This is a genomic window from Oceanicella actignis, assembly GCF_008124525.1.
Taxonomy (GTDB): Bacteria; Pseudomonadota; Alphaproteobacteria; order Rhodobacterales; family Rhodobacteraceae; genus Oceanicella; species Oceanicella actignis.
This window is the reverse complement of record NZ_VNHJ01000002.1, coordinates 448956-504732: the sequence shown is the minus strand read 5'-3', so window position 1 is coordinate 504732 and position 55777 is coordinate 448956. Positions and strand designations below refer to the sequence as shown.

The 55777-nt window shown below is 74.0% G+C and carries 49 protein-coding genes, 1 tRNA gene and 1 pseudogene (2 of these 51 only partly in view); 19 read left to right on the top strand and 32 right to left on the bottom strand.

All coding sequences use genetic code 11. From position 1 onward, the window contains the following. The 5 genes in view from LY05_RS04995 to argH are tightly spaced (at most 43 nt apart) and all read right to left on the bottom strand, a layout consistent with a single transcriptional unit that may run on beyond the window. A protein-coding gene (locus tag LY05_RS04995; RefSeq protein WP_170258831.1) for a TIGR02302 family protein crosses the window boundary here: on the bottom strand, positions 1-1353 show its 5' portion. The gene continues 1341 nt to the left of window position 1, outside the view; only the first 1353 of its 2694 coding nucleotides appear in the window; its start codon is at positions 1351-1353; the stop codon falls past the left edge of the window. 31 nt (positions 1354-1384) lie between these two features. Then, complete coding sequence (gene lysA, locus LY05_RS04990; RefSeq protein WP_072746648.1) at positions 1385-2653, bottom strand: diaminopimelate decarboxylase; 1269 nt, start codon at positions 2651-2653, stop codon at positions 1385-1387. Between the two features lie 28 nt (positions 2654-2681). Continuing rightward, positions 2682-3002: a DUF2834 domain-containing protein gene (locus tag LY05_RS04985; RefSeq protein ID WP_125458994.1), complete on the bottom strand. Its 321-nt coding sequence runs from the start codon at positions 3000-3002 to the stop codon at positions 2682-2684. Between the two features lie 43 nt (positions 3003-3045). Beyond that, on the bottom strand, positions 3046-3405 hold the full coding sequence (locus LY05_RS04980) for a hypothetical protein (protein WP_148922307.1): 360 nt from the start codon (positions 3403-3405) through the stop codon (positions 3046-3048). Further along, positions 3402-4838, bottom strand: a complete 1437-nt coding sequence (gene argH / locus LY05_RS04975; RefSeq protein ID WP_249041856.1) for an argininosuccinate lyase — start codon at positions 4836-4838, stop codon at positions 3402-3404. The genes LY05_RS04980 and argH overlap by 4 nt, the downstream gene beginning before the upstream one ends. Positions 4839-4902: 64 nt before the next feature. On the opposite strand from argH, the gene LY05_RS04970 reads away from it, so the two are divergent. Next, positions 4903-5499, top strand: a complete 597-nt coding sequence (locus LY05_RS04970; RefSeq protein WP_148922306.1) for a TlpA family protein disulfide reductase — start codon at positions 4903-4905, stop codon at positions 5497-5499. A gap of 351 nt (positions 5500-5850) precedes the next feature. Continuing rightward, entirely contained in the window at positions 5851-7656 is a 1806-nt protein-coding gene (locus tag LY05_RS04965) for a bifunctional helix-turn-helix transcriptional regulator/alpha/beta hydrolase (protein ID WP_148922305.1), read from the top strand. Between the two features lie 247 nt (positions 7657-7903). On the opposite strand, the gene LY05_RS04960 is transcribed toward LY05_RS04965, so the two are convergent. The 4 genes from LY05_RS04960 to LY05_RS04945 form a co-directional block, all read right to left on the bottom strand. Further along, positions 7904-8479: a cytochrome b gene (locus LY05_RS04960; RefSeq protein WP_148922304.1), complete on the bottom strand. Its 576-nt coding sequence runs from the start codon at positions 8477-8479 to the stop codon at positions 7904-7906. Then, the gene (locus LY05_RS04955) at positions 8476-9105 is read right to left on the bottom strand and encodes a YceI family protein (RefSeq protein WP_148922303.1); all 630 of its coding nucleotides are present in this window, start codon (positions 9103-9105) and stop codon (positions 8476-8478) included. The genes LY05_RS04960 and LY05_RS04955 overlap by 4 nt, the downstream gene beginning before the upstream one ends. Beyond that, a complete protein-coding gene (locus LY05_RS04950; protein ID WP_170258829.1) occupies positions 9102-9683 on the bottom strand; it encodes a YceI family protein in 582 nt (193 codons plus the stop codon). Before LY05_RS04950 ends, LY05_RS04955 begins: the two co-directional genes overlap by 4 nt. 105 nt (positions 9684-9788) lie before the next feature. Continuing rightward, positions 9789-10673 (bottom strand): 3-hydroxybutyryl-CoA dehydrogenase, encoded by an 885-nt coding sequence (locus LY05_RS04945; protein WP_148922301.1) that lies wholly within the window; start codon positions 10671-10673, stop codon positions 9789-9791. A gap of 697 nt (positions 10674-11370) precedes the next feature. Between LY05_RS04945 and LY05_RS04940 the strand changes: the two genes are divergently transcribed. The 4 genes from LY05_RS04940 to msrB all read left to right on the top strand — a co-directional run bounded on the left by LY05_RS04940 (position 11371) and on the right by msrB (position 16617). Further along, positions 11371-12480, top strand: coding sequence for an S-(hydroxymethyl)glutathione dehydrogenase/class III alcohol dehydrogenase (locus tag LY05_RS04940; protein WP_148922300.1), 1110 nt, complete (start codon positions 11371-11373; stop codon positions 12478-12480). An 81-nt stretch (positions 12481-12561) separates the two neighbouring features. After that, complete coding sequence (locus LY05_RS15605) at positions 12562-14118, top strand: NYN domain-containing protein (protein ID WP_148922299.1); 1557 nt, start codon at positions 12562-12564, stop codon at positions 14116-14118. Between the two features lie 426 nt (positions 14119-14544). After that, positions 14545-16176, top strand: coding sequence for an alpha-D-glucose phosphate-specific phosphoglucomutase (locus tag LY05_RS04930; protein WP_072746935.1), 1632 nt, complete (start codon positions 14545-14547; stop codon positions 16174-16176). Positions 16177-16218: 42 nt separating this feature from the next. Continuing rightward, positions 16219-16617: a peptide-methionine (R)-S-oxide reductase MsrB gene (gene msrB / locus LY05_RS04925; protein WP_072746660.1), complete on the top strand. Its 399-nt coding sequence runs from the start codon at positions 16219-16221 to the stop codon at positions 16615-16617. Positions 16618-17281: 664 nt separating this feature from the next. Here the strand turns inward: msrB and LY05_RS04920 are convergent. Then, entirely contained in the window at positions 17282-18136 is an 855-nt protein-coding gene (locus LY05_RS04920) for a class I SAM-dependent methyltransferase (RefSeq protein ID WP_148922298.1), read from the bottom strand. A gap of 38 nt (positions 18137-18174) precedes the next feature. Here LY05_RS04920 and LY05_RS04915 point away from each other — a divergent pair, with 38 nt between their 5' ends. The 3 genes from LY05_RS04915 to corA all read left to right on the top strand — a co-directional run bounded on the left by LY05_RS04915 (position 18175) and on the right by corA (position 21830). Beyond that, complete coding sequence (locus tag LY05_RS04915) at positions 18175-18951, top strand: pyrimidine 5'-nucleotidase (RefSeq protein ID WP_249041855.1); 777 nt, start codon at positions 18175-18177, stop codon at positions 18949-18951. After that, entirely contained in the window at positions 18948-20186 is a 1239-nt protein-coding gene (locus tag LY05_RS04910; RefSeq protein WP_072746662.1) for an FAD-dependent monooxygenase, read from the top strand. Before LY05_RS04915 ends, LY05_RS04910 begins: the two co-directional genes overlap by 4 nt. A gap of 522 nt (positions 20187-20708) precedes the next feature. Continuing rightward, positions 20709-21830, top strand: coding sequence for a magnesium/cobalt transporter CorA (corA, locus tag LY05_RS04905; RefSeq protein ID WP_072746663.1), 1122 nt, complete (start codon positions 20709-20711; stop codon positions 21828-21830). A 124-nt stretch (positions 21831-21954) separates the two neighbouring features. Here corA and arsB read toward each other — a convergent pair whose 3' ends face one another. From arsB to LY05_RS04855, 10 genes are all read right to left on the bottom strand, one after another. Further along, positions 21955-23040, bottom strand: a complete 1086-nt coding sequence (gene arsB / locus LY05_RS04900; RefSeq protein ID WP_148922296.1) for an ACR3 family arsenite efflux transporter — start codon at positions 23038-23040, stop codon at positions 21955-21957. A 60-nt stretch (positions 23041-23100) separates the two neighbouring features. Beyond that, positions 23101-23337 carry a thioredoxin family protein gene (locus LY05_RS04895; RefSeq protein WP_148922295.1) on the bottom strand — a complete coding sequence of 79 codons (237 nt, stop codon included), beginning with the start codon at positions 23335-23337 and terminating at the stop codon, positions 23101-23103. 39 nt (positions 23338-23376) lie between these two features. Continuing rightward, positions 23377-24441, bottom strand: a complete 1065-nt coding sequence (locus tag LY05_RS04890; protein ID WP_148922294.1) for a permease — start codon at positions 24439-24441, stop codon at positions 23377-23379. Continuing rightward, positions 24438-24794 (bottom strand): ArsR/SmtB family transcription factor, encoded by a 357-nt coding sequence (locus LY05_RS04885; RefSeq protein WP_148922293.1) that lies wholly within the window; start codon positions 24792-24794, stop codon positions 24438-24440. Before LY05_RS04885 ends, LY05_RS04890 begins: the two co-directional genes overlap by 4 nt. A 164-nt stretch (positions 24795-24958) precedes the next feature. Then, complete coding sequence (locus tag LY05_RS04880) at positions 24959-26167, bottom strand: hypothetical protein (protein ID WP_148922292.1); 1209 nt, start codon at positions 26165-26167, stop codon at positions 24959-24961. 45 nt (positions 26168-26212) lie between these two features. Beyond that, a complete protein-coding gene (locus LY05_RS04875; protein WP_148922291.1) occupies positions 26213-28072 on the bottom strand; it encodes an HlyD family type I secretion periplasmic adaptor subunit in 1860 nt (619 codons plus the stop codon). Further along, the gene (locus LY05_RS04870; RefSeq protein ID WP_148922290.1) at positions 28069-29796 is read right to left on the bottom strand and encodes a type I secretion system permease/ATPase; all 1728 of its coding nucleotides are present in this window, start codon (positions 29794-29796) and stop codon (positions 28069-28071) included. Before LY05_RS04870 ends, LY05_RS04875 begins: the two co-directional genes overlap by 4 nt. Before the next feature lie 258 nt (positions 29797-30054). Next, the gene (locus LY05_RS04865; protein ID WP_148922289.1) at positions 30055-32448 is read right to left on the bottom strand and encodes a calcium-binding protein; all 2394 of its coding nucleotides are present in this window, start codon (positions 32446-32448) and stop codon (positions 30055-30057) included. A gap of 155 nt (positions 32449-32603) precedes the next feature. Next, complete coding sequence (locus LY05_RS04860; RefSeq protein ID WP_148922288.1) at positions 32604-33086, bottom strand: hypothetical protein; 483 nt, start codon at positions 33084-33086, stop codon at positions 32604-32606. Beyond that, the gene (locus tag LY05_RS04855; RefSeq protein WP_148922287.1) at positions 33083-34042 is read right to left on the bottom strand and encodes a helix-turn-helix transcriptional regulator; all 960 of its coding nucleotides are present in this window, start codon (positions 34040-34042) and stop codon (positions 33083-33085) included. Before LY05_RS04855 ends, LY05_RS04860 begins: the two co-directional genes overlap by 4 nt. Before the next feature lie 414 nt (positions 34043-34456). Here LY05_RS04855 and LY05_RS04850 point away from each other — a divergent pair, with 414 nt between their 5' ends. Further along, positions 34457-35110, top strand: coding sequence for a helix-turn-helix transcriptional regulator (locus LY05_RS04850; RefSeq protein WP_170258826.1), 654 nt, complete (start codon positions 34457-34459; stop codon positions 35108-35110). On the opposite strand, the gene LY05_RS04845 is transcribed toward LY05_RS04850, so the two are convergent. Next, positions 35095-36978, bottom strand: coding sequence for a glycosyltransferase (locus LY05_RS04845; RefSeq protein WP_148922285.1), 1884 nt, complete (start codon positions 36976-36978; stop codon positions 35095-35097). The genes LY05_RS04850 and LY05_RS04845 overlap by 16 nt on opposite strands. A gap of 190 nt (positions 36979-37168) precedes the next feature. Here LY05_RS04845 and LY05_RS04840 point away from each other — a divergent pair, with 190 nt between their 5' ends. Further along, on the top strand, positions 37169-38362 hold the full coding sequence (locus tag LY05_RS04840; protein WP_148922284.1) for a hypothetical protein: 1194 nt from the start codon (positions 37169-37171) through the stop codon (positions 38360-38362). 5 nt (positions 38363-38367) lie between these two features. Continuing rightward, a complete protein-coding gene (locus LY05_RS04835) occupies positions 38368-39477 on the top strand; it encodes a hypothetical protein (RefSeq protein ID WP_148922283.1) in 1110 nt (369 codons plus the stop codon). A gap of 126 nt (positions 39478-39603) precedes the next feature. Here LY05_RS04835 and LY05_RS04830 read toward each other — a convergent pair. From LY05_RS04830 to LY05_RS04810, 5 genes are all read right to left on the bottom strand, one after another. Beyond that, positions 39604-39680: transfer RNA gene (locus tag LY05_RS04830), tRNA-Arg, on the bottom strand. A gap of 39 nt (positions 39681-39719) precedes the next feature. Further along, a complete protein-coding gene (locus LY05_RS04825; protein ID WP_148922282.1) occupies positions 39720-40886 on the bottom strand; it encodes a P1 family peptidase in 1167 nt (388 codons plus the stop codon). Then, positions 40883-42787 carry a sensor histidine kinase gene (locus LY05_RS04820; protein WP_211356277.1) on the bottom strand — a complete coding sequence of 635 codons (1905 nt, stop codon included), beginning with the start codon at positions 42785-42787 and terminating at the stop codon, positions 40883-40885. Before LY05_RS04820 ends, LY05_RS04825 begins: the two co-directional genes overlap by 4 nt. Before the next feature lie 142 nt (positions 42788-42929). Beyond that, complete coding sequence (locus LY05_RS04815) at positions 42930-44366, bottom strand: dihydrolipoyl dehydrogenase family protein (protein WP_148922281.1); 1437 nt, start codon at positions 44364-44366, stop codon at positions 42930-42932. Beyond that, positions 44363-45223 (bottom strand): TVP38/TMEM64 family protein, encoded by an 861-nt coding sequence (locus LY05_RS04810; protein ID WP_148922280.1) that lies wholly within the window; start codon positions 45221-45223, stop codon positions 44363-44365. The genes LY05_RS04815 and LY05_RS04810 overlap by 4 nt, the downstream gene beginning before the upstream one ends. Before the next feature lie 282 nt (positions 45224-45505). On the opposite strand from LY05_RS04810, the gene rpmH reads away from it, so the two are divergent. The 5 genes and pseudogenes from rpmH to LY05_RS04785 all read left to right on the top strand — a co-directional run bounded on the left by rpmH (position 45506) and on the right by LY05_RS04785 (position 47904). Beyond that, on the top strand, positions 45506-45640 hold the full coding sequence (rpmH, locus tag LY05_RS04805; RefSeq protein WP_072746679.1) for a 50S ribosomal protein L34: 135 nt from the start codon (positions 45506-45508) through the stop codon (positions 45638-45640). A gap of 58 nt (positions 45641-45698) precedes the next feature. Continuing rightward, positions 45699-46160: pseudogene (locus LY05_RS15355) on the top strand (ribonuclease P protein component); the annotation flags it as partial. 221 nt (positions 46161-46381) lie between these two features. Next, entirely contained in the window at positions 46382-46612 is a 231-nt protein-coding gene (yidD, locus tag LY05_RS04795; protein WP_148922278.1) for a membrane protein insertion efficiency factor YidD, read from the top strand. Between the two features lie 55 nt (positions 46613-46667). After that, on the top strand, positions 46668-47543 hold the full coding sequence (ttcA, locus tag LY05_RS04790; protein ID WP_148922277.1) for a tRNA 2-thiocytidine(32) synthetase TtcA: 876 nt from the start codon (positions 46668-46670) through the stop codon (positions 47541-47543). Next, positions 47497-47904 (top strand): VOC family protein, encoded by a 408-nt coding sequence (locus LY05_RS04785; RefSeq protein ID WP_072746683.1) that lies wholly within the window; start codon positions 47497-47499, stop codon positions 47902-47904. The genes ttcA and LY05_RS04785 overlap by 47 nt, the downstream gene beginning before the upstream one ends. A gap of 6 nt (positions 47905-47910) precedes the next feature. Here LY05_RS04785 and LY05_RS04780 read toward each other — a convergent pair whose 3' ends face one another. Beyond that, positions 47911-48363, bottom strand: a complete 453-nt coding sequence (locus tag LY05_RS04780; protein WP_072746684.1) for an acyl-CoA thioesterase — start codon at positions 48361-48363, stop codon at positions 47911-47913. A gap of 601 nt (positions 48364-48964) precedes the next feature. Here LY05_RS04780 and LY05_RS04775 point away from each other — a divergent pair. Continuing rightward, the gene (locus LY05_RS04775; protein ID WP_072746685.1) at positions 48965-49690 is read left to right on the top strand and encodes an HAD family hydrolase; all 726 of its coding nucleotides are present in this window, start codon (positions 48965-48967) and stop codon (positions 49688-49690) included. Between the two features lie 6 nt (positions 49691-49696). On the opposite strand, the gene glpX is transcribed toward LY05_RS04775, so the two are convergent. The 5 genes from glpX to LY05_RS04750 all read right to left on the bottom strand — a co-directional run bounded on the left by glpX (position 49697) and on the right by LY05_RS04750 (position 54555). After that, positions 49697-50668 (bottom strand): class II fructose-bisphosphatase, encoded by a 972-nt coding sequence (gene glpX / locus LY05_RS04770; RefSeq protein ID WP_072746686.1) that lies wholly within the window; start codon positions 50666-50668, stop codon positions 49697-49699. 102 nt (positions 50669-50770) lie between these two features. Next, positions 50771-52060, bottom strand: coding sequence for a homoserine dehydrogenase (locus tag LY05_RS04765; RefSeq protein ID WP_072746687.1), 1290 nt, complete (start codon positions 52058-52060; stop codon positions 50771-50773). Positions 52061-52346: 286 nt separating this feature from the next. Continuing rightward, a complete protein-coding gene (locus LY05_RS04760; RefSeq protein WP_148922276.1) occupies positions 52347-52706 on the bottom strand; it encodes a hypothetical protein in 360 nt (119 codons plus the stop codon). Further along, entirely contained in the window at positions 52703-53950 is a 1248-nt protein-coding gene (locus tag LY05_RS04755) for an LL-diaminopimelate aminotransferase (protein WP_072746689.1), read from the bottom strand. The genes LY05_RS04760 and LY05_RS04755 overlap by 4 nt, the downstream gene beginning before the upstream one ends. A 233-nt stretch (positions 53951-54183) precedes the next feature. Beyond that, entirely contained in the window at positions 54184-54555 is a 372-nt protein-coding gene (locus tag LY05_RS04750) for a hypothetical protein (protein ID WP_170258824.1), read from the bottom strand. Positions 54556-54652: 97 nt separating this feature from the next. Here LY05_RS04750 and LY05_RS04745 point away from each other — a divergent pair, with 97 nt between their 5' ends. Further along, positions 54653-55777 carry the 5' portion of a PHA/PHB synthase family protein gene (locus LY05_RS04745; protein ID WP_148922274.1) on the top strand. The gene runs 714 nt beyond the window's last position, so only the first 1125 of its 1839 coding nucleotides appear in the window; the start codon lies at positions 54653-54655; its stop codon lies off the right edge, out of view.

Here is a 55777-nt window from a genome sequence, read left to right as displayed (position 1 = left end):
CGCCGCCGCGGGCGACCAGGCCAGGGCGCGGCGTTCTTCGATCAGGGCGCGGGCCATGGGATCGGAGAAGCGGCGCGCGGGCAGCGTGAAGGCCGCGGGCGCCGAAGCGCCCTGCTGGCCGGCGCCGTCCTCGACATGCAGCGTCGCCAGCGCGGGCAGCCCCGCCCAGGGATGGGCGGTCAGATCCTCGACCGCGGCGCCGGCCGCCTGGCGCAGATCGCCCGACAACGGCAGCGGCAGCTCGATCTCGATCGGCGCGATCAGCCCGCCCGGCGCCGGCGCGCCGGCGGGCGCGCGCGCGGGGTCGAGGACGATGCGCGCCCAGCCCTTGGCCAGGCCGTGATCGTCGCTTGCGCGAAAGGGCAGCTTCAGCGCGCGGCCGTCCTCGACCCCGGGCGGCGCGGCGAAGGCGACCTGGGGCGGCGCGTCGGGCTGGGCCACGAAGCGCCAGGCGCCCAGCGTCCGCCCGCCCAGCCGCACCTCGACCAGGCCCGAGCGCGCCACTTCGAGCCGCATCTCGTGCACGCCCTCGGCGACGGCGGCGAAGCCGGCCTCGAGCGGCGAGACGCTCTGCCGCGCCTGAGGCGTGCGGGGCGCGTCGAACACCCGCACCGTCAGCGCCGAGCCCGCGGGCAAGGCCGCCTCGGTCCCCGTCAGGTCGGTCAGGTAGATCGGCGCGCCGCCCAGATAGGCGGGCGGAAGGGCCCAGGCCTCGATCGCCGGCGCCGGGCGCCCGTCGCCCTGCGGCGCAAGATGCGGGGCCAGCGCCTGCTCGATGCGCGCGCCGCCCGACAGAGCCGCGGCGAAGGCGCCGAAAACCAGCAGGATCAGCGCCGACAGCCGCAACGCCCAGGGGTCGCGCGCAGCCAGGCGCGGCGCCGGGCGCGGCGGGCGCAGATCGGCGACGCGGGCGGCCATGCGGCGGCGATGCTCGGCCCACAGGGCGCGCGCGCCCGGATCCTCGGCGCCCAGCGCTTGCGCGTCCTCGAGCGCGGTCAGCGGGCGCCCCGGCGCGCCGGCCTCGAGCGCGGCGCGCACCTCGTCCTCGTCGGGCGGGCGAAAGCGGCGGATCGACAGGATCAGCGCCGCGACGAAGCCCGCCGCGAACAGCGCCAGCGCCGCGGCGTGCGCCCAGATGGGAACCGCCTCGAGCGCGCCGCTCAGCGCCAGGCCCAGAAAGGCGGCCGCCACGCTCCACACCGGCCAGAAGGCCTGGGCCGCGCGCTCGAGCGTCAGCGCCCGCCGCGCCCTGCGGCGCAGCCGCCGGGCCGCGGCGCGGGCGGCGCGCAGCGCGGCGTCGTCCTGCGGGCCGTCGGGGCCGCCTTGCGCGTCGCGCGGGTCGGGGGCGGACATGGGCGCTCCTTTCCGGCCCGACGCGGGGGCGTCAGGCCAACCAGGAGGGAATAGTATCGCGCGCCAGCATTTCTTCAAACGTCGGGCGCCGGCGCACCACGGCGAATTGATCGCCATCCACCAGCACCTCGGGCACGAGCGGGCGCGAGTTGTATTCCGACGCCATCGCCGCGCCATAGGCGCCGGCCGAGCGGAAGGCCACCAGCTCGCCCGGGCCGATGAAGGGCAGCGCGCGGTCGCGGGCGAAGGTGTCGCCGGTCTCGCAGACCGGGCCGACCACGTCCACGGGGCGGCGCTCGGCGCCCGGCGCCGGCTCGATAACCGGGGCGATGTCGTGCCAGGCGTCATACATCGCCGGGCGGATCAGGTCGTTCATGGCCGCGTCGAGGATCAGGAACTCGCGCCCCTCGCCCTGCTTGCGGTAGATGACCGAGGCGACCAGCAGCCCGGCGTTGCCGGCGATCAGGCGGCCGGGCTCGACCTCGATCTCGCAGCCCAGATGGCCGACCGTGCGGCGCACCAGCGCGCCGTAGTCGAAGGGCAGCGGCGGGGCCTCGTTGGCCTGGCGGTAGGGAATGCCCAGCCCCCCGCCCAGGTCCAGGCGGCGGATGTCGTGGCCGTCGGCGCGCAGGGCCTCGGTCAGCTCGGCCACCTTGCGGAAGGCGGCCTCGAAGGGGGCGAGGTCGGTCAGCTGCGAGCCGATATGCACGTCCACGCCCACCACCTCGATCCCCTCCATGGCGGCGGCGCGGGCATAGACCTGGCGCGCGGCCGAGATGGGCACGCCGAACTTGTTCTCGGCCTTGCCGGTGGCGATCTTGGCATGGGTGCGCGCGTCCACGTCCGGGTTGACGCGCAGCGCGATCGGCGCGCGCACGCCCATCTCGCGCGCGACGGCGTCCAGCGCCTCGAGCTCCTCGGCGCTTTCGACGTTGAACTGGCGCACCCCGTTGGCCAGGGCGAAGCGCATCTCGGCCGCGGTCTTGCCGACGCCCGAGAACACCACCTTGTCGCCGGGAACGCCGGCGGCCAGGGCGCGGCGGAACTCGCCTTCCGAGACCACGTCCATGCCCGCGCCCAGCCGCGCCAGCGTGCGCAGCACCGCCAGGTTGCCGTTGGCCTTGACCGCGTAGCAGATCAGGTGCGGCAGGTCGGCCAAGGCCTGGTCGAAGACATTGAAATGCCGGGTCAGCGTGGCCGTGGAATAGACGTAGAAGGGCGTGCCGACCTGCTCGGCGATGGTCGGGATCGAGACGTCCTCGGCGTGCAGGACGCCCTCGCGGTAGTTGAAATGGTCCATGCGTCCCCCCTCGTGCCGCGCGCCGCCCTCAGCGGCCGCGCAGGCGCAGATGCAACAACAGCGGCAGCCCGCAGCCCAGCCCCAGAAGCAGCGCCGCCGGAATGGCCAGAAGCGGCGCGGCGCTGCGGCGGGCGGCGGCCTCGGCGGCGGCGAACAGCGCAAGCGCGATCAGCGCGACGCCGCCCCCCGCCACCGCCGCCGCCAGGTCTGCGAGGCCGACCTGCCCTGCGGCGCGCAGCGCGGCGGCCGGATCGGCCCAGACCCGCGCGGCCAGCGCGCGGGCCGCGGGCCAGCCGCCCGCCGCGGCCAGCGCCAGATAGACCCAGCGCATGAGCGTCGCCGCGCTCATGCGCCGACGGCCGCGCGGGCGCGGGAACGGGCCGCGTGCGCGCTCATATGGCGCTTTCGAAAACCTGGCGCAGACGCGCGCGGTCGATCCCGTCGCCCGCGCCCGCGGCGCGCGGCGTCAGCGGCGCCGGCGCGCGCAGATCGCCCGCCGACACGGCGCCGGCCGAGGCCAGCGGCGCGCGCCCCTGCGGCGCGGCGGCGGGCGCATCGGGCGCACCGGGCGCGGCCTGCGCCCCCGACGCCGTCCCTGACGCCGCCCCTGACGCCGCGCCGGGCGCGGCGGGCGCGGCGGGCGCGGCAGGGTCGCCCTTGCGTCCGCAGCCCGTCCCCGCCGCCAGCGCCGCCAGCCCGATCGCCAGCGCCGCGCCGCGCGCCGCGCGCCCCATGCAGGCGGGCGCCCTCATGCGCCCGCGCCCCGCCCGTCCAGCTCGGCGCGCCAGCGCGCGATCTGCTCGCGCACGCGCTCGGGCGCGGCGCCGCCGTAGCTGGTGCGGCTGGCGACCGACTTCTCGACGCTGAGCACGTCGTAGACGCCCTCGTGAATGCCGGTGTGGATGCGGTGCATGTCGGCCAGCGACAGCTCGGGCAGGTCCACGCCCTCTTCCTCGGCCAGCCTGACCAGGGCGCCGGTGACGTGATGCGCCTCGCGGAAGGGCAGGCCCAGCTCGCGCACCAGCCAGTCGGCCAGGTCGGTGGCGGTCGAGAAGCCCGACGCCGCCGCCGCGCGCAGCGCCTCGGGGTTGGGCTTCATGTCGCCGAGCATCCCGGTCATCGCCGCCAGCGCCAGCATCAGGCTGTCGGCGGCGTCGAAGACCTGCTCCTTGTCCTCCTGCATGTCCTTGGAATAGGCCAGCGGCAGCCCCTTCATCACCGTCAGCAGGCCCACCAGCGCGCCGTTGATGCGCCCGACCTTGGCGCGCACCAGCTCGGCGGCGTCGGGGTTCTTCTTCTGCGGCATGATCGACGAGCCGGTCGAGAAGCGGTCCGACAGCGTCACGAAGCGGAACTGCGCCGAGGACCAGATGACCAGCTCTTCGGCGAAGCGGCTCAGATGCGTGGCGCAGATCGCCGCGGCGGCCAGGAACTCGAGCGCGAAGTCGCGGTCCGACACGGCGTCGAGCGAGTTGGCCGCCGGCCGGTCGAAGCCCAGCGCGCGCGCCGTCGCGTGACGGTCGATGGGAAACGAGGTGCCCGCCAGCGCCGCCGCCCCCAGCGGGCATTCGTTCATGCGCGCGCGCGCGTCGCGAAAGCGGCCGCGGTCGCGGGCGAACATCTCGACATAGGCCATCATGTGATGCCCCCAGGTCACGGGCTGGGCGGTCTGCAGATGGGTGAAGCCGGGCATGACCATGTCGGCGCCCGCCTCGGCCTGGTCGAGCAGCGCGCGCATCAGCGCCTCGAGCCCGCCGATGGCGGCGTCGATCTGCTCGCGCACCCACAGCTTGAAATCCGTGGCCACCTGGTCGTTGCGCGAGCGCGCGGTGTGCAGCCGCCCGGCCGGCGCGCCGATCAGCTCGCGCAGGCGCGCCTCGACGTTCATGTGGATGTCCTCGAGCGCGGTCGAGAAGACGAAGCGCCCGCTCTCGATCTCTGACAAGATCGTGAGAAGCCCCTCGTCGATGGCGCGGAAATCCTCGAGCGTGATAATCCCCTGATCGGCGAGCATCCTTGCGTGGGCGCGCGAGCCCTCTATGTCTTGCCGCGCAAGGCGCTTGTCGAAGCCGATCGAGGCGTTGATCGCCTCCATCACGGCGTCGGGGCCGGCGGCGAACCGCCCTCCCCACATCTGGTTCGAGGCGCGATCGGCAGTCTCGGGCCGGGCGGCGTCGTCGGTCATGGGGACTTGGTCCTCGTCTCGAATTGCGCCCCGTCGGGGCGCGCGATGAATCAGGAGCACGCAGATGCGCGCAAAAGCATTCGCCTGGGCCCTGCTATACGGCGCGGCGGCCCTCTTCGCCAGCCCCGCGACGGCGCAAGGCCCCGATCAGACCCGCATGGCAGACGCGGCCAGGGCCCTGGGGGGCGAGCTGTCGCGCCTGGCCTTTCATGCCAGCCCGCGCCCGCCCGTGACGGCCGAGTTCGCCGCGCCCGACGGCGCGCGCGCCTCCTTCGCGGACTTCGCCGGAAAGATCACGCTGGTGAATTTCTGGGCCACCTGGTGCCCGCCCTGCCGCAAGGAGATGCCCTCGCTCGACCGCCTGCGCGCCCTGGCCGCGAGCGACGAGGTCGAGGTCGTCGCCGTCAATGTCGAGCGGCGCGGGCGCAAGAAGGCCGCCGAGTTCTTCGCGCAGAACGGGATCGACTCGCTGGCGCCCTATGCGGACGAAACGGGCGCGCTGCCCCCCGAGATGGGCATTCTGGGCATTCCCGTGACGGTGATCCTGGACCGCGAGGGGCGCGAAATCGCCCGCCTTCAGGGAGAGGCGCGATGGGATGCGCCCGAGGTCGTCGCGCTGCTGCGCGAGCTGGCGCAGATGACGCGCCCGGGCGCGGGCTGAGCCGCCTGCCCCAGCCCGCCTGCCCCAGTCCGCCTGCCCCAGTCCGCCTGACCGAGCCCGGCCGGACCGGCGGCGCGCCATCTGCGCGCGCGCCCCAACCGGGGGCGCGGGCCCCGGGGCGGCGCGCGCCCTCGCGCCCGAACCCCGCGCCCAACCCGCGACCCGAGCAGGACGACGGCGGGCGGGGCGCGGCGGCGCGCAGGAGGCCGATTGCCCTTTCGGCGCGCGCGGGCTAACCTTTGAGGCGAGGATGAGTTGCGTGTCGGCGCGGCGGCGTGCGGCGGCCGCGACAGCGGCGCGTGCGCCGTCGGGCCCGATGGGAAGGGCCCGCGGCGCCGCCGGGGGGGCAATATGCGCACGGAGCAAGGCGGCGACGGGCCGCCCGGTTCATCGGCCGGGCGGCGGGACGCGTCGTCGCGGCCAGCCGACGAGGACTCCGCGATCCTGGCCGCGGCGCTCGAGGTGCTCGAGCACGCCTATCAGGCATTTCTCAATCCGCACGAATTCGCCCGGCTGCTCGAGGTCTGGGGCGGCCATGTGCTGGCGCTCGGCCCCGAGCGCGCGGCGCGGCTCAACGCGCGTCTGGAACGGCATCTGGAACGCGCCCTGCCGGTGCTCGAGGTCAACGCCGAGCGGCAGCTTCAGGGCGACGTGCTCGGCCGCGCGGTCAGCGAACAGCTCCGCCCCGCGGTCGCCGTCAGCCCCTCGGGGCTGGTGATCGCCGCCAACGAGGCCGCCGAGCGGCGCCTGGGCCTGTCCGAAGGCGACCAGCTGGGCGAGGCGCATTTCGCGCCCGGCGACTGGGAGGCGGCGCGCGCCTTCATGCGCGCCCCGCCCGCCGCCGACCCAAGCCGGCGCCTGACCGTGCGCCTGATGACTCCCGAGGGCGAACCCGCCCCCGCGGATCTGGCCATGATGCCGGCGCGCGCCGGGCAGGCGCCCGCGCTGCTGCTCAGAAGCTTCGAGATGACCCTGTCGCCCGAGGCGCGCGCCGTGCTGACGGCCCGGTTCCGCCTGACCGAGGCCGAGACCGAGGTCATGCAGAACCTGCTCGGCGGCCGCGACGCGGCCGACATCGCGCGCGCCCGGCGCACTTCGGTGGCCACGGTGCGCACGCAGATCCGCTCGATCCGCGAGAAGACCGGCGCGCGCAGCCAGCTCGACCTGGTGCGCCTGGCCGCCAGCCTGTGCGCCCTGGACGAGACCCGCCGCGCCGAGCTGGCCACCGTCGCCGCGCGCATGCGGCGCAGCTATCGCCCTCCGGCCCGGCACGAGCTGGCGACGCTGCCCGACGGCCGCCAGGTCGAGCACCGCCGCATCGGGCCGCCGAACGGGGCACCGACGCTGATGCTGCACGGCTCGCTGTTCGGCTTCGCCCTGCCCGACGCGTTCTTCGAGACGCTGACCGCCGCCGGGCGCAGCCTGTGGATCCCCGCGCGCCCGGGGTTCGGCGCGTCCAGCCCGCTGCCGGACGATGCGGGCCTTGCCGACGAGGCGCAGGCGCTCTTGCGCTATGCCGACCATGCGGGGCTGGGGCGCTTCGCCGTCATCGCCCATGGCGCGGCGGCGCCGCTGGGCGCGGCGCTGGCGCAGGCCGCGCCCGAGCGGCTCGAATCGCTGGCGCTCATCTCGGGCTTTCTGCCCGACCGGCCGAACGCCGCCGACGCGGACACGCCGCCCTGGCAGGCGCTGGTCCAGATCATGGCGCGCGGAACGCCCCGCCTGCTGCAGCTGCTGTGCCGCGCCGGAGCGCAGATGCTGCGCCAGATCGGCGCGCGCGACTTCTACCGGCATGCCTATTCGTCGGCGCCCGCCGACCGGGCGGCGGTGGAATCGGGCGCGACGCTGGCGCTGATGAAGGTGTCTTTCAACATGGTCCTGGCGCAGGATCTGCGCGGCTTCGCCCAGGACTTCAAGCTGGCGGCCGAGGACTGGAGCGCCCTTTGGCGGCGCACCGCCCTTCCCGTGGCGCTGATCCATGGCGACCAGCCCCAGGCCTATGACCTGGCGCTGGCGCGCCGCGCCGCCGCGCTGGCCCCGAACGCCTGCGTCCGCCCGATCGAGGGCGCCGGACAGCTGGCGGCGCTGACCCACCCCATGCCCGTGGCGCACGAAACGCTGCGCCACCTGCGCGCCCATGCGCGCGCGCCGCAATGATGAACCGAATGACAACTTCCATACCACAGCTTGGGTATGCAGATTTGGAACGAATCGCCTACCCTTCAGTCATCGGTTGCGGCGTCTGCCGGAGGGTCACGGCTTCGGCGAAAGGCGCGGACCGATTGGGGGACGAGCCACCTTCGTTTTGGCTCAACGCGATTGACAAGGGGGGCGCCCCGCCGTTCGCCGGCCACCGGCGCGGCGGGGCGTTTTTCGTCGCGGCGCCTCGGCCCGGCGGCCGCGCTCAGCGCCCGATCAGCATCCGGCGCAGCACGTTGTCTCGCAGCACGAAATGATGCCGCAACGCCGCGGCCGCGTGCCCGGCGACGACCGCGCTCAGCGCCAGCGCGCACAGGAAATGCGCCCTGCGCAGCGCGTCGGCCATCGCCTGATCGCCGGGGCGGAAGGGGTCGGGCAGCTCGAACAGGCCGAAGACCATGTTGCGGATGCCGTAGGCGTCCTGCAACGGAGAGGCCGAGGCCATGAGCCACCCGGTGACCGGCATGGCGATCATCAGCGCGTAGAGCGACAGATGCCCGGCGCGGGCCAGGGCGCGCTCGGCCCGCGACATGCCCGGCGGCGGCGCGGGCGAGCGCCCCTCGAACAGCCGCCAGGCGATGCGCAGAACCGCCAGCGCGAAGGCGACGAAGCCCCAGCTCTTGTGCAGCTGAACCCAGGCGAACTGCGCGTAGATGTCGATCGGGGCGTTGGACATGTAAAAGCCAAGCCCGAGCATGAACAGGATCACGCCCGCCATGCTCCAGTGCAGAAGGCGGGTCGGCAATCCCCAACCCTCGGCGTCGGTGATCAGTCGCGTCATTGCGGCTGCTCCTGCGTTGGCGCCGGCGCGGCGCGCACGTCGTAGATGACCGCGACCTCGGGGCCGATCGAGACGAAGGCGGCCGACGGCCCCTCGCCCACCCCGAAGATCCGCGGATCGAAGGTCGCGCGGCCGCGGGCGCGCGCGCCGCCCGAGTCAAGCTCAAGCGTCGCCGGCGCCGCGAGCGCCCGCGTGCGCCCCTTCACCGTCAGCCGCCCGCGCGCCATGTAGTCGCGCGACATGCCCGGCGCGATCGGCCCCTGCGCCGCCGGATCGATCGGGTCGAGCCGGTCGAGCTCGAACGTCGCGCGCGGGTGCGCGCGCACGTCGAACCAATCGGGCCCGGCGGCGAACATGGTGCGCAGCGGATCGCCCAGATCGAGCGAGCGCATGTCGAAGCTCATGCGCAGCGTCGTGTCCTGCGGGCGGGCGGGATCGAAGACGCCCGAGCCCTCGAAGCGGCGCAGCCGCCCGACCCCGGGGCGGCCGTTGGCGACATATTCGAACGCGATGCTCGAGGCTTCGGGGTCGATCCGCCAAAGCGCCGAGGGCGGCCCGGCCCGCGGCGCGGCGGCCGCGGCGACGGCGCAAAGCGCCGCCAGGGCCGCCGCCCGCAGCGCCGTCATCGCCCGGCCGGGCTCATCTCGAGCTCGATGCGGATCGGGATCGTCCCGCCCACCGCCGGCGCGGCGTAGTTCATGCCGTATCTGGTGCGGTCGAGCTCGCCCGTGGCGGTGAAGCCGGCCACCGTCTTGCCGGGCACGATCGGCGAGGGCCCGTACTTGTTGAGCCGCACGTCGAAGGTTTCCTCATGCGTGACCCCGCGCAGCGTCACCTCGCCGGTGAGGCGGGCGGTCTCGGCGCTGGTCAGTTCGACCGATTTCGACACGAAGGTGATGGTGGGGTGGTTCTCGACGTCCAGGAAATCGGCCGAGCGGATGTGCTCGTCGCGCGCGGGCCAGTTGGTGTCCACGCTGGCGGCGTCGATCGTGAAGGTCACGCGGGTCTGCTCGAGCGCCTCGGGGTCGAAGTCGATCTCGGCGTCCATGTTGCGGAACCAGCCATGCACCACCGAAAAGCCCAGATGATCGACGCTGAAGATCACCTGGGTGTGCGACTTGTCCAGCACATAGGGCTCGGCCAGGACGGGCGCGGCGGCGCCGACGGCCATGGCGGCGGCGACGGGAATGAATGCGAAGCGCATGCGGATCCTCCGGAACTGCGGGTTGCTGTGCGTCACAAGGTAACCTGCGCCGGAGGCGAAACAATGGCGCCCATCATCCATTCATCGTTTCCGATTTGGAAACTCTCAGCGGGTCGGCACCGGCGTCTCGCCGCGATAGTCGTAGAAGCCGCGGCCCGTCTTGCGCCCCAGCCAGCCGGCTTCGACATACTTCACCAGCAGCGGACAGGGGCGATACTTGGTGTCGGCCAGGCCGTCATGCAGCACGTTCATGATCGCAAGGCAGGTGTCGAGGCCGATGAAGTCGGCCAACTCGAGCGGCCCCATGGGATGGTTCGCGCCCAGCTTCATCGCCTTGTCGATGCTCTCGACCGTGCCGACGCCCTCATACAGGGTGTAGACGGCCTCGTTGATCATGGGCAGCAGGATGCGGTTGACGATGAAGGCGGGAAAGTCCTCGGCCGAGGCGGCGGTCTTGCCGATGCTGTCCACCACCTTGCGCATGGTCTGGTAGGTTTCGTCGTCGGTGGCGATGCCGCGGATCAGCTCGACCAGCTTCATCACCGGCACGGGGTTCATGAAGTGCAGCCCCATGAAGCGCTCGGGCCGGTCGGTGGCCGCGGCCAGACGCGTGATCGAGATGGACGAGGTGTTGGTCGTCAGGATGGTGTGCGGCGCCAGATGCGGCGCGAGGCTGGCGAAGATCTCGGCCTTGATGCGCTCGTTCTCGGTCGCGGATTCGATGATGAGGTCGCACTTGCCCAGCTCGGCCAGGTCGGTGCACTTGCGGATGCGCGCCAGGGCGGCGGCCTTGTCCTCGGGGGTCATCAGGCCCTTGGCCACCTGCCGGTCCATGTTCTTCGAGATGCGCGCGATCGCGTCGTCGATGCGCGCCTCGTCCACGTCGTTGAGCAGAACCTCGTAGCCGTGCTGGGCGAAGACATGGGCGATGCCGTTGCCCATCTGCCCCGCGCCGATCACCCCTACCGTGCGGATCTCGTTCGCCGCCATCACTCCCGCCTTTCTGCGCCGCCCCTCGGGGCCCGCCATGGACCTTGCGTTCAAGGGCGAACCTACGCGCGGGCGCGGCGCGCGGCAAGGCCCGCCCGGCGACGGCCGGGCGGCGGCCAAGCGGGGGCCGGACGGGGAATCGGACGGGGGGTCGGGCGGGGGGCCGGGCGGGGGGTCGGGCGGGAGCCGTCCCGCACCTGCGCGCCATGCGGGCTGCGGCCGCGCGCGAGGCGCGCAGCGCGCGCGCCCGCCCCCTTGCCCAGCACCCATGCCCAGCACCCATGCCCCGCACCCATGCCCAGCGCCCCACGCAGCCGCCCCGCGCAGCCGCCCGCCCGCAATCGCGCGCCCCATGCGCCGACCCGCGCGCCGCGGATGCCTGGACCGGGCCGCGCCGCGCCCGGCGCCGCCCCACACCGCCCAACGCCGCCGCTGCGCCCACTCGCCGCCGCTGCGCCCGGGGCCGCCCGTGCTCATCTTGCGCCGCCGCTGCGCCCACGCCCGCGCCCCACCGCGCGCCGCCCGCTCGCTCGGCCCCACCGCCCGCGCGCCCGGCCGGCGGCGCGCGTCGCCCCCGCGCCCGCGCGCGCGCTTTCCGGCTGGACAGGCGCGCGCGGGCGGTCGACCATCGGCCGCGCATGTTCCGGGCCGCGCCGGCGCCCGGCGCCGCGCCAGACGCAACCGAGGGAGAGCCGCCATGAAAACCCGCGCCGCCATCGCCTTCGAGGCCGGCAAGCCGCTAGAAATCGTCGAAGTCGATCTGGAGGGCCCCCGCGCCGGCGAGGTGCTGGTCGAGATCAAGGCCACGGGACTTTGCCACACCGACGAGTTCACCCTGTCGGGCGCCGATCCCGAAGGCGTCTTTCCCGCCATTCTGGGCCACGAGGGCGCGGGGGTGGTGCTCGAGGTCGGGCCGGGCGTGACCTCGGTCAAGCCGGGCGACCACGTGATCCCGCTCTACACCCCCGAGTGCCGCGAGTGCGAATACTGCCTCAACCCCAAGACCAACCTGTGCCAGGCCATCCGCGCCACGCAGGGCCAGGGGCTGATGCCCGACGGCACGTCGCGCTTCTCGTACAAGGGGCGCGAAATCCGCCACTACATGGGCTGCTCGACCTTCGCCAACCACACCGTGCTGCCCGAGATCGCCCTCGCCAGGATCCGCCCCGACGCGCCCTTCGACAAGGTCTGCTACATCGGCTGCGGCGTGACCACCGGCATCGGCGCGGTCATCAACACCGCCAAGGTCGAGATCGGCGCGCGCGCCATCGTCTTCGGCCTTGGGGGCATCGGGCTGAACGTCATCCAGGGCCTGCGGCTGGCGGGCGCGGACCAGATCGTGGGCGTGGACCTGAACCCGGCCAAGCGCGCCATGGCCGAGCGCTTCGGCATGACCGACTTCGTCAACCCCGCCGAGGTCGAGGGCGACCTGGTCGCCCATCTGGTCGAGCTGACCGGCGGCGGCGCCGACTACACCTTCGACGCCACCGGCAACGTGCAGGTCATGCGCACGGCGCTTGAAAGCGCGCACAAGGGCTGGGGCGAAAGCATCATCATCGGCGTCGCGCCGGCGGGGGCCGAGATCTCGACCCGCCCGTTCCAGCTGGTCACGGGGCGCGTGTGGCGCGGCACCGCCTTCGGCGGCGCGCGCGGGCGCACGGACGTGCCGCGCATCGTCGACTGGTACATGAACGGCAAGATCGAGATCGACCCGATGATCACCCACACCATGCCGCTCGAGGACATCAACAAGGGCTTCGAGCTGATGCGGCGCGGGGAATCCATCCGCTCGGTGGTGGTGTTCTGAGCCGCGCCCCGGCGCGGGGCCTTGACGCGCGCGCCGGGGCGTGGTCAGCCCCATGCGCACCCTGACAGGAGGAGACGCGACATGAGCTCGGACGCCCCGCGCCTTGCGGTTCTGATCGACGCGGACAACACCTCGCCGAAGGTGGCGGGCGCGCTGTTTCTCGAGATCGCCAAGCTGGGCGAAGCCTCGGTGCGGCGCATCTATGGCGACTTCTCGTCCGATCAGCTCAAGGGCTGGTCGCGGATCCTGGCCCAGCACGCCATCATCCCGCATCAGCAGTTCGCCTACACGACGGGCAAGAACTCGTCGGACATCGCGCTGGTGATCGACGCCATGGACCTCTTGCACACCGGGCGCTTCGACGGCTTCTGCCTGGTCTCGTCCGACAGCGACTTCACGCGCCTGGCCAGCCGCATCCGCGAACAGGGGGTCGACGTCTACGGCTTCGGGGGGCGCAAGACCCCGGTCGCCTTCCGCCAGGCGTGCAAGCGGTTCTTCTACACCGAGAACCTGGCCGCCGGCGCCGAGCCGCTCGCCGCCGAGGGCGACGCCCAGGCCCTGCCCGACGCCGCCGCGCTGGTGCGCAAGGCCATGGAGGACATGACCGACGACGACGGCTGGGTGGCGCTGGGGGTGGTCGGTCAGCGGCTGGGCAACATCGCCCCCGATTTCGACGCGCGCAGCTATGGCTGCTCGAAGCTGATCGAGGTCATCGAGAAGACCGGCGCCTTCGAGATCGAGCGGCAAGAGGGCCGCGCCGTGCGAATCCGCGAAAAGCCCGCCGGCGGCCGCGCGACCGGGCGGCGGCGCGGCGGGCGGCGCGCCGCCGCGCGCGCCGAGCGCGAAGAGGCCCGCCGGCCCTCCGAGGCCCGGACGCCCCCCCGGGCCGAAGGCGACGGCGGCGAGATGCAGCCGGACGAGGCCGCCGCCACGCCCGCCGCCATGGCCGAGCCGGACGCCCCGGCCATGGCGCAGCAGCCGCCCAAGGCGCCAAAGCGCCGCCGCGCGCGCAAGAGCGCCGAGCCCGACGCCCCGGCGTCCACGCCCGAGGCCGCCGCGGATGCGGCGCCGCAGTCCGACGCGGCGCTGGGCACGCCCGACAAGGCCGCCGCCGAGGACAAACCCGCGCCGGCGGACGAAGCCGCCGAGGCCGCGCCCAAGCCGCGCGCCAGGCGGCGCACGCGCAAGGCCGACGCCCCCAAGGCCGAAGCGGCCGAAACCGGAACCGCCGCGGCCGAAACCGCCGGCGCGCCGGGCGGCGGCGACGGCTCCGAGGCCGAGGCCGCGCCCAAGCCCCGCGCGAGGCGGCGCGCGCGCAAGGACCAGGCGATGGAGCCCGACGGGGCCGACGCAAGCGCGACCGACGCCAGCGCGGCAGAGGCGAAGGCGCCCGAGGCAAGCGCGACCGGGACGCACGCAGCCGAACCCACTGAGCCCAAGACCGACGCCGCCGAAGCTTCCGCCGCGGATGCGCCCGCCGAGGCCCCCAAACCCCGCCGCCGCGCCACGCGCAAGCGCGCCGCCGCGAACGCGCCCGAGGGACCGGCCCCCGCCGATGAAGCTCCCGCATCCGATGCCAAGCCCGCCCGCCGAAGCCGCGCGGGCGCCAAGGCCAAACCCGCCGAAGGCTGGGAATAGCCGACGCCGACGGGGCGCACTGGCGCGGAGGGGACTCTTCCTGCGGACCGGCGCTTGCGTTCCGCGACGGCGCGAAAGCGGCCCCGCCGGGACGCAAGCCCCCGCGCCGACCCGGCAGGCGCCCGAACGCCCCGTCCTGACGGCGCCGTCCCGCCGATGCCGCCCCCGCGGCGCGCGCCCCGCCGGGGCGGCAAGCCGAAGGGACGCGCCCGCCGCCTGCCGAAACGCCGCGCAGGGCGCCCAGGACCGGGCGCCTGAGCCCCGGCGCGCCCGCCGCGCGGCGGGACGCCGCCACCCCGGCCCGCGCCCCGAGCGCACAAGGCCCGAAGCGGCGCCCCCGCCAGTCGCCCGCGCGGCAGCGCCGGCCCTTGACCGGCGGCCCGGAGCGGCGTGAACTGTCGCCGCGCGCCGGATCAGGGAGGCATGATGAACATCCGCACCGTTCCCACCTTGCCCATCCCCGGGCAAAAGCCCGGGACCTCGGGGCTGCGGGCCCGCACGCGGGTCTTCATGCAGGCCGGGTATCTCGAGAATTTCGTCCAGTCGATCTTCGACGCCATCGGCGGCGTCGCGGGGCGCACGCTGGTTCTGGGCGGCGACGGGCGCCATTTCTGCGCGCAGGCCGCCGGCATCATCCTGCGCATGGCCGCGGCGGGGGGCGCGGCGCGGGTCATCGTCGGGCGCGACGGGCTCCTGTCCACGCCCGCCGCCTCGGCGGTGATCCGCGCGCGCGGGGCCGATGGCGGGATCATCCTGTCGGCGAGCCACAACCCCGGCGGGCCGGACGGCGATTTCGGCGTCAAGTTCAACGGCGCCAATGGCGGCCCGGCCCCCGAATCGCTGACCGCGCGCATCCATGCCGTTTCCGAGCGGATCGCGGCCTACCGCATTCTCGACGCGCCCGCGCCCGATCTGAGCCGCTGCGGCGAGATCATGCTGGGCGCCATGACGGTCGAGGTGATCGACCCGGTCGCCGAACACGCCGCGCTGCTCGAGCGCCTGTTCGACTTCGACGCCATCCGGGACCTGTTCGCAAGCGGCTTTCGCATGCGCTTCGACGCCATGCACGCCGTCACCGGCCCCTATGCGCGCGAGATCCTGGTCAACCGGCTGGGCGCGCCCGAGGACACCGTGCTCAACGGCGCGCCGCTGCCCGATTTCGGCGGCGGGCACCCCGACCCGAACCCGACCCATGCCGCGGCGCTGACGGCGCTGATGTCGGGGCCCGACGCGCCCGACTTCGCCGCCGCCTCGGACGGCGACGGCGACCGCATCATGATCCTGGGGCGCGGGATCTACGTCACGCCCTCGGACAGCCTGGCCGTCATCGCGGCCAACGCCGACCTGGCGCCGGGCTATGCGGACGGGATCAGGGGCGTGGCGCGCTCGATGCCCACCAGCCGCGCCGCCGACCGCGTGGCGCAGGCGCTGGGCGTGCCGCTGCACGAGACGCCGACGGGGTGGAAGTTCTTCGGCTCGCTGCTCGACGCGGGCAAGGTGACGCTGTGCGGCGAGGAAAGCGCCGGCGCCGGCTCGGACCATGTGCGCGAGAAGGACGGGCTGTGGGCGGCGCTGATGTGGCTCAACATCCTGGCGCGGCGGCGCGTTCCGGTGGCGCAGCTGATGGCCGAGCACTGGCGCCGCTTCGGGCGCGACTATTTCACCCGCCACGATTACGAGGCGCTCGACCCCGCCCCGGCCCGGGCGCTGATCGAGGATCTGCGCGCCGCCCTGCCCGACCTGCCCGGCCGAAGCGCGGGCGGGCTTCGGATCGAGGCGGCCGACGACTTCGCCTATGTCGATCCCGTCACCGGCGAGCGCGCCGCCGCGCAGGGCGTGCGCATCTTCTTCGCCGACGGCGCGCGCGCGACGCTGCGGCTGTCGGGCACGGGGACTGTCGGCGCGACGCTGCGGATCTATATGGAGCGGCACGAGCCCGACCCCGCGCGCCACGGCCTCGATCCGCAGGCCGCGCTGGCCGACGTGGCCGCGGCGGTCGAGGCGCTGACCGGGCTGCGCGCGCGCACCGGCCGCCAGGGCCCGGACGTGCGCAGCTGAACGCGCCCCGCCCCCCGGCGGCGCGACGAGCAAGGAGCCGCCATGACCGAGAAGATCGTCAAGACCGACGCCCAGTGGCGCGCCGAGCTGGACCCGCTAGTCTACCGCATCACGCGCCGCAAGGGCACCGAGCGCCCCTTCACCCATGACGACTTTCCCAAGGCGCCGGGCCTGTTCCGCTGCGCCTGTTGCGGCGCGGCGCTGTTCGACGCCGCCGACAAGTTCGACAGCGGCACCGGCTGGCCCAGCTTCACCCGCCCCGTCGATCCCGCCGCGGTCGAAGAGCGCGACGATCGCTCGTGGCTCATGCGCCGCACCGAGATCGTTTGCGCGCGCTGCGATGCGCATCTGGGCCACGTATTCCCGGACGGCCCGCCGCCCACGGGCCTGCGCTATTGCATGAACGGCGCCGCGCTGCGGTTCGAACCGGCGCAGGAGTGAAACCGCGCCCGGCCGCCGCAAGGCGCGGCGCGCCGGATCGCTCGGCCCCGGCCCAAGGCCGCGCCCCGGCGCAGGCCGAGCGGCGCCCGCCCGCGCGTGTCTGGCGGGTGCGGCGCATGTCGGGGCGGGGAGCCGAGCGCGCCGGTCGGAACGCGCGTTGCGGCTCCTGGGCGGCGCGCCCGCGCGAGGGCCTAGACCAGCCTTTCTTCGCGCTCGCGCGCCGCTCCGGCGCAGCGCCCCCTTCGCGCGGCCCGCTCAGCTTGCGCGCCCCGGACGTCAACCCGGAGCAGCCCCGAAGTGTCGCCCCCGGCCGCGATGGAATCGACGCCGCGACGGCCCCCGCGCGCGGTCGCGCTGCGGCCTTCCCGATGGGCCCCGACCCGCGCGGCGCGCCAGCGCCCTGCCGCGGCCGCCTCAACCGCTTGCCAGCATGATGGTCGCACGCGCCCGATCAGGCGTGGACCGACGCCGCCGCCCCATCATGCGCGGCCGCACCCGAGGCCAGGCGGCGTCTTGATGGGAGCCGGCGCCAAGAGCGGCTTGACCCGCGCGCCGTCGGCGCGGCGCCGCGCCCTTGCCCGCCTGCCCTGGCGGCGCCCGCCGCCCGCTTCAGGTCGCGCGCCCATCGCCCGCCCCGTCCCGAGCCGGCGCGGGCAAGGACGGCTCAGGCGCGGGCCGTCACGATCCAGGCCGAGGCCGGCAGCCGCACCGCGCCCTCGCGCAGATGGGCGGCCATCGCCGCGCGCAGGCGCCGGGCGGCCTCGGCGCGCAGATCGGCCGGCGCGCCGGCCAGGCGGCTGGCGAGCGGACCGATGCGCATGGCGAAATCCGCCGCGCGCGCCGCCGGGTCGGGGTCGTCGCCCAACTCGGGCGCGACCTCGTGATCGAAGGGCGTGAAGGCGACCTCGCGCCACCCCGCGCCTTCAAGAACGGGAACCACCCGCGCCGGATCCGCCCAGGCGAAGGGCCCCGGCGCCCCGGGCGCCGGAGGCGGCGCGGGCGCGAGCAGATCTGCGCAGGCGCGCAAGGGCAGGCTGGCCCAAAGGTTCAGCTCGGGCCCGCGCCAGCAGGCGATGGCCAGCGGCGCCCCCGGCGCCGTCAGCGATCGCAGATGCGCCCAGGCGGCGGGCGGATCGTCGAAGAACATGGCGCCGCAGCGCGAGTAAAGGGCGTCGAAGGGGGCGCCGTCGTCGGGGCGCCAGCGCGCGGCGTCGGCCAGGACGAAGCGCAGCGGGGCGGCGTCGGGCATCGGCCGCTCGGCCAGGCGCCTGCGCGCGCGCTCGAGCAGCGGCGGCGAGACGTCCACCCCCGCGACCTCGCCCCGCGGCCCGGCCGCCCGCGCCAGCGCGAAGGCGGTCGCGCCCGCGCCGCAGCCCAGGTCAAGAACCCGCCGCCCCTCGAGCGGCCCCAGCGCGCGCATGGCCGCCTCGCCCGACGGCCCAAGCAGGGTGTCGAGCGCGTCGGCCTTGTCGGCCCATTCGGCGCCCACGCGCCCCTTCCAGTCCTCGATCGTGGTCATGCCGCCCTGCCTTTCCTCCTGCGCCCGGTCGGGCGATCATGGACCCGCCGTTTCCGCCGCGCTATCACGAGCGCATGAGCGACGCCTTGTCCAGCCCCGCGCCGTCCGCCCCCGTCCCAGATCCCGCGCGGCTCGTCGCGCGGCTCGGGCATGTGCGCGAGTGGATCTTCGACCTCGACAACACGCTCTACCCCGCCTCGAACGCGCTTTTCGCCCAGATCGAAGAGCGCATGGCCGCCTACATGATGCGCGTCTTCGGCCTGCGCCGGAGCGACGCGCAAAGGCTGCGGCGCGAATACTGGCGCGACCACGGCACCACGCTGGCGGGGCTGATGCGCAATCATCGCACCGATCCCGACGCCTTTCTCGACGAGGTGCACCGCATCGACTTCTCGGTCCTGCGCCCCGATCCGAGGCTGCGCGCGGCCATGCTGGCGCTGCCGGGCCGGCGCATCGTCTTCACCAACGGCACGTCCGATTACGCGCGGCGCGTCATCGCCGCGCTGGGGCTGGACGGCTGCTTCGAGGCCGTCTACGGCATCCGCGAAGCCTTCTACACCCCCAAGCCCCTGCCCGCCGCCTATCAGCGCATCTTCGGCGCCGACGGCCTGAACCCGCGCCGCGCGGCCATGTTCGAGGACGACCCGCGCAATCTCGAGGTTCCCCACGCCCTCGGCGTCGCCTGCGTGCTGGTCGGCCCCGAGGCGCGCCCCGACCTGCCGCATGTGGATTTCGCCACGGACGACCTTGCGGGCTTTGTGTCGCGGCTCGGGCCATTGCTTCGCGCCGCGCCGCGGCTAGAGTCCGGCGCATGAGCGAGCAACACCGATCCCCCCGCGCGGCCGCGCGGCTCGAGGCCGACGTGCTGGTCGCCGGCGGCGGCGCGGCCGGGCTGACCGCCGCGGCGCTGTTCGGCTCGGCCGGGTTCGAGGTCATCTGCGTCGATCGCGAGACGCCGCGCCTCGACCCGGCCGATCCCGGCGCCGATCTGCGCACGACCGCCTTTCTGACCCCCTCGGTCGAGACGCTGCGCCGCGCCGGCGCGTGGGAGCGCCTCGCCCCCCATGCGGCGCCCTTGCGCGTGATGCGGCTGATCGACGCCGGCGGCGCGCGGAACGTGCCCCGCCGCACGGCCGATTTCGTCTCGGACGAGGTGCAGGATCACCCCTTCGGCTGGAACCTGCCCAACACGGTGATCCGCCGCGCCCTGCTCGAGCGCATCGAAGAGCTGCCGAACGTGCGCCTGCGCGCGCCCGCCGCGCTGACGCGCCTGACCCCGCGGCTGAATGACGCGGTGGCGCAGCTGTCCGACGGCGCGCAGGTGCGCGCGCGGCTGGTGGTGGCCGCCGACGGGCGCGACTCGGCCGCGCGCCGCATGCTGGGCCTTGGCGCGCGGCGCTGGGGCTATGCTCAGAAGGCGCTGGTCTTCGCCGTGGCGCATGAGCGCCCGCATGAGGGCGTCTCGACCGAGATCCACCGCACCGGCGGCCCCTTCACCCTGGTGCCCCTGCCCGATCACGAGGGGCGGCCCTGCTCGTCCGTCGTGTGGATGGAGCGCGGGCCCCGCGCGCAGGCGCTGTTCGAGGCGCCGCCCGAAGCGTTCGAAGAGGCCGTGAACGAACGCAGCTGCGGCGTTCTGGGCCGCCTTCGCCCGATCGGGCGGCGCGCGCTGTGGCCGATCGTCAGCCAGCTGGCCGAGCGCCTTGACGGCCCGCGCGGCGCCTTGATGGGCGAGGCGGCGCATGTGGTCCCGCCGATCGGCGCGCAGGGGCTGAACATGTCGCTGGCCGACGCGGCGGCGCTGGCCGATCTCGTAGCCAGGGCGGCGGCGGCCGGCGAGGACATCGGCGCGCCCGCGCTGCTGGCGCGTTATCACCGCGCGCGCTGGCCCGAGATGTCGGCGCGCGTGGCGGGCATCGACCTGCTCAACCGCGCCGCCATGGCCCAGGCCCAGCCGCTGCGCGACCTGCGCGCGGCGGGGCTGACGGCGCTGCATGCGGCCGCGCCCTTGCGGCGGCTGGCGATGCGGCTGGGCATGGGCGCGCGCTGACCGCCGCGCCGAGGCCGCACGCCGCCGCCCCCATCCCGCGCCGCGCGCACCCTGACCCGCGCCGCGCCCCCCATGTCGCGCCTGGCGCCCCCTGTCCCGCGCTTGGCGCCCCGCCTCGCGCGCCCCCGCCTGACGCTTCGCGCCCCGTCCGGCGCCGCGCGCCCCCTGCCCCGCGCTCACTGCTCCCATCTGGCGTCCCGCGCCCACTGCCCCGCGCTCCCATCTGGCGTCCCGCGCCCCTGCCCCGCGCTCCGCGCTCCCATCTGGCGTCTCGCGCCCCCGCGCCGCGCGTCCGCGCCTGACGCCCGGCGCCCCGCGCCGCACCACGCGCCTCGCGCCCCCGGGCCGCGCGCACCGCCCCGCACCGCGCGCCCCGCCCCGCGCCGCGCGCCCGTCCCGCGCCGCGCGCCCGTCCCGCGCCGCGCGCACCGCCCCGCGCCGCGCTCCGGGCCACGCGCCTGCGGGCGGTTGACCCCGACGCCCCGCCGGCGCACGATTCCGTCGATCCATGCCGGAGGACCCATGGCGCGCGCGCACTCCCCGAACACCCAAGCCCGCCGGCGCCGGCGGATCGACCCGCGCCGCATCGGCGCCTCGCCTGTCGCCATTCTGACCCCGCCCGATGCGCGGCCCACCCGCATCCGCACCCATGTCTATGACGGCGCGCATCACGAGATCCGCGAGGGCTGCGCGCCGCCCGTCGAGGGCGCCTTCCGCTGGGTCGAGATCGCGGGCCTTGCCGACGCGGACGCGATCGCCGCGGCGGCCCGCGCCCTGGGGCTGAGCGACCTGGCCGTGGCCGAGATCTTCCAGACCGACCAGCGCCCCCAGACCGAGATCGACGGCGCGCTCGTCCAGACCTTCATCCGCGCGCCCCTCGGGGGGCCGCCGCTGGCCGGCGAGCAGCTTTGCCTCGTTCTCGGGCCGGGTTTCGCGCTCAGCGTCAGCGAAAGCGGCCATGAGCTGTTCGCGCCGGTGCTGCGGCGGCTCGAGGCGGGGACGGGGCGCATCCGGTCGGACCCGGCCTATCTGTTCTACGCCCTGATCGACGCGACGCTGGATGCGTGGTTTCCCTTGCTCGAGCGCTATGGCGACGCGATGGAGCGGATCGAGGAAGCCATCCTGCGGTCGCCCGATCACGGCATGATCGGCGACATCCACCAGCTGCGCCGCGACCTTCTGAACATGCGCCGCGCCCTGTGGCCCCTGCGCGACGCCCTCGCGCCGCTGACGCGGGAGGATTCGGACCGGATCCCGCCATGGATGCGCCCCTACATGCGCGACCTGTCCGACCACGCCTTCCAGGCGCTGGACATGGTCGAGCTCTATCGCGAGGTGTCGCAGGGCCTGATCGATCTGCACATGTCGGCGCTCTCGAACCGGATGAACGAGGTGATGAAGGTGCTGACCATCATCGCCACGCTGTTCATTCCCATGACGTTCATCGCCGGGGTCTACGGCATGAACTTCGACCGCGCCTCGCCCTGGAACATGCCCGAGCTGGGCTGGCGCTACGGCTATCCGTTCGCGCTGGGGCTGATGGGCGCGTCCGCGGCGGCGATGATCTGGTTGTTCCGCCGCCATGGCTGGCTGGGCGGCGGGAAAGGCGCGCCCCCCGGCCCCGACAAGCCGACGGGCGACTGAGCGCGCCGCCCGGCGACGCGGCGCCATGCCGGGCGGCGCCCCGTCAAGGCGCGGCTGGCCGGCCGCCCCGGAACGGCGCCGAACCGCCCGCCGCAACGCCGCGCCAAGCCGCCGGGCGCCCCGCTCAGGAGGCGCCGCCGCCCCGCCCCTCGGCGGCCGCCGCGGCGCCCTGCACGCGGCGCACGGCCGCGCCGCGCTCATACCAGCCTCGGCTGGCGTTCACGATCCTGACCACCGACAGCATCACGGGCACCTCGATCAGCACGCCGACCACCGTCGCCAGCGCCGCCCCCGAGAACAGGCCGAACAGGCTGATCGCGGCCGCCACCGCCAGCTCGAAGAAGTTGCTGGCCCCGATCAGCGCCGAAGGCCCGGCCACGCAATGCGCCTCGCCGCTCAGGCGGTTGAGCAGATAGGCCAGCGCCGAGTTGAAATAGACCTGCACCAGGATCGGGGCGGCCAGCATGGCGATGATCAGCGGCTGCTCCAGGATCTGCCGTCCCTGAAAGCCGAACAGCAGCACCAGCGTCGCCAGCAGCGCGCCAAGGGAAACGGGATTGATCCGCCGCAGCAGCGCCTCGAGCGCCGCCGTCCCCCCGCGCGCCAGCGTGCGCGCGCGCAGCGCCTGCGCGATGACGATCGGCACGACGATATAGAGCGCCACCGACAGCAGCAGCGTCTCCCACGGCACGGTGATGGCCGAGATGCCCAGCAGCAGCCCCACGATCGGCGCATAGGCCACGACCATGATCGCGTCGTTCAACGCGACCTGCGTCAGGGTGAAGTGCGGCTCGCCCCGGGTCAGGTTGCTCCAGACGAACACCATCGCCGTGCAGGGCGCCGCGGCCAGCAGGATCAGGCCCGCGATGTAGCCGGGGATCTGGTCGGCCGGCAGCCAGGGGCGGAACAGCCAGCCCAGGAACAGCCAGCCCAGAAGCGCCATGGAAAAGGGCTTGACCGCCCAGTTCACGAACAGCGTCACCCCGATGCCGCGCCAATGCCGGCCCACCCCGCGCAGCGCGGCGAAGTCGATCTTGAGCAGCATGGGAATGATCATGAGCCAGATCAGCACCGCGACGGGCAGGTTGACCTTGGCGACCTCCATCGCCCCGATCAGCTCGAAGACGCCGGGAAAGGCGCGCCCCAGCGCGATTCCGGCCACGATGCACAACGCCACCCAAAGGGTCAGGTATCGCTCGAAAATGGACATGCATGCTCTCCTTGCGCCGGGCGCGCGGCGCAAGGCCGCGCGCGCCTGGCGGCCCGGGCTTCAGGCCGACAGCCAGGCCTCGACATCGGCCTCCTTCGGCAGGCCGCCCGCATGGACCAGGCGGCCGTCGATCGCGATGCCCGGGGTCGAGGCGGCTCCCGCCATGGCGATCCTGGCGTAGTCGGTCTCCTTGGAGACCTGCACCTCGACGCCCAGCTTGCGCGCGGCGGCTTCGACCATCTCCCTGACCGCCTCGCAGCGCTTGCAGCCGGGTCCGTAGACGATGACGTTCTTCATGGCGTTTTCCTTCGCTGCATGACCGGCACGACGCCGGGCTCAGAAGATCAGGTTGAACAGGAAGCCCACGGCCAGGATGCCGCCGCCGACGACGCCGACGAAGACCGCGATGAGCCGCAGCGTCAGCACCTTGCGCAGGATCAGCATCTCGGGCAGCGACAGGGCGATGACGCTCATCATGAAGGCCAGCACCGTGCCCAGCGCCGCGCCCTTGTCCAGCAGCGCCTCGACGATCGGGATGACGCCGGCCGCGTTGGCATACATGGGAATGCCCATGACGACCGCGGCGGGCGCCGACCACCAGGCGTCCGCGCCCATGATGCGCGCCATGGCGGCCTCGGGCACGTAGCCGTGGATGAGGGCGCCGATGGTGATGCCGGCGACGATCCACATCCAGACCTTGCCGACGATCTCCTTCACCGCCTCGACGCCCTCGCGGTAGCGGTCGACCATGGTCAGCCGGCGCTCGGGCGCGGGCGCGGCGGCGCCGGCGTGGATGTCGCGCACCCAGTCCTGCAGCCATCCCTCGAGGCGCAGCTTGCCGATGATCCAGCCCGAAACCACCGCCACGCCCAGCCCGAAGACCAGATAGGTGACCGCCACCTTCCAGCCGACCAGCCCCCAGAGCAGCACCAGCGCCACCTCGTTGACCATGGGCGCGGCGATGAGGAACGAGAAGGTCACCCCCAGCGGCACGCCCGCCGAGACGAAGCCGATGAACAGCGGCGCCGCCGAGCATGAGCAGAAGGGCGTGAAGATGCCCAGCGTCGCGGCCAGGACGTTCCCCGCCCCCTCGCGCCGCCCCGACAGCAGGGCGCGCGTCTTCTCGGGGCTGAACCAGGTGCGCACCACGCCCATCGCGAAGACGATGAGGGTCAGCAGCATGATGACCTTGGGCGTGTCGTAGAAGAAGAAGGCCAGCGCCTCGCCCGCATGGCTTTCGCGCGCCACGGGCAGCTGCGCGGTCAGCCACTCGGAAAAGGCGGGCAGCTGGCGGTAAATGGCGAACCACAGCGCGACGAAGCCCGCCACGCCCGCATGCCACAGCCAGTCGGAACGCGCGCCACGGGGGGACGCGGAAATGGACGTGTTGGCCTGGGTCATCTTGCCGCGCCTCCTTCGACGCCGGTTTGCGCGCCCGCGCGGGCGCCTTTCGCCTGCGCGAGGGCGCGGGCATCCTCCGCCGCGGGGCCGGCGCGCAGCACGGCCTCGACGATGGCGGTCAGCTCGGGGGACAGATCGGGATTGCGGCGGTAGCGCACCCATTGGCGATCGCGCCTGTCCAGCACCACTCCGGCCTGCCTGAGCACCTTCATGTGGCGCGACATGCGGCTCTGGCTGGCGCCGAGGCGCTCCATCAGCTCGCATACGCAATGCTCGCCGTCGCTCCACACGATCCGCAGCGCGCCGAGGCGCACGGGATCGGCCAGCGCGGCCAGAAATTCGGCAAGGTACATCGAATCGCTCCTTCGGCGTCGCAGCGTATGCCATGCCATTTATGCGCCTCGGCGCATATGCGCAAGGAGACATCAACAGGGGCGCGCGCCGCCCCTCGCCGCCGGGCGAAACCCGGCCGCGCGTCCTTGTGGATCCGTCGGCGACCCGCGCCGCCGCTCGGGGGTCAGCCGCCCTCGACCGGCGCGCCGAACAATGCCGCCGCGGCCCCGATCGCCGCCAGCGCCCAGAGGCCGGCGATGCGCGCCCGCCCCACGCCCGCCGCGCGCGCATGTTCGGCCGCGATCAGCGCCTGGATGGCGTAGTAGAGGGCGAATGCCCGCGAGGCGTAGGCGATGATCTCGAACACGTTCGCGCGCCAGGTCAGCGCCAGCCCGATCGCGGTCAGCAGGGCATAGCCATGGCGCGGCGCGATGCGCCCGCGGGTCAGCTCGTGCATCAGCCCGCCCGAGCCCGCCGCGTCGGCGATCGCGGCGCTGAACTGCGCGCTCAGGGCCGCCGCCACCAGCAGCGCCGGCAGGATCGGCGCGGCGGCGCGCACCGCGTCGATCACCGCCGTCTCGCGCAAGGGGCCCTCGGGCGGCGCGAAGCCCAGCGCGTAGAGCGCCGCGTAGGCGACATAGATCGCCGTCGCCAGCCCCTGCGCCAGGCGCATCGAGCGAATGCGCGTGCGCGCGTCGTAGGCATGGCCAAGATAGCGCGAGGTCTCGAACCCCTGCACCGTCACGATCAGCCCCAGCGCAACCGCCGCGCCGTGAAGCGGGTCGATCCGCGGCGGGTCGGCCGACAGCGCGCCCGCCTCGGCCTGGCGCCACAGCCACGCGCACAGCCCCGCCAACAGCCCCGCGATCACCGCCAGCTTCAGACCGACGGCGATCTGCTCCATGCGCTCGAGCGCGCCGAACCCCCGCAGCCAGCCCACCGCCAGGATGACCGCAAAGGCGGCGCTGGCGACCAGGCGCGCATGATGGCGGTCGTCAACCTCGGTCAGCCGCACGGCGAATGCGCCGAACAGGTTCAGGTAATACGCCACCGACACCACATAGGCGAAGGCCAGCGCCCACGAGGCCAGCGTCTCGAGCCTGCGCGCGGCGGGCGGTCCGCCCTGCGCGCCGGCGGCCTCGATGGCGGCGATGTTCAGCCGGATCGCGGCGCCGAACGCCCAGGCCAGCGCGCACAGCCCCGCCATGACCAGCGGCGCGGCGACGCCGTAAGAGGCGTCGAGCACCGGCCCCAGAACCAGAAAGCCGCTGCCGATGATCGAGGCGAGCGGCGTCAGCGCCGCGCGCCACAGCCGCGCGCGCGCGACGCGCGGATGGACAAGCGCCGCCGCGACCGCCAGCGCCGCCCCGAGGACCAGGAGATTGACGCTCATGCCCCGAACATGCCCGCCCGCGCGCGCCGACGCCAGAGCGGCGCGTCACTTCTCCAGAAGCGCCGTGCTCATCGCCCCGAGAATGGGCGCCGTCAGATACTGCGCCACGGTCTGCGAGCCGGTGCCGATCAGCGCCTCGACCTGCATGCCCGGCAGCGCGCGCACCTCGCCCCCGGCCGGCAGCGCCTTGGGGTCGAGGCGGATCTGCACCGCGTAATAGGGCGGCCCCCCCGCCGGATCGAGAATGGAGTCGGCCGAGATCCGCGTCACCGTTCCGGGCAGGGGCGGCGTGCGGCGGAAGCTGTAGGCGGTCAGCCGCACGCGCACCGGCTGCCCCGGCGCGGCGACGTCGATGTCCGAGGGCCGCAGGCGCGCCTCGACCACCAGTTCGGCCCCGTCGGGCAAAATGTCGAGCAGCCGCTGCCCCGGTTCGATCACCGCGCCGGGCGCGTTCACGCCAGGATCGACCACCGTGCCGGACCAGGGCGCGCGCACCTCGAGGCGGCCGAGCGCATCCTCGACCGCGATCAGGCGCTGACGCAGATCGTTGACGCGATCGAGCGCGCCCTGACGCTCGCGCGCGGCGGTCTCGAGCCGGTCGCGGCCGATCTGGAGCTTGCGTTCCTGCGTTTCGCCGATGGACTGGCGCGCGCGGGCGATGGCGCCCGAGATCTGGCCGATGCGGCCCTCGGTCTCGGCCTCGGCGCGGCGCAGCGCCAGAACGCGCGGGCGCGACATCAGCCCCTTGGCCAGCAGCGCGCGGGCGTCGGACAGCTCTTCGCGCACCAGGGCAAGCTGGGTGCGCGCCGAACGCAGGCCCAGCTCCAGCCCGCCGATCTCCTCGCGCAGCTGGGCGATGCGCTGGTCGAGGATCGCCAGCTGCCCCGCGCGGGCCGCCCGGTTGGCGGCGTAGGCGCGCGCCTCGGCGGCGAACAGGGCGCGCAGGGCCGGATCGGCCGTCATCAGCGCCGCCAGCTCGGCCCCGGGCGCGACTTCGGCCGCGTCGCGATCCTCGGCGTCGAGGCGCGCCAGCGTCGCCAGCGCGCCCGCCAGCTGCGCGCGCAGGATGTTGCGCTGGGCAAGGGGGCGCGTCTCGTCCAGGCGGACCAGCAGATCGCCCTTGCGCACGCGCGCGCCCTCGCGCACCAGCACCTCGCGCACGATGCCGCCTTCGAGATGCTCGACCGGACGGCGCGCGCCGTCGGCCTGGATCACGCCGGGCGCGACGGCGGCGCTGTCGAGCGTGGCGGTCATGGCCCATCCGCCCAGCACCCCGAAGAAGGCGATCGCCGCCAGCGCCGCCCACAGGATCAGGCCGCGCACGCGCGTCGGCGCCGCCACGCGCGGCCCGCCCGCGCCCGACAGCCCCCCAAGACGAAGCGCGCGCCCCGGCGGCGGCGCCCCGGCGCCGCCGGGCGCCGCGGCAAGGCGCAGGCCGCGCCGCGCGGCGGGCGGGGCGGCGCCGTCCGCACCGGTCGCGCGCTCCGCCCCCGACGGGGCGCGATCGGGCGCCGGCGACGCGCCCTTGCGCCCACCGGCGCCGGCGTCGCCCGCATCGCCCGCATGGCCCTCAGGGCCCGCATGGCCCGCATGGCCCGCATGGCCCTCATGGCCCTCATGGCCCTCATGGCCCTCATGGCCCTCATGGCCCTCATGGCCCTTGAGGGCTTCCGGGCCGGGCGCAAGGCCGTCAAGCGGCGCGCGCTCCTCATGGGCGCGCGCGCCCGGCCGGCCCGACGCCGGACGATCCGGCGGCGCGCCCTCGCCGGCCGCGCTGTCCGACGCCGCAGGGCCCCGAAGCGCCGCGTCGCGGCCCATGCCATCGGCCGCGGTGCCTTGCGCCCCGCCGGCGGGCGGGGCGACGGCGGCGGCGTGCACGGGCGGCGCCTGTCGCGGGGCGCTCATGACCGCGCTCCGCGCCCGGCCAGGGCCCTGGGCCGCGCGCCCGCCGCGGGAACGACGGCGGGTCGGCCGATCTGGCGCAGCACCTCGCGCGCGGGGCCGAAGCGGATCAGCCGCCCCGCCTCAAGCACCGCCGCATGGCTCAGCTGCGCCAGAATGTTGAGCCGATGCGTGACGACGACCACGGTCGCGCCGCGCTCGCCCGCGCCGCGCACGGCGCGCGCCAGCGCCGCCTCGCCCTCGGGATCGAGATTCGAGTTCGGCTCGTCCAGCACGATCAACCGCCTTTCGCCCAGCAAGGCGCGCGCGAGGCCGATGCGCTGACGCTGACCGGCGGAAAGGCGCTCGCCCCGCGGGCCGACGCGGGCGTTGTAGCCGCCCGGCAGGGCCAGGATCATCTCGTGCACGCCGGCGCGGCGGGCGGCCTCGACCACCTGGGCGGGCGCGACCTCGGGGTCCATGCCGGCGATGTTCTCGGCCACCGTGCCCTCCATCAGCTCGATGCGCTGGGGCATGAAGCCCACATGGCGCCCGATCTGATCCTCGGGCCAGTCCTCGAGCGCGGCGCCGTCGATGCGCACATGCCCCCGCGACAGGGGCTGAAGCCCCGCCAGCGCCCGCGCCAGCGTCGTCTTCCCCGCCCCCGAGGGGCCGATCAGCCCCAGCGCATCGCCGGGAGCGAGCGCGAACGAGACGTCGAACAGAAGCGGCTCCTGCCTTTCGGGGCGAATGACGGTGGCGTGCTCGACCTCGACCCGCCCCTGCGGCGGCGGCAGCTCGAGCCCGTCGCGCGGCGCGCGCAGGCGCGCCAGCGCGCCGTTCAGCCGGTCCAGCGCCTGGCGCGCGCTCATCAGCGCCCGCCAGCCCGCGATCGACTGCTCGACCGGCGCGGCCGCGCGCCCCAGCAGGATCGCGGCGGCGATCATCAGACCCGGCGCCATCTGGCCCGCCAGCACCAGCGACACCCCCGCCCCCATCATGGCGATCTGCAGCGCCATGCGCACGAATTTGGCCAGCGACGTCATGAGCGCGATGCGGTCCGTGGCCAGCGCCCCGCCGGCCTGCGCCATGGCCGCCGCATCCGCCCAGCGCCCGGCCAGCGCCGGGGCGCGGCCCATGGCGCGCGTGACCTCGACGTTGCGCAGGAAATCCTCGGCCGCCGCCTGCGCGCGGCGCGCGGCGTCGGCGGCGAAGCGCGCATGGCCGCGGCTGAACAGCTCGCCCGCCACGCCCAGAAGCAGCAGCGTCAGCACCCCGCCCAGCGCGATCATGCCCAGCACCGGATGGAACAGCCAGATCACGCCCACGAACAACGCCGCCCATGGCGCGTCCAGGAGCGCGATGAAGGCCGGCCCGGTGACGAAGCCGCGCAGCTCGGTCAGGTCGATGAGGGGCTGGGCGGGCGAGACGCCCTCGGGCTGGTCCTGGTCCGACCCGCGCAAGAGGCCCTCGAACAGCGCCGGGCCAAGCCGCGCGTCCAGCCGCGCGCCCAGCCGCGCCGCCATGCGCTGGCGCAACAGGTCGAAGACGAAGAAGAAGCCCAGCGCCAGCAGCGCGCCGATGGTCAGCGCCGCCAGCGTCGCATGGCTGCCCGAGGTCATCACCCGCTCGAACAGCTGAATCATGTAAAGCGGCGCCGTCAGGATGAGCAGGTTGACCCCCACGCTCACCCCCGCGATCGCCGCGATCAGGCCGCGCTGGCCCTGGAAAACCGTCGCTTCGCGCATGTCTCTCCCCCCGTTCGGGCCGCCTTGCGCGGCCGCGCGCCCCCCGGCGCGCCCCCCTGTCCTGCGATGCGCGCCTTGCGGCGCGGCGAACGCCCCGCGCTTCGGCGCGAGGCGTCCTGGTCCGTCGATCCTGCATGCGGGGGGCCAGCGATCACGGCCGAACCAGGACTGGGGGACGGAACCGGACTCACGCGAGCCGGCCCCGCCCCTTGAGACGGAACGGCCCGCCGGCTGGCGCCGGGGGGCCGCCCCATGCGGTCAGACCAGCACGATGTCCACGGCCTCGTAGAGGAAGTTGCCCTGCGAGTAGCTGTTGATGCCGATGCCGGTGAAGTCGCTGTTGTCCTGGCCCAGATGGTCGAAGGACAGGAACGGGATGCCGCCCGCGCCGGTGGTCACCGCCGTCAGCAGCACGACCGAGCCGCCGATGCTGACGGTGGTGTTGGTCCCGTCGTCGAAGACCCCCGTCAGGGCGTTGAGCTGCTCGAAGGCGGCGGTGTCGTCCACGCCCTCGCTCAGATCCTCGATGCAGTAGGTCAGGACGTCGCCTTCCTCGAAGTCGAAGTCGGTGATCACGTCCGAGCCATCGTTCGAGGAGAACTCTTCGCCATCCCAGACCAGGTTGACCACGAAGATGTCCTTCCCGCCGCCGCCGGTCAGGACGTCGTCGCCCTCGCCGCCGATCAGGATGTCCTCGCCGCGGCCGCCGTCCAGGCTGTCGGCGCCCGCGCCGCCCTCGAGCTGATCGTGCCCGAAGCCGCCGACCAGAACGTCGTCGCCCTCTTCGCCCCACAGGCAGTCGTCGCCGTCCGCGCCGAAGAGCCGATCGTTCCCGACGCCGCCGGCCAGCTTGTCGTCGCCGCCGCCGCCGTCCAGGCTGTCGTCGCCCTCTTCGCCGCACAGAACGTCGTTGCCGTCGTCGCCGAACATGTTGTCGTCGCCGCCGTCGCCCTCCATGTAGTCGTCGCCGAAGCCGCCATACATGTCGTCGCGGCCCTCGCCGCCATACATGACGTCGTTGCCGGTGTTGCCGAACAGGTCGTCGTCGCCCGCGTCGCCGAGGATCACGTCGTCGTCGGCGCCGCCGTAGATGACGTCGTCGCCGTCGTTGCCGCGCAGCAGGTCGGCGCCGGCGTCGCCCTCGATGCGGTCATCGCCGTCATTGCCCTCGGCATAGTCGTTGCCGTCATTGCCGCGGATCATGTCGTTGCCCGCGCCGCCCTGCATGGTGTCGTCGCCGAGCTGGCCCCAGATCCGGTCGTCGCCGTCGCCGCCGCTGATGTAGTCGTCGTCGCGGCCGCCGAAGAGCCGGTCGTTGCCGTGCTCGCCCCAGATCATGTCCTCGCCCGAGCTGCCGCGGATGATGTCGTCGGCGGTGAAGTCCTGCTCGACCAGCGCCACGCTCACTTCGGAATCGGTGGGCGTTCCGTCGCCGAAGTCAGGATCGGGAATGCCGTCGCCGTCGCCGCAGCGGGCCGGATCGCAGACCCAGGCGGGAGGATCGACGAAGCCTCGATCGATCGCGAAATCGACGGTGATGACCGGCTTGAAGCCGAACTTGCCCATCGGCGTCGCGCCCTCGCGGATGAAGGGCCCCGAGACCGAGATGTAGGCGCCGTCGCCGGCGAAGTCGCCCCAGATCCCGTCGGCGCCGCCGCCGCCCAGCATCCAGTCGTCGCCCGAGCCGCCGCGCATCTGGTCGCGGCCGCCGTCGCCCTGCATCGAGTCGTCGGACGAGCCGCCGTCCATCACGTCGGCATGACGGCCGCCGAACATCAGATCCAGCCCCGCCTCGCCGAACATGTGGTCGAAGCCGGCGCCGCCGTCCATGTGGTCGCCGCCGTCGCCGCCGAACATGCAGTCATCGCCGCCCGGGAAGCTCTTGGGCCGGCCGATCCAGGTGTCCGAGCCGATGTCGAGATCGGTCAGCTTGCCCTGGCGGTGGTCGCCATACATCTCGTCTTCGCCGGCGCCGCCTTCCATGTAGTCGTCGCCCGCCCCGCCGGCCATGCGGTCGTCGCCGTCGCGGCCATACATGACGTCCTGGCCGTCATTGCCATACATGGTGTCGTCGCCGCGGCCGCCATCCATGCAGTCGTCGCCGCCTTCGCCGGCCATGCAGTCGTCGCCGTCGCGGCCGAACATCTCGTCGTCGCCGTCCGCGCCGCCTTCGCCGCCCGAGTCGCCGAACATCTGGTCGTTGCCGGCGCCGCCGTCGAGGAAGTCGTCCTCCGAGCCGCCAAGCATGGTGTCGTCGCCATACTCGCCCCAGAGCTCGTCATTGCCCGATTCGCCGTTGAGGTAGTCGTCGTCGTCGAACAGGATCGGCCCGATCACGCCATAGGGCGTCGCGCCGCCATTGCCGCCGATCAGCAGGTCCTTGTCCTCGCCGCCCAGAAGCTTGTCGTCGCCGCCGTTGCCGATCAGCTCGTCGCAGCCCTCTTCGCCGTCGATGCGGTTGTTGTTCTCGTTGCCAAGCGCCTTGTCGTCGCCGGCGCCCAGGTCATAGTTGTCGGGCATGCCCTCGAGGTTCATGTCCACGGCCTCGTCGCCATGCGAGCCCGTCCCGGTCACCTGATTGTTGAACGGGCGCGAGAGGTCCACATAGCATTCCGGATCGCATTCTTCCCAGGGTTGGAATCGCGTCGCCATGACTATTCGCCTTTCTTTTGAAGATATGGTTTCGGCGCGAATACGGTGCGCCCACTCGAAAACGTCTATTCACGAAAACCAGAGTGCTTGATTCCGAGGCCGAGGACTGCCCCCAAAACGGGATCAATTTTCGCTCGTCAAAGCGCCGACGCCCGTCAGAACAACAGCGCGCCCGCGGCCCAGCCCGCCCCGGCGGCCAGGGCCGCAACGGCTGCGGCGGCCAGAACCGGCCCCAGCCCGCGCCGCCTGCGCGCCGCGTCGCGCGCCGCCTGCTCGGCCAGCGCGGGCAGCGCGACATCGACAAGGCCTTCCAGGCGATCGAGCGCCGCCTCGATCCGCGCCGCCGCCTGCGCAAGCGCATCGCCATCCTCCGACGGGGGCGGCGGGCGCAGGCCCTCGAGCTGCGCCGTCAGATGCCGGTGCAGATCCACCAGGTCGCGCCTGCGCGCCACGGCGGCGGGGCCCTCGGACAAGAGGCGCGCGATCCGGGCGGCCAGCGCGTCGGCGGTCTCGGGCGCGGGGCGCGCGCGTGGGGCCTTGGCGCGGCCCGGCGGGTTCGGGGCGGGGGTCGCCCGGCGCGCCTCGCCCCCTTGCGCAGGGGACCGGTCAAGAGCGGGATCGGCCGCGAAAATGTTCATAGCCCCGCCCCCATCGCCTGCCAGGTCAGCTCGTGCGCCAGGCGGGCGCGGCAGCTTACGCCCATCTTGGCGAAGATCCGCTTGGCGTAGGTCTGAAGCGTCTGCTCCTTGAGACCCAACGCGGCGGCGGCCTCGCGGTTGCTGAGGCCGGCGGCCAGGCGCGCCGCCACCCGCGCCTCGGTCGGCGTCAGGCCGCGCGCCAGCGCCGCGCGCCGCAGCTGCTCGGCGCGCGGCGCCAGCGCGACCGCGGCAAGGACCACCCGCCGCCCACCGACCCGGGGGCCCGCGACGGTCAGCGACACGGGCAGCATGGCCGGCGCCGCCCCGCCGTCGCCGCGCCCCTCGGCCTCGTCCGGGATCGCGAGGAACGCCGCATCTTCTTCGCCCGCCGCCAGACGGCGCACGGCGCGGGCAAGGTCGCGATCAAGGCCCGGCCGCGCGGCCTGAAGGCGTCCGCCGGCAAGGCGCAGCCCGCCGCCGCGGGCCAGCAGATCGCGCGCCGCCGCATTGGCCTGCAAAAGCCGCCGCCCACCGTCCATGGCCGCCAAGGCGCAGCGCATGTCGTCGCGCACATGGGCGCGAATCGCCGCCTCGGCCGCCCGGCGCGGGTCCTGCCGCGGAGCGTCGCCCGCCGCGTTGCGCGCGCGCAGGCGGGGCCAGAAGCGCCGCAAGGCCTCGGCCGCATGGGCGTCGGACACGCCCGCGCGCAGCCGCAAGGCGACCACATCCCAAGCGCCGTCGGCGAAACGGCACAGGAACACCCGCATGTTCCGCGCGCCCCGCGCCGCCAGATGCGCATCCAGCGCCGCGCGCCGCGCATCGCCCCGCGCAAGCGCGCGGACCTCGATCACCTCGGCCCTCGCCGCGCCCGCCCCGCCCGGGCGCCCGCCGGGCAGGTCTGCGCGCAGCGCCGCCTCGGTGGCCACCTTGGCCAGCCATCCCGTTTCGATGTTCATGCGGTGAATTCCGGCGGCGAAAGCCGCCCGCCCCGTATCGAGACTCATGCCGGTCCCCCCTGAGAAAAGCCGTTTCCTGAAACGCACGGAGTTTGAAATTGACCTCGCGCCTACAGGCGTCTGGCCGTGAAATGGTAGCAAGCGGGGCGGTCCTCGTCGCTTCGCCCGTTCGGGTTGACCGATTTCGCCAGCGCGGCGGGCACGCGCCGAAACGGGGACGAAAACCGTTCTTGTTCAGCCTCTTGCCGCCTCGCGCCCGACTGCCGAGAGCGGCCCGGCTGATGGCGGGATGAATTGCGGCCGATGAAAGCCGGCCAAATACGGCAAACAATTACTGAATAAATGACGTATAAAAAACCGATTCCATTATCAGAAACAGTTCACGAACATGCTGCGATCATCAAGAGCAGATAGTTGAATTGCCTTTTCATCCGCATGACCCGCCGCAAGATCGGCGCCCATCCTTTCGAGGAAGCCATGACTCCGGTCCTGATCCAGAGCGACCAGCCCACGCTGCGCGAGACGCTGCGCCGGGCGCTCGACGCCGAGGGGATGCAGGTCTCGTTCGACGACGCCGCGCCCTGGGCGGTGGCGATCGTGGACCGAAGCCGCGCGGCGGGCGGCCCGGCCGCGGCGGCGCGGGTCGTCGCGCGCCTGCGCGCCGGCGCGGACGCGGCGCAGGCGAAGGTGATCGTGCTGGCTCCCTGCGGCGAAGCGGCGGCGTTCGCCCGCGCCCTGGACGGCGCGGCCGAGGCCGTGCTGGATGCGCGCCGCCCGCTCAAGGCGATTCTCGGCGCGGTATGGATCGTGCGCGCCGGCGACACCGTGGCCCCCCGCGCCGACGGCCCGGCCGGGGCGGACCTGCCCGCGAACCTTTCCCCGCGCGAGGGGCAGATCCTGCGGCGTCTGGCGGCGGGCCGGCCGAACAAGGAGATCGCCGCGGAGCTGGGCATTTCCCAGTCCACGGTGAAGGTTCACCTGCGCGGGCTCTTCCGCAAGCTCGGCGTCAGGAACCGGACGCAGGCGGCGCTGAAATGCCCGCCGCTTCGCTCTCAGGCCGAGGACTGAGCGGGCGCCGCGTCGCCCTGGGCCGGCTGCGCGGGACGATCGGCCGAGGCGGGCGCCTCCAGCCCCAGCCGGCGCCGCCATGCCTGCTCCGAGGTCAGCCCCGCGCCGTCTTGCGCGTAGGCCCGCCGCAGCTGCGGCGCCGCCATGACCAGCCGCGCCAGCGCGCGCGCGAAGCGCAGCTCGTTGGCCAGCCATCTGCGGCGGTCGAAGCGCACCTCGTAGCCCGCGCCCGTGGCCGGGTCGATCATGACCATCGAGGGGCGCACGAAGGCGTCCGCCGGCCCGCCGCGATCCTCGAGCGGGAACACCGCCGACAGCCGGTGGAACAGGAACCGCGGCAGCAGGTGCCCGTTGCCCGTCAGAAAGCGCGCCGCGCTCCAGAGAGGCCCGCCATAGCGTCCGCGCCGGATGGGGGTCATGCGCGCCGGGTCGTAGGGAAAATCGGGGCGCACCTTCTCGTCCTCGCCCAGCGCGCCGATGCGCGCGCGGGTGCGGGCCATGTCGGGGTCCTCGTCCCACATGGCCGGACCGCGCAGCAGATCCTCGACCGCCATCACCACCGCCCGCGCCGTGGCGTAGTGATAGCTGTCGTTGGCGCGGCGGAAGAAGTGCCAGACGGGCTCGAGAATCGCGATCAGCGAATCCGACAGCGTGGGGTGCGTCAGGTGCTGCACCACGTGGTTGCGGGTATCGAGATAAAGCGTCAGCGGCGAGCGCTTGGTGGTGAAGTCCTCCTGATGCGAGGCGATCCCCGAGACCGAGCGGATGCGAAAGCGGTTGGCCAGCGAGAAATGGATGTCGTCGCCGCGCACGAAGAAGGGAAAGGGCATCGTGCGCACATGGTCGATGGGGAAGCAGAAATACCACCACGCGCCATAGCGGTTGACCAGCGCCGGACGCGGCCGGCTGGCCGTCAGCACCTGGTCGAAGCGCCGCAGGTCCAGCCCATGATCGAGCGGCCGGCACAGCCGGTCGAACACCGCGCCGTTCTCCCACATCTTCCAGCGATGATTGGCCGGAATCATGGCGCCGCTCACGGCCGTGTCGGGGCTGCGCGCAAGGCTCAGCACGGCGATGGTGCGGCGCAGGCTTTCGGGAAAGAACTCGGCGTCGTCGTCCATGAACAGGACATGGGTCGCCCACCCCTCGGCGCGCGCCTCGAGCAGACCGCGCGCGAAGCCCCCCGCCCCGCCCAGATTGCGGTTGCGCACAAGGCGCGCGCCGGCCATGGGCAGGGCGTGGGTGTCGCCGCCATTGTCGACGACCATGAGGCGAAAGCGCTCGGCCACGTCCGGGTTGCGCGCCATGTAGGCGCCAAGGCGCCGGCAGGTCGCCTGCACCGCCTCGTCGCGCTTGAAGGTGGTGATGACCGCCTGCACGCGCACGTCGCGCAGCCGCGGGCTGCGGACCGCGAACGCGATCTGCGAGATGCTCAGATCGTCGATGGCCTCGAAGCGCCAGAACACCAGCCCCGGGTCGCGCAGCGGCGGCAGCGCCACCGTCGCCGGCCTGTCCGGCGCAAGGTCGAGCCGCGTGCGCGCCAGGGTCTCCCAGCTGCGGCCCGGGCGGGCCATGACCAGCGTCGCCACGCAGCGCCCGGCGCCCTCGACGCGGGTCTCGACGGCGTCCTCGGGTCCCAGATCGTGCGCCGCCGCGTCGAAGACGTTGAAATAGGCGTCGAAGCTCAGCCGCCCGCCGGCGCCGACGAAAAACACGCCGCGCTGGGTGTCGTAGCCGCCGCCGCCGTCATGGCGGCAGAACAGCTCGGGCTCGGTGTTGACCAGCGGATCGGGGGCGATCAGCCGGTGCGCGACCAGCTGCGGCATGGCTTCCGGGTCTGGGGCGCTTGGCACGGGGCGGTGCAGCATCGGCTCTCCGGTCGATGATCGGTTCGGATCGGTTCGGCGCGCCGCGCTGCCGCGCGCCGGCGCGGTTGGAGCAATCAATTTGAGTATGGCGAATTTGCGTGCGAGCGGCTACCGATGCAAGCGCAAACGCCGCAGATGCGGCTTGCGCGATCGTCCGTGGGTTGAAACGACCAGACGCAGGGGGCGCCCCATGCCGCAACAGCTCATCGTCCACCTTGGCGACGTCAAGACCGGCAGCACCTCGATCCAGACGATTCTGCGCAACCGGACCTTCGACGCGGGGGGCGTGCGGGTGTTCTACCCGGCCCTGCGCGAGGCCGAGGACGAAGGCGCGCAGGTCCTTGCGCATCTGGCGCTGAACCACAACGCCGTCGCGGTCGCCCTGCGCGACGGCGACGAGGCGCGCGCCCAAAGGCTGCTGTCGCGGATCGCCGCCATGGTCGCGGACGAGGGCGCGGACGCCGACGTCGTCATCCTGTCGGCCGAATGGTTCGAGTTCGTCGCCCCCGAAAGGCTGCGCGACGCGCTGGCGGCGCATCTGCCGGCCCTGGCGCCGGGGGCGCGGCTGATCAGCTATGTCCGCCCCCATGCCGAGCGCGTGCTCTCGGCCTTTCAGGAAAACCGCAAGCTGGGCGCCTTCATGGCCGGCCCGGCCGGCTTCCACGAGCGCCAGCTGCGCGCGGGCACCTTTCGCTACGCGCCGCGCCTGCGCCGCTGGCGGGCGGTCTTCGGCGATCGCTTCGAGGCGCGGGCGATGATCCGCGCCCGCCTGCGCGAGAACTGCGTCGTGCGCGATTTCCTCGGCTACGCGCTGGACGGGGCGCCCGTGACGCTGCGCGAAGAACCCGAGGCCAACCGCTCGCTCAGCCTGCGGCAGCTGGCCTTCATGACCCTGATGCACCGCAACTTCGTCCTCCGCCCGCACCAGGCCAGGCGCCTGTCCCGCGCCATGGGCCCCGACCCCGAGGGCGCGCCGCTGCGCCTGCCGATCAAGCTGATCCGGCGCATACAGGCCGATTATGCGCAGGACGCCGCCGAAACCGACCGCGAATTCTTCGGCGCGCCCGTGCTGAGCGAGGCGCTCGCCCGGGCGCATGAAAAGGCCGCGTCGGAGCCCATGAGCCTGCGCGCGCGCGACCACTACGCGCCGGACGAACTTGCCCGCATGCGCCAATGGGCGCTTGAAACGCTGGCGCAGGCGCCCGGCGGCGCGCCCAGGCCGCGCAAGCCCGCGCAGGCCAAAGCCCGCGCGGCGGCCGGCAAGCCCCGCAAGGGCCCCGCCGCCCCGCGCAAGCCCAAGGGCCCCGCCGGCGCCGCGCAAGGCGCCGCGGCGGCGCCGGGCGGCCGGCCGGCCCAGGGCGCCCCGAAGGCGGGCGAGGGCTGAACGCCATGCGCCTTGCGCTGTTCATCGGCCATCACAAGGCCGGATCCAGCAGCCTGCAGAACTTCCTGTCGCGCAACTGGCTGGCGCTGGCGCGGGCCGGAATCCTCTACCCCTCGGTCGAGACCGAGGGCCACGCCGCCCGTCTGGCGGCGGCGCTGCGCGGGGCCGACGACGCGCCGGGACAGCCGCAATCCTTCAACGTGCGCGAGGCCCACAACGCCCTCGCCTTCAAGATGCTGGCCGAATGCGGCAAGGGCCCCGCGCCGTCATGGCACCCCATGCTGCCGCATTCGCGCCAGATGTTCGCGGCCATCGCCAACCAGATCGCCGCTCTGGCGCCGCGCGCGACGGTGCTGTGCTCGGAAGTCATGGCCAACTTCGCCGCCGCCGACCCCAGGCTGATCGAGACCATGCGCGACGCCTTTCCCGGCGCGCGCGCGCGCATCCTGTGCACGCTGCGCCGACCGGACGATTACCTGGTCTCGTGGCACGCGCAACGGCTCAAGTTCGGGCACAAGCTTGCGCCGCTCGGGGCGGGCGGGCTCGAGCCCTATCTGAGCTCGATCCATTTCGACTACCGGCTGATGCTCGAGGGATGGACGCGGGTCTTCGCCGAGGCGGAATTCGCGCTGCGCGACCACCGGCAGGTGATGGCGGCGGGCGGTTCGATCGACGACTTCGTCGCCCAGTCGGGGCTCGACTTCCCGCCCGGCCTGTTCCGGCCAGGGGACATCAACCCCAGCATCCCGGCGGCGCTGGCCGAGGTGGCGCGGCGCGGCAACCATGCGCTTGCGCCCGAGGCGGCCGCCGATCTGCGCGCGGCGCTGCTGGCGGTGCGCGACCATCGCGGGGTGCCGCCCTCGCGCGAGGTCGAGATGTTCGGCCCCGAGGCGCGCACGCGGATGGCGCGCGAATTCGCCCCCATCAACGCCTGGCTGGGCGCGCTGGCCGGCCGCGAGGCGTTCTTCGACGACGCCGAGGCCATCGCGCGCACGCGCCCCATCCCCGAGGCCGAGGCGGCGCGCGCCGCGCTCGACGCCGTGCGCGCCGCCGCGGCCCGGCGGACAAGCACGCCCGAAGCGCGCGAGTTTCTGCTGTCGCTGCGTCTCGACTGAGCCCCCCGGCGCAAGCGGAGGGCGCCGCGCATGGCGCGGCGGCGCGCCCGGTCGCGCCTTCGCCAGGGATTCGCCCACGCGAACCCCCCGCGCGGCTTCGTCTTGGCAGGTGGGGGAGAAGGTCAGTGGCGCACCGGGGAGGATTCGAACCCCCGACCCCCAGATTCGTAGTCTGGTGCTCTATCCAACTGAGCTACCGGTGCAGGCCGCGTCGGCGTCGCCGCCGTCGATGTGCGCGGCTTTTAGCTTGCGTCGCGGGGGGATGCAAGCCCCTGTTTCGCTCGGCCGAGATGATTTTTCGCAACCTCCCGCCAGGCGGGCGGACCGCCCGGATCGGCCGCGGCCGCGTGCACTCCGCGCGCCACCGCGCGCGCCACGCAATCGGCCGCCGCCGAGCCCAGCGCCGCCAGTCGCGCGGCGCGCGCGTGGCCCGAACCCAGATCGGGGCCGCCGGTCGCCGCGCCGGTGGAGAGGGCGAACAGCGTGTCGCCGTCGAAGGGCGTGTGCGCGGGGCGAATCGCCCGCGCCAGCCCGTCCTGCGCCATCATCGCCAGGCGCCGGCACTCGGCCGCGGTCAGCGCCGCGTTCGTGGCCACCACCCCCACCGCCGTGTTCGCGCCCGGCGCCGATCCCGGATCGACCGGCCCGTCGGGCGCGTCGAAGGCCCAGTCCCCGCGCAGCTTGCCGTCCTCGGGGATCGGCGCCGGCGGGCAACGCAGATCGGGCGGCGCAAGGCCGCCGAACTCGTCGCCGATCTCGAACGGCCAGGCCCAGAACCACGGGCCGCCCGGCATGCAGACCGAGCCCACCGGATTGGCCGCCACAAGGGCCGCCACCATCACGCCGGGCGCGATCTCGAGCGACGCCGCCCCCAGCCCGCCCTTGAGCGCGCCGGCCACCGCCCCGCGCCCGGCGCCGACCGAGCCCAGCGCCACGCCGCGGTCGGCGGCCTCGAGCGCGGCGCGCGCCAGGGCCGGATGGGGCGGCCCGTCGGCCCCGAAGGCGGCGGCGCTGTGGGGGCCCAGATCATACAGGATCGCCGCCGGCACGATGGGCACGCGCGGATGCCCCGGCGCCACCTCCAGCCCCCTGCCCCGCGCGGACAGCGCCGCCGCCACGGCGTCGGCCGCGCCCAGCCCCAACGCCGAGCCGCCGGACAGGACCACCGCGTCGGCGGCGCCGACCAGGTTCTCGGGCGCCAGCGCCTCGATCTCGCGCGTGCCGGGGCCGCCGCCGCGCACATCGGCCCCCGCGACGGCGGGGCTTTCGCACAGGATCACCGTCACGCCCGTGCGCGCCGCGTCGCAATGGGCGTTGCCCACCAGCAGGCCAGGCACGTCGGTCAGGCCGTTGAGCGGGCCGGGGCGCGGGCGCCACGAAGCGGCGCCGTCCGGTCGAATGGCGGTCATGTGTTCTCTCCCTCTGCCTCGGTCGGGGGGCGCCCGGGCGCCGAAGCCGCGCCACGCGGATCATTTGCGCCCCGATCTTTCGCGCCCGAATCCTTCGCGCCCGTCCTTTCCGCGCCCGCATCGTTCGCGCCCCGCGCGGGGCCGGAAACGTCGCCGCGCGCGGGGGCGGACGCCGCGGGCCGCGCGCTTCCGGACCCAAGCGGGGGCGCGGCCGGGGCGGCCGCGCCTGCGGTCCTGGCGCCATCCGCGCCGCCGGGAGCCACGCTCTCGCCCCCCGCCCGGGCCGCACCTCCGGGGGCCGCGCCCTCGCCCCGCGCCCGCGCCGCGCCGCCCCGGGCCGCGCCGTCGCCCCCCGCCCGCGCCGCGCCGCCGGGGGCCGCGCCGTCGCCCCCCGCCCGCGCCGCGCCGCCGGGGGCCGCGCCCTCGCCCCCCGCTTCGACCGCTGCGCCGGGGGCCGCGTCCTTCTCGGGCGCCGGCCGGGCGAGCAGCGCCAGGTCCGCGCGCTCGGGCAGCGTCAGGCGAAAGCGCGCGCCCTCGGGGCCCGTCGCCACCAGTTCGAGCGCGCCGCCATGGGCGCGCGCCAGCTCGGCCGCAATGGCCAGCCCCAGACCCGAGCCGCCGCTGCGCGCGCCGCCCTTGAAGGGCTTGAACAGGTTCTCGATCGCGCGCGCGGGCAGGCCGGGGCCGTCATCGACCACGTCGATGCGCACCACGCCGCCGCCGGACGCGGCCTCGATGCGGATCTGGCCGTCGCGGCCGGCGCCTTCAAGCGCCTGGCGCGCGTTGCGCGCCAGATTGGTCAGGATGCGGTGCAGCTGCTCGGGATCCGCGGCCACGGTCAGCCCCTCGGGCGCCGCGTTGACAAGGCGCGGACGCCCCGGCCCGCCCTCGCCGTCGGGAAACACGGCGTCGCGCACCTCTTCGACCAGCTGGCGCAGACGCACGGCGCGGATCTCGGGCTCGGGCTCTTCGGCCTTGCCGTATTCGAGCGTCGAGCGGCACAGCGACGCGGCGCGGTCGAGCGCGCGCAGCAGCTTGGGCGCCACCCGGCGCACGGTCGGATCGTCGCTGCCCTCGAGCCGGTCGGCCAAGAGGCGCGCCGTGGTCAGGATGTTGCGCAGGTCATGGCCGATCTTGGCCACCGCCTCGCCCTGCGCGGCAAGGCGCGCGCGCTGGCGCAGGGCGGCGCGCAGCTCGGTCTCCATCTCGGCCAGGGCGGTCTGGGCGGCGGCGATCTCGGCGATGCGGCTGTCGGGGGTGATGACGCGGCGCGCATCCTCGGGATCGCGGCGGAAGGCGCGCATGTTGTCGATCACGCGCAGCATCGGCCGCACCACGAAGCGGCGCACCGACAGAACGATGAACGCCGCCGTCACCAGAGAGATGATCAGCGACAGCCCCATCACCCGCGCGCCGTAATCGAGCATGGCGGCGCGCAGCGGCCCCTCTTCGAGCACCGCCTCGACCGCCGCGCCCTCGCCGGGCGCCATGTCGTCCTCGGGGCGGCCGATGACGCGGATGACCCGCCCCGGCCGCGCCAGCGCGCAGCCGAGCGCATCGGCGATCAGCTCGACCGGGCCGGCGTCGCGCAAGTCGTAGGTGGCGTCGATGGGCGGCGGCATGTCGCCCGCCAGGATCAGCTCGCGCATGTCGGGGCCGCGATAGACGATGCCCTCGACCCCCGCCAGCTCCAGCACGCGCGCGCGCCGCTCGGGCGGGGCGGCGGCGCCCTCGGGCGCGGCCAGAAGCGCCTCGGCGGCGATGTGCGCGCGCACGATGCGCTCGTTCAGATAGTCGCGCCGGAAGCGGGCGACCGAGGGCACGAAGATCAGCACCTCGACCACCATCACGAACACGATGGTCAGCAGCAAAAGCCGACCGGACAGGCTACGGATCAGCATCGCCCCTCGCCGTTCCACCGCGCGCGGCCGCACGCCGCCGCCCCGATCCTAAGCCGCCCGCGCGCCCCGCGCCAGCGCGCCCGCGCGCAAGGCGCGCAAGCCCCCCGCCCGACCCGCAGAGCCAGGCCGGGGCGCCGAGCGCCTAGCCCAGCCGCGCCAGCAGCCGCACCGCGCGTCCGATCCACGGATTGCCGAACAGCCGCGCCGCATAGTGCGCGGCCGCCGCCTGGCGCGAGGCGTCGTTGAGCGTGGGATAGGGCAGCGTCAGCCCCGCCACCGCCGACAGCTTGAGCCGCGCCGAGATCGCCAGAGCCCAAAGCCCGATCAGCTCGCCCGCATGAGGGCCGACGATGGTGACGCCGATCGGGCGCCCGCGCACGGCCATGACCTTGACGAAGCCCTCGGCCGCGCGCTCGGCCCGGGCGCGGTCGTTGGCGGCGAAATCGGCCCGCAGCACCGACAGCCGCGCGCCATGCGCGGCGCGGGCCTCGGCCTCGGTCGGGCCGATCTGGGCCAGTTCGGGCTCGGTGTAGGTCACCCATGGAATCGCCGCCCGGTCGGCCCGCACCGGCAGGCGGAACAGCGCCGAGCGCAGCGCCAGCCCGGCCTGGCGCCCGGCCTCGTGCGTGAACTGGGGCCCGCCATTGACGTCGCCCAGCGCATAGACGCGCCGGTTGCTGGTGCGCAGGCCCCGATCGACCTTGACGCCCCGCGCGTCATGCGCGACGCCCGCCGCCGCCAGGTTCAGCCGCCCCACATTGGGCGCGCGCCCCGCCGCGACCAGAAGATGCGTGCCGCCGATCGCGCGCCCGTCCGAGGTCTCGACCGCCACCCCCGCGCCCTCGCGCCGCACGCGGGCGGCGGCGACTCCTTCCTCGATGACGACGCCCTCGGCGCGCAGCGCCGCCAGCACGACCGCCGCCGCCTCGGGATCGTCGCGCGCCAGCGCGCGGCCGGCCTCGAGCACCGTCACCTCGGCCCCCAGCCGCCGATGCGCCTGCGCCATCTCGAGCCCGATCGGCCCCGCGCCGATCACGATCAGCCGCTCTGGCGCGCGGTCGAGCGCGAAGATGGTCTCGTTGGTCTCGAAGGGCGTCTCGTCCAGCCCGGGAATCGGCGGAACGGCGGGCGACGAGCCCGTGGCGATGACGAAGCGCCGCGCCTCGATGCGCCGCCCGCCCGCCTCGACCGCGCGCGGCGAGACGAAGCGCGCCCAGTCGCGGATGACCGTCACGCCCAGCCCCTCGAAGCGCTCTTGCGAATCATGGGGCGCGATGGCCGCGATCACCTCGCGCACATGGGCCAGCACCGCGGCGTGATCGACGCGGGGCGGGTCCATGCGCAGGCCGAAGCGCGCGGCCCCGGCATGGGCGTGGGCGCGGCGCGCCGCCGCCAGCAGCGCCTTCGAGGGCACGCAGCCGTGATTGAGGCAGTCGCCCCCCATCTCGGCGCCCTCGACCAGCACGACCGAGGCGCCCATCTGCGCCGCCCCCGCCGCGACCGACAGCCCCGCCGCGCCCGCGCCGATCACGCACAGATCGGGGCGCAGCGGCGCGGGGCCGGAACCGGCGTCCTTCATCGTGCATCCTTTCCCAGGCGGCCGCGCAGGAGCATCGGCGCCGCCGCCAGCGCGCACAGCGCCAGAAGCGGGCCCAGCACATGCGGCTCGAAGATCACGCCCAGATCGGGCGCCTCGTCGCGGGCGAAGACCTCGGCCAGACCGGCGCCGACCCAGGTGTAGACCACCGTGCCCGGAATGATCCCGAACAGCGTCGTGAGCACGTAGTTGCGCAGCGACACGCCCAGAAAGGCCGGCGCCAGGTTGGCCACGAAGAACGGCACCACGGGCACGAGCCGCATCAGCAGCAGAAAGCTGATCTCGTTGCGCGCGATGCCCGCCCGCAGCCGCGCCATGGCGCCGCCCGAGCCGCGCGCCCGCGCCTCGAGCGCGCCGCCCAGCCCGTGCCGCGCGGCCAGGAATATGAGCGTCGCCCCGGCCGTGGCGGCGACGACGATCATGGGCGCCGCCGCCATGCCGAACAGAAAGCCGCCCGCCAGCGTCAGCGCCAGACCGCCGGGCGCCGAGAAGGCCACCGCCAGAACATAGATCAGCATGTAGACGCCGGCGGCCAGGGCGTAGTTGGCGTCGCGCCAGGCGACCAGCGCCTCGCGATTGTCGCGCAGCGCCTCGAAGCTGAGCAGATCGCCCGCGAACCACCACGCCGCCGCGCCGCCGGCCAGCAGCCCGGCCAGCGGCGCAAGCCGCCGCCAGCGCCCGCGCGCGCCGGATGCCGCGCCTTCGACAAGGCTCCCGGCGGCGGGTTCGCGATCGGGCGCGGACTGATCGGGCGCGGCTTTCGGGGCGAGCGCCCCATGCGCCGCCCCTCGCAAGGGATCGGCGGCGCGGGTCGGGGGCGGATCGGCTGGGCTGGCCATGGGGCGGCTCCGTAAGCGATGCGAAAGGGGGCGGCGCGGAAGGGATAGATGCGGAAAACTCATGCCCCGATATGCGCAGGAAGCGCCGCGCCGCGGAAGGCGCCTCACGCGGCCTTGATCGCGGGTGATGCGGCGCCCCGGTCCGGCGACAAGCCCCGCCGGCCCGATTGACTCGGCCGCCCCGGCGGGCTATACGCCCGCTTCCGAAATCGAGTGCCCGAGCGCCCGCGCCCAAGGCGGCGGGAAGCGGGGCGGCACGACCGCCCGACCAGGAGAAGAGCGATGAAGCGCACCTACCAGCCCAGCCGGCTCGTCCGCAAGCGCCGCCACGGCTTCCGCGCCCGGATGGCGACCAAGAATGGCCGCAAGATCCTGAACGCGCGCCGCGCCCGCGGCCGCAAGCGGCTGTCGGCCTGATCCGACGCCGCCCGGGCCCGCCCCGACCGGCGCGGCCCGCCCGCGCGGAGGCGGAGCGATGACCGCGACGACGCCCGACGACGCGCCCGACGCCCCCGAACCGGGGCGCGCGGGCGCGTTCGCGTGCGACGCCCCCTCGCCGCCCGAGCCGGCGCCCGCCGCCGCGCCGGTCGAAATCCGCATCATGAAGCGCCGCGCCGATTTCCTGGCCGCCGCGCGCGCCCGCCGCTGGAACGCGCCGGGCATGGTCGTGCAGGCGCGCGAGCGCGCCGGGGACGAGGGCCCCGCGGGAGTCGCTCGCGTGGGCTACACTTGCTCGAAAAAAGTCGGCAACGCGGTGGCGCGCAACCGCGCCAAGCGCCGCCTGCGCGCGGCCGCCGCGCTGGTCCTGCCCGGACAGGCGCGGGTGGGGTGGGACTATGTGCTGATCGGGCGCGCCGAGGCCACCGCCGCGCGGCCTTTCGCGCAGCTGACGCGCGACCTTGAAACCGCGCTCGACAAGCTGCACGCGGGCAAGGGCGCGCCCGGCGGCCCGCGCCGCGGCGCGAAGACGGCCCCGGCTTCGGGCGCCGGGAAGGGCGCGGCGGCCGGCGGGGCAAGGGTCTCGGTCAGCGGCGCGAGCAAAACCCCGGCGAAAGGCTTGGCTAAAGGTGGGGCGAAAGACGCGCCCGAAGGCCCGTGGAACGGCGCGGGGAATGATGCGCGCAAGGGCGCGGCGCCCCAGCCGCGCGAGGCGGACGCATGAGCCCCGGCGCCTACATCCTGTCGCTGCCCGTGCGCTTCTATCGCCTGGTCATCTCGCCCTGGCTGGGGACGCATTGCCGCTTCTCGCCCAGCTGCTCGGCCTATGCGCTCGAGGCGCTCGAAACCCATGGCGCGCTGCGCGGCGGCTGGCTGGCGCTGCGCCGGGTGCTGCGCTGCCATCCGCTGGGCGGCTCGGGGCACGACCCGGTGCCGCCGCCCCGGCGCTGACGGGCGCGGGCGGAATCGCTTGTCACAAGGGCTCGCGCGCTGCATATCGGGCGCCATGCTCGACCATGACGACATCCATCCGCTGTTCCACGGCGCGCCCGACAGCACCGAGTTCCGCAAGCTGCGCAAGCGCCTCGTCCGCCTGACGCGCGAGGCGATCGAGACCTACGCCATGGTCGAGCCCGGCGCGCGCTGGCTGGTCTGCCTGTCCGGCGGCAAGGACAGCTACACCCTGCTGGCCGTGCTGACCGAGCTGCAATGGCGCGGCCTTTTGCCCGTGGACATCCTGGCCTGCAACCTGGACCAGGGCCAGCCGGGCTTTCCGGCGACTGTGCTGCCCGAATTCCTGGCCCGCATGGGCGTGCCGCACCGGATCGAGCATCAGGACACCTACTCGATCGTCACCGACAAGATCCCCGCCGGGCGCACCTATTGCGCGCTGTGCTCGCGCCTGCGGCGGGGGCATCTTTACCGCATCGCCCGCGAGGAGGGCTGCTCGGCCGTGGTTCTTGGCCACCACCGCGACGACATCCTCGAAACCTTCTTCATGAACCTGTTCCACGGCGGCCGGCTGGCGACCATGCCGCCCAAGCTGCTGAACGAGGAAGGCGACCTGCACGTCCTGCGCCCGCTGGCCTTCGTCGCCGAGGAGGATTGCGCCCGCTTCGCCCGGGCGATGAACTATCCGATCATCCCGTGCGATCTGTGCGGCTCGCAGGAAGGGTTGCAGCGCATGCAGGTCAAGGCCATCCTCGACGGATGGGAGCGCAACGCGCCGGGTCGGCGGCAGGTGATGTTCCGCGCGCTGATGAACGCGCGCCCGAGCCACCTGCTGGATCCGTCCCTGTTCGACTTCGCCGCGCTCGAGCGCCGGAGCAAGACCGATGAGCCGCCCGCCGCGGATACTGGAGACGTGCCTCTACTGCGATGACCTCGACGCGGCCGAAGCCTTTTACGGCGGCGTGGTGGGGCTTGAACGCATCGCCCGCGTCGAGGGGCGGCATGTCTTCTTCCGCGCCGACGGCGGCATGCTGCTGATCTTCGACCCCGCGCAAACCGCGCGCCCCGCCGCCTCGGCCGACGCGCCGCCGCCCCATGGGGCGCACGGGCCGGGGCATGTGTGCTTTTCCGCCGCGCCCGACGGGATCGAGGCCTGGGAGCGCCGCCTTGCGCGCGCCGGCGCGGCGATCGAGGCGCGGATTTCCTGGCCGGGCGGGGCGCGCTCGATCTATGCGCGCGATCCGGCGGGCAACTCTGTCGAGTTCGCCGAGCCCGCGCTCTGGCCGCTCTGAGACGCCTCAGACGGCAAGGACCGTCTGCGGCGTGACCAGCTCGTCCAGCGCGGCGCGCAGCGTGTCGGGCAAAGGAGAAGGTCGGCGCGAGGCGGCGTCCACCACCACATGCACGAAGGCGCCCGCGGCGCAGGCCTCGTCCTCGTCATTGCGGAAAAGGGCGATGTCGTAGGTCACCGAGCTGCGCCCGATGCGCGCCGCCCGCAGCCCCGCCGTCACCATGTCGGGAAAGCCCAGGCTGGCCATGAAGGCGCAGCGCGTCTCGGCCACCAGCGCGATGAACGGGCCATGGGGGATCTCGAGCGCGCCGCGCTCGATCATCCAGTGGTTCACCGCGGTGTCGAAATACTCGTAATAGACGACGTTGTTCATGTGGCCGTAAACGTCGTTGTCGCGCCACCGGGTGGTCATCGGGCGCAGATGGGGGAACTGGTCGCGGCGCGGACGCGGTGCGGGCATGGGGGCTCCTTGCGCTTGAACTGGCTGCGGCGGAAACCGGCTGCGGCGGAACGGCGTTTCGCCGGCGCGCATCCTAGCGCCGGGCCCCGGCCGCGCCAAGGGCGCGCCGCGCGTCCATGAGCCCCGACCGCCGGTCCGAAGCGCCGCGCGCCCCGGATCATCGCCGCCGCGCCATCGCACCGCCCTGCCCCGCGGTCGCCCCCGTCGCCTGCCCCGCCTTCGCCCCTCCGTCGCCCCGCCTTCGCCCCTCCGTCGCGCCGCCGTCGGCCCGCCTTCGCCCAGCCGTCGCGCCGCCGTGCCCCCCGTCGACCCCCGTCGGCCCGCCGTCGGCCCGCCGTCGCCCATGCGTCGCGCCGCGATGGCCGCCACACCGACATCGCCCCGTCCCGCAGCGCCCCATCGCGCAGCGTCGCGCGCGGCGTCGCGTCATCCTCCATCTCTTCGCCCCGCGCCTCTGCGCCCCGCCCAGCCGCCCCCGCGCCTCGGCCGGGCGCCCTTTTCGCGGGCGCGACGCCGCGTCCGGGTTGAGCGCGCCCGCGCCCCCTGCGATAACGGTGCGCGCCGCCGCCCGCCTTGGGCCGCGCCAAGCAAAGAGGCCGCGATGATCCGCGCGATCCTGTTCGACAAGGACGGCACGCTGTTCGACTTCAACGCCACCTGGCGCGGCTTCGTGCGCGATGCGCTGGCGCTGCTGGCGCCGGGCGACGCGGCGCTGCAGGCGCGGCTGGGCGCGGCGGCGGGCTATGACGCGGCCAGCGGCGCCTTCGCGCCCGGCTCGCCCATCGTGGCGGGATCGGTCGACGAGGTGGCGCGCATCTGGGCGCCCATGATCCCGGGCTGGGACGCCGCTTCCATCGAGCGCGCCGCCAACGACCTGGCCGCGCGGGTCGGGCGCGGCGGGCTGGCGCCGGCGGCGGCCGACCTGCCCGCCCTGCTGCGCGAGCTGCGCGCCATGGGCTGCGCGCTGGGCGTCGCCACGCATGATTCGGAGAACGCCGCGCGCCGCCAGCTGGCGGCTGTGGACGCGCTCGATCTGTTCGACTTCGTGGCCGGCTATGACAGCGGGCACGGGCTCAAGCCCGGGCCGGGCATGGTGCTGGCCTTTTGCGAGGCGACCGGCGTGCCGCCGCGCGCGACGGCGATGGTGGGCGACAGCCTGCACGACCTTGGCGCCGCGCGCGCGGCGGGCGCGGGCGCGGCGCTGGCGGTTCTGACCGGCCCCGCCGGCCGCGACGAGCTGGCCCCGCATGCGGACGCCGTTCTGCCCGGCATCGAGGCCCTGCCCGCCTGGCTGCGCGCGCGCGCCGCGGCCGGCGCGGCGCGCTGAAAGGGCTCAGTTGTTGCGCTGGCGGTAGAACAGGCGGCGCACCGACCCGGTCTTCGAGCGCATGAGCAGCGTCTCGGTTTCCAGATAGTCGCCGTCGCGGCGGGCGCCGCGCAGGATCGAGCCGTCGGTGACGCCCGTGGCGGCGAAGATGACGTCCGCGCGCACCATGTCGTCGCGCGTGTAGACGCGGTCCAGATCGGTGATCCCGGCCTTGGCGGCGCGGGCGCGCTCGTCATCGTTGCGGAAGACCAGCCGGCCCATGATCTGCCCGCCCATGCATTTGAGCGCCGCGGCCGCCAGCACGCCCTCGGGCGCGCCGCCCTGGCCCATATACATGTCGATGCCGGTCTGCCCGGGCTCGGCGCAGTGCATCACGCCGGCCACGTCGCCGTCGGTGATCAGGCGGATGGCGCAGCCGGTCGAGCGCAGCTCGCGGATCATCTCTTCGTGGCGGGGCCGCTCGAGCACGCAGCAGGTGATGTCCGAGGGGCGCACGCCCTTGGCGCGGGCCAGCGCCTCGACGCGCTCGGCGGGCGACATGTCCAGCCTTACCACCCCTTCGGGATAGCCGGGGCCGATGGCCAGCTTGTCCATGTAGACGTCCGGCGCGTGCAGCATGGACCCGCGCGGCCCCATGGCGATCACCGCAAGCGCGTTGGGCATGGCCTTGGCGGTCAGTGTCGTGCCCTCGAGCGGGTCGAGCGCGATGTCCACCTCGGGGCCGTCGCCGGTCCCGACCTCTTCGCCGATGTAGAGCATGGGGGCCTCGTCGCGCTCGCCCTCGCCGATGACGACGGTGCCCTTGATGTCCAGCAGGTCGAGCTGCTTGCGCATGGCGTCCACGGCGGCCTGGTCGGCGGCCTTCTCGTCGCCGCGGCCGATCAGCCTGGCGGCCGCGATCGCCGCCGCCTCGGACACGCGGGCGAGGCCGAGGGAAAGCATGCGATCCTTGAAGATCATCTCGCGCGGATCGGACATCTGGGTCTCCATCGATCAATCGGTTGGCGCGCCGCGCGGGGCGGCCGCAAGGGAAGGCGCTTTTCGGCTTCTACGGCGCGCGGCGCGCGCGGGCAAGGCGGCTCAGACCTTCTCGATGCGCAAGGCGACGGGCGTGGCCAGGCTTTCGTCCATGGCGCCGATGCGCCCCATGGCGGCGTCGATGTCCACGCGCCGCGCGGGATGGGTGACGATCAGCACCGGCGCGGCCGCGCCCTCGTGGTCATACTGGCGCATGCGGTGGATCGAGACGCCCTCCTCGCCCAGCGCGAAGGCGATCTTGGCCAGCACGCCCGGCGCGTCGGCCAGCGTCAGGCGCAGGTAGAAGGCGGCGGGGGTCGCGTCCATGGCGCGCGGCGCGGCGGTCAGGCGCGCGGCGGGCGCGCCGAAGACCGGGCGGCGCACCCCCGCGGCGATATCCATCACGTCGGCCATGATCGCCGAGGCGGTCGGCCCCTCGCCCGCGCCGGGGCCCTCGAACACGGTCTGGCCGACGAAGTCGCCCTCGAGCACCACGGCGTTGGTCACGCCGTCGAGCTGCCCCAGCGCCGAGGCGGCGGGCACGAGGCACGGGGTCATGCGCTGCTCGAGGCCGTCCTCGGTCATGCGCGCCACGCCCAGCAGCTTGATGCGGTAGCCCATGTCGCGCGCGGCGCGGATGTCGGCCAGGCTGATGCGCTCGATGCCCTCGATGGCGACGCCCTCGAAATCGACGCGCGTTCCGAAGGCGGCCGCGGCCAGCAGCGCCAGCTTGTGCGCCGCGTCCACGCCGCCCACGTCGAAGGCGGGGTCGGCCTCGGCGTAGCCAAGGCGCTGCGCCTCGGCCAGCACCTCGGCATAGTCGGCGCCGGTGCGCTCCATCTGCGTGAGGATGTAGTTGCAGGTGCCGTTCATCACGCCCATGACGCGCTCGACGCGGTTGGCGGCAAGCCCCTCGGTCAGGGCCTTGACCACCGGGATGCCGCCGGCCACCGCGGCCTCGAAGCGCAGCGCCGCGCCCGCGGCCTCGGCCAGCTCGGCCAGCTCCTGCCCGTGGCGGGCCAGCATGGCCTTGTTGGCGGTGACCACATGCTTGCCCGCGCTCAGCGCCGCGACGGCGGCGGCCTTGGCGGGGCCGTCCTCGCCGCCGATCATCTCGACCAGAACGTCCACATCCTCGCGCCGGGCCAGGGCGACGGGGTCGTCCTCCCACGCATAGGCCGACAGGTCCACGCCGCGGTCGCGCGCGCGGCTGCGGGCGCTGACGGCGGAGATGCGCACCGGGCGCCCGCAGCGCGCCTCGAGCATGGCGCCGTGACGCTGGAGGATCTTCACCACGCCGACGCCGACGGTTCCGAGGCCGGCAAGACCAAGACGCAGGGGGGTGTTGCTCATGGGCGATTGTCCTTCATCAGCGCGATTGCCGCGGGCCGCGCCCTTCTAACGCGCCGCGCCGCCGCGCGCCAGTGGGCCGGGCAGGCGAGGGCGGCGCGAACCGCGCGCGCCGGCGGGCCAGACAGGGCGGGGGCGCCGCAAGGGGCGCCCGCAGGCGCGAAGGGCGCCGCGCGGGGCCGGTCGAAACGGCGCGCGACGGGCGCCGCAGGGCAAGGCCGGTCTGGGCGGCGCGCGGCGCGTCGGCATCGCGGGTTGCGCGCGGCGCCTTGTCGGCGGGGCGCGCGCCTCAATCCTCTTCCGGAAAGCCCCAGCCGTCGGGCTCGTAGCCATGGCGCAGGGCGATCCGGGTCGCGCGCTTCTCGCGAAGCCAGATCTCCTCGAGGTCGAAGGGCGTGTCGGGGGCGGTGGCCTCGACGACGGTGCGGCCTTCGTCGCGCGCAAGATGGGCCTCGAAGCCCTCGCGGCGCAGGGCGCGGACAAGGCCTTCGGGGTCGGGCCGCGCGCCCTCTTGCTCTTCGGCCGGGACAAGCAGCACGTCCAGCGCCACGCGCCGCCCGCGCGCCGCCACGCCCTGCGCCAGCAGCTGGCGGAACACCCATTCGGTGTCCGCGCGCTGCGCCTTGAAATCCCAGCCCTCGGCGCTCATGCGCCCGCCTCCTCGCGCGCGCGCGCCTCGGCATGGCGTTCGAGCGCCGCGTCCGCGTTCTGCAGCAGCCGGCGCACGCCGCGCGCCGCCTGGCGGATGCGCTGCTCGTTCTCGACGAGGCCGAGGCGCACATAGCCCTCGCCATACTCGCCAAAGCCCACGCCCGGCGCCACGGCCACGCCCGCCTCGCGCAGCAGGATCTTGGAGAATTCCATCGAGCCCAGCGCGCGGAAGGGCTCGGGCACGGGCGCCCAGGCGAACATGGTGGCCGGCGGCGGCGGAATGTCCCAGCCCGCGCGGCCCATGGCCTGCACCAGCGCGTCGCGGCGCGCGCGATAGACGCCGCGGATCTGCTCGACGCAGTCCTGCGGGCCGTTGAGCGCGGCGGCCGCCGCCACCTGCACCGGCGTGAAGGCGCCGTAGTCGAGATAGCTCTTGATCCGCGTCAGGGCCGCGATCAGCCGCTCGTTGCCCACGGCGAAGCCCATGCGCCAGCCGGGCATCGAATAGGTCTTGGACAGCGAGGTGAACTCGACCGCGCACTCCATCGCGCCGGGAACCTGCAGGATCGAGGGCGGCGGCGGGCCGTCGAAATAGATCTCGGCATAGGCCAGGTCCGACAGAACCCACACGCCATGCCGACGCGCAAGGGCGACCAGCTCGGCGTAGAAGTCCAGGTCGCACAGCTGCGCCGTCGGGTTCGAGGGAAAGTTTACCACCAGCGCCGAGGGCTTGGGCACCGAGTGGCGCACCGCATGCTCGGCCGCGCGCAGATAGGCCTCGGGGTCGAAGCGCCCTTCGTGCAGCGCCGGAATGTGGCGCAGCGCGCCCCCCGCGATCATGAAGCCGTAGGGGTGGATGGGATAGGACGGGTTCGGCGTCAGGATCACGTCGCCCGGCGCGGTGATCGCCATGGCCAGGTTCGCCAGCCCCTCCTTCGAGCCCAGCGTGGCGACGACCTGCGTCTCGGGGTCCAGCTTGACGCCGAATCGGCGCTCGTAATAGGCGGCCTGGGCGCGGCGCAGCCCCGGAATGCCCTTCGAGGCCGAGTAACGGTGCGTGCGCGGCTTGCGCACCGTCTCGATCAGCTTGTCGACGATGTGGGCCGGGGTGTCCATGTCCGGGTTGCCCATGCCGAAGTCGATGATGTCCATCCCCTCGGCGCGGCACGCGGCCTTCAGGCGGTTGACCTCGGCGAAGACATAGGGGGGCAGGCGCTTGATGCGGTAGAATTCTTCGGACATGCGCGCGTGGCCTTCATGCGGGAGCTGCGAGTCGGACCCGGCGCGGCGCGCCGGGCGGGGCTTTATAACCCGCCGCGCCGACAAGTGCAGGGGCCATGCGCGCGCGCCGCGAAAGGCGCCCGTCCGGCGCGGGCCGCGCAAGGCGCCGTGATCGGGCCGGCGGCACGGGGCAAGGCGGAATCGGGCCGGCGCGACGGGACCGCGCGATCGGGCCGCGGGCGCCGCCGCCGCGCTCAGCGCCGCGCGGTCAGGCGGCGAAGATCCTCGGGCGGAATCACCGGCGCCGACAGCGCCCGCGCCCGCGCGGCCGCTTCGGCGGCCTGGGCGCGCAGCTCCTGGGCCATGCGCGCGGCGGCAACCGGGTCGGCGGCCGCGTCGGGGCCCGCGCCCGCCTCGCCCGGCGCGGGCGCGTCGACAAGCCGCGGCCAGTCGCCCTCGGCGTCCTGCGCCGCCTCGGGCGGCAGGTCGTAGCCGCCCAGCGCCGCGCCGCCCAGCCCGCAGCCGCCGGCCGCGGTCAGGGCCGACAGGGCCGCCGCCCACGCCAGAACGCGCGCGCCGGCGGCCATCTTGCGCGCCCGCGGCGCATCGCATGCTTTGTATCCCATCCGCGCCTCTGCCATACTGGGCAGGACATTAGCCATGACAAGCGGCCCGCGCCAGCGCCAAGCGCGCCCCGAGGCCGCGATCGCGAGGAGACCCCCGATGACGCAAAGCCAGGGCCCCGAGGCGCAAGCCGGCCTGCCCGAAACCGCCGAAGCCGCGGCCGAGAACGCAAAGGCGGTCGCCGAATTCGCCGCCAACATGGCCAAGGTGGCCGAACGCAGCCAGGAAATCTGGCTCAAGCTGCTGCAAAGCAGCCTTGCCGACGACCGCCCCATGCATTTCGACCCGCTCAACACCCTGCCCGCCTTCGCCGAGTTCCAGCAGGCGTTGATGCAGAACCCGCAGGAGGTGGCCGAGCGCACGCTCGAGCTGTGGACCCAGCAGGCCGAGCTGTGGCGGCGCATGACGCTCAGATGGCTGGCCGGCGAAGAGACCGAGCCCGTCGCCGCCCCCGAAAAGGGCGACAAGCGCTTCTCGCACGAAGAGTGGTCGCGCAACCTGATCTTCGACTACATCAAACAAAGCTACCTGCTGGCCTCGCGTCACATCCTGGGCGCGGCGAAGGAGGTGGGCGAGCTGGACGAGCGCGACCGCAAGAAGATCGCCTTCTACACCCGCAACTTCGTCGAGGCGCTCAGCCCCGCCAATTTCGCCGCCATGAACCCCGAGGTGATCGAGGCCACCTTGCGCGAGCGCGGCGAGAACCTGGTGCGCGGGCTGCAGATGATGGCCGAGGACCTGGAGCGCGGAAAGGGCCGCCTTCTGGTGCGCCAGACCGACATGAAGGCCTTCGAGGTCGGCCGCGACATGGCGACCACGCCCGGCAAGGTCATCCACCAGAACGAGATCATGCAGCTGATCCAGTATGCGCCGCGCACCGAGAAGGTGCACGCGACGCCGCTGCTGTTCATCCCGCCCTGGATCAACAAGTATTACATCCTCGACCTGAACGAGAAGAAGTCCATGGTCCGCTGGCTGGTCGACCAGGGCTTCACGGTGTTCATGATCTCGTGGGTGAACCCGGACGAGCGCCAGAAGGACGAGACCTGGGACAGCTACATGCAGAAGGGCGCGCTCGAGGCCATCGACGTGGCGCTGCGCGAGACGGGGCAGAAGTCGCTCAACCTCGCCTCCTACTGCATCGGCGGCACGCTGACCGGCACGCTGATGGCGTGGATGGGCAAGCGCGGCGACAAGCGCGTGAAGTCTGCCACCTTCTTCACC

What these genes read in the sequence shown, in the direction of transcription:
- LY05_RS04810 (WP_148922280.1), bottom strand. Translation starts at nt 45,223, where the DNA reads ATGGCCAGCCCAGCCGATCCGCCCCCGACCCGCGCCGCCGATCCCTTG.
- LY05_RS04865 (WP_148922289.1), bottom strand. Translation starts at nt 32,448, where the DNA reads ATGGCGACGCGATTCCAACCCTGGGAAGAATGCGATCCGGAATGCTAT.
- LY05_RS04765 (WP_072746687.1), bottom strand. Translation starts at nt 52,060, where the DNA reads ATGAGCAACACCCCCCTGCGTCTTGGTCTTGCCGGCCTCGGAACCGTC.
- LY05_RS04980 (WP_148922307.1), bottom strand. Translation starts at nt 3,405, where the DNA reads ATGAGGGCGCCCGCCTGCATGGGGCGCGCGGCGCGCGGCGCGGCGCTG.
- msrB (WP_072746660.1), top strand. Translation starts at nt 16,219, where the DNA reads ATGACCGAGAAGATCGTCAAGACCGACGCCCAGTGGCGCGCCGAGCTG.
- LY05_RS04755 (WP_072746689.1), bottom strand. Translation starts at nt 53,950, where the DNA reads ATGTCCGAAGAATTCTACCGCATCAAGCGCCTGCCCCCCTATGTCTTC.
- rpmH (WP_072746679.1), top strand. Translation starts at nt 45,506, where the DNA reads ATGAAGCGCACCTACCAGCCCAGCCGGCTCGTCCGCAAGCGCCGCCAC.
- LY05_RS04760 (WP_148922276.1), bottom strand. Translation starts at nt 52,706, where the DNA reads ATGAGCGCCGAGGGCTGGGATTTCAAGGCGCAGCGCGCGGACACCGAA.
- LY05_RS04875 (WP_148922291.1), bottom strand. Translation starts at nt 28,072, where the DNA reads ATGAGCGCCCCGCGACAGGCGCCGCCCGTGCACGCCGCCGCCGTCGCC.
- LY05_RS04985 (WP_125458994.1), bottom strand. Translation starts at nt 3,002, where the DNA reads ATGAGCGCGGCGACGCTCATGCGCTGGGTCTATCTGGCGCTGGCCGCG.
- LY05_RS04780 (WP_072746684.1), bottom strand. Translation starts at nt 48,363, where the DNA reads ATGCCCGCACCGCGTCCGCGCCGCGACCAGTTCCCCCATCTGCGCCCG.
- LY05_RS04775 (WP_072746685.1), top strand. Translation starts at nt 48,965, where the DNA reads ATGATCCGCGCGATCCTGTTCGACAAGGACGGCACGCTGTTCGACTTC.
- LY05_RS15605 (WP_148922299.1), top strand. Translation starts at nt 12,562, where the DNA reads ATGAGCTCGGACGCCCCGCGCCTTGCGGTTCTGATCGACGCGGACAAC.
- ttcA (WP_148922277.1), top strand. Translation starts at nt 46,668, where the DNA reads ATGCTCGACCATGACGACATCCATCCGCTGTTCCACGGCGCGCCCGAC.
- LY05_RS04815 (WP_148922281.1), bottom strand. Translation starts at nt 44,366, where the DNA reads ATGAAGGACGCCGGTTCCGGCCCCGCGCCGCTGCGCCCCGATCTGTGC.
- LY05_RS04970 (WP_148922306.1), top strand. Translation starts at nt 4,903, where the DNA reads ATGCGCGCAAAAGCATTCGCCTGGGCCCTGCTATACGGCGCGGCGGCC.
- LY05_RS04910 (WP_072746662.1), top strand. Translation starts at nt 18,948, where the DNA reads ATGAGCGAGCAACACCGATCCCCCCGCGCGGCCGCGCGGCTCGAGGCC.
- LY05_RS04880 (WP_148922292.1), bottom strand. Translation starts at nt 26,167, where the DNA reads ATGAGCGTCAATCTCCTGGTCCTCGGGGCGGCGCTGGCGGTCGCGGCG.
- LY05_RS04885 (WP_148922293.1), bottom strand. Translation starts at nt 24,794, where the DNA reads ATGTACCTTGCCGAATTTCTGGCCGCGCTGGCCGATCCCGTGCGCCTC.
- LY05_RS04895 (WP_148922295.1), bottom strand. Translation starts at nt 23,337, where the DNA reads ATGAAGAACGTCATCGTCTACGGACCCGGCTGCAAGCGCTGCGAGGCG.
- LY05_RS04825 (WP_148922282.1), bottom strand. Translation starts at nt 40,886, where the DNA reads ATGACCGCCATTCGACCGGACGGCGCCGCTTCGTGGCGCCCGCGCCCC.
- yidD (WP_148922278.1), top strand. Translation starts at nt 46,382, where the DNA reads ATGAGCCCCGGCGCCTACATCCTGTCGCTGCCCGTGCGCTTCTATCGC.
- LY05_RS04840 (WP_148922284.1), top strand. Translation starts at nt 37,169, where the DNA reads ATGCCGCAACAGCTCATCGTCCACCTTGGCGACGTCAAGACCGGCAGC.
- LY05_RS04945 (WP_148922301.1), bottom strand. Translation starts at nt 10,673, where the DNA reads ATGGCGGCGAACGAGATCCGCACGGTAGGGGTGATCGGCGCGGGGCAG.
- LY05_RS04750 (WP_170258824.1), bottom strand. Translation starts at nt 54,555, where the DNA reads ATGGGATACAAAGCATGCGATGCGCCGCGGGCGCGCAAGATGGCCGCC.
- corA (WP_072746663.1), top strand. Translation starts at nt 20,709, where the DNA reads ATGGCGCGCGCGCACTCCCCGAACACCCAAGCCCGCCGGCGCCGGCGG.
- argH (WP_249041856.1), bottom strand. Translation starts at nt 4,838, where the DNA reads ATGACCGACGACGCCGCCCGGCCCGAGACTGCCGATCGCGCCTCGAAC.
- arsB (WP_148922296.1), bottom strand. Translation starts at nt 23,040, where the DNA reads ATGTCCATTTTCGAGCGATACCTGACCCTTTGGGTGGCGTTGTGCATC.
- LY05_RS04915 (WP_249041855.1), top strand. Translation starts at nt 18,175, where the DNA reads ATGGACCCGCCGTTTCCGCCGCGCTATCACGAGCGCATGAGCGACGCC.
- LY05_RS04835 (WP_148922283.1), top strand. Translation starts at nt 38,368, where the DNA reads ATGCGCCTTGCGCTGTTCATCGGCCATCACAAGGCCGGATCCAGCAGC.
- LY05_RS04860 (WP_148922288.1), bottom strand. Translation starts at nt 33,086, where the DNA reads ATGAACATTTTCGCGGCCGATCCCGCTCTTGACCGGTCCCCTGCGCAA.
- LY05_RS04965 (WP_148922305.1), top strand. Translation starts at nt 5,851, where the DNA reads ATGCGCACGGAGCAAGGCGGCGACGGGCCGCCCGGTTCATCGGCCGGG.
- LY05_RS04855 (WP_148922287.1), bottom strand. Translation starts at nt 34,042, where the DNA reads ATGAACATCGAAACGGGATGGCTGGCCAAGGTGGCCACCGAGGCGGCG.
- glpX (WP_072746686.1), bottom strand. Translation starts at nt 50,668, where the DNA reads ATGTCCGATCCGCGCGAGATGATCTTCAAGGATCGCATGCTTTCCCTC.
- LY05_RS04940 (WP_148922300.1), top strand. Translation starts at nt 11,371, where the DNA reads ATGAAAACCCGCGCCGCCATCGCCTTCGAGGCCGGCAAGCCGCTAGAA.
- LY05_RS04930 (WP_072746935.1), top strand. Translation starts at nt 14,545, where the DNA reads ATGAACATCCGCACCGTTCCCACCTTGCCCATCCCCGGGCAAAAGCCC.
- LY05_RS04950 (WP_170258829.1), bottom strand. Translation starts at nt 9,683, where the DNA reads ATGCGCTTCGCATTCATTCCCGTCGCCGCCGCCATGGCCGTCGGCGCC.
- LY05_RS04785 (WP_072746683.1), top strand. Translation starts at nt 47,497, where the DNA reads ATGAGCCGCCCGCCGCGGATACTGGAGACGTGCCTCTACTGCGATGAC.
- LY05_RS04920 (WP_148922298.1), bottom strand. Translation starts at nt 18,136, where the DNA reads ATGACCACGATCGAGGACTGGAAGGGGCGCGTGGGCGCCGAATGGGCC.
- LY05_RS04890 (WP_148922294.1), bottom strand. Translation starts at nt 24,441, where the DNA reads ATGACCCAGGCCAACACGTCCATTTCCGCGTCCCCCCGTGGCGCGCGT.
- lysA (WP_072746648.1), bottom strand. Translation starts at nt 2,653, where the DNA reads ATGGACCATTTCAACTACCGCGAGGGCGTCCTGCACGCCGAGGACGTC.
- LY05_RS04955 (WP_148922303.1), bottom strand. Translation starts at nt 9,105, where the DNA reads ATGACGGCGCTGCGGGCGGCGGCCCTGGCGGCGCTTTGCGCCGTCGCC.
- LY05_RS04960 (WP_148922304.1), bottom strand. Translation starts at nt 8,479, where the DNA reads ATGACGCGACTGATCACCGACGCCGAGGGTTGGGGATTGCCGACCCGC.
- LY05_RS04845 (WP_148922285.1), bottom strand. Translation starts at nt 36,978, where the DNA reads ATGCTGCACCGCCCCGTGCCAAGCGCCCCAGACCCGGAAGCCATGCCG.
- LY05_RS04820 (WP_211356277.1), bottom strand. Translation starts at nt 42,787, where the DNA reads ATGCTGATCCGTAGCCTGTCCGGTCGGCTTTTGCTGCTGACCATCGTG.
- LY05_RS04870 (WP_148922290.1), bottom strand. Translation starts at nt 29,796, where the DNA reads ATGCGCGAAGCGACGGTTTTCCAGGGCCAGCGCGGCCTGATCGCGGCG.